The organism is Pseudomonas sp. S32 (assembly GCF_016648095.1).
GTDB lineage: Bacteria > Pseudomonadota > Gammaproteobacteria > Pseudomonadales > Pseudomonadaceae > Aquipseudomonas > Aquipseudomonas parafulva.
In genome coordinates this window covers 1-55,428 of record NZ_JACVVF010000027.1, presented here as the reverse complement: position 1 = coordinate 55,428, position 55,428 = coordinate 1, and the positions used below count along the sequence as shown (strand labels likewise).

Annotated in this window: 58 protein-coding genes (1 of these 58 only partly in view); 26 read left to right on the top strand and 32 right to left on the bottom strand. The window is 63.5% G+C overall.

Features of this window, described 5'->3' with window-relative positions:
• Positions 1-722 carry the 3' portion of a glutamine synthetase family protein gene (locus IAE38_RS15750; protein ID WP_201218247.1) on the top strand. 643 nt of this gene lie to the left of the window's left edge, so the window shows 722 of its 1,365 coding nt (coding positions 644-1,365); its start codon lies off the left edge, out of view; its stop codon occupies positions 720-722.
• A 24-nt stretch (positions 723-746) separates the two neighbouring features.
• A complete protein-coding gene (locus IAE38_RS15745) occupies positions 747-2,054 on the top strand; it encodes an NAD(P)/FAD-dependent oxidoreductase (RefSeq protein ID WP_201218246.1) in 1,308 nt (435 codons plus the stop codon).
• 81 nt (positions 2,055-2,135) lie between these two features.
• Here the strand turns inward: IAE38_RS15745 and fadD1 are convergent, their stop codons facing one another.
• Positions 2,136-3,833, bottom strand: coding sequence for a long-chain-fatty-acid--CoA ligase FadD1 (fadD1, locus tag IAE38_RS15740; protein ID WP_201213192.1), 1,698 nt, complete (start codon positions 3,831-3,833; stop codon positions 2,136-2,138).
• A 285-nt stretch (positions 3,834-4,118) separates the two neighbouring features.
• Complete coding sequence (gene fadD2, locus IAE38_RS15735) at positions 4,119-5,807, bottom strand: long-chain-fatty-acid--CoA ligase FadD2 (protein ID WP_201218245.1); 1,689 nt, start codon at positions 5,805-5,807, stop codon at positions 4,119-4,121.
• A 292-nt stretch (positions 5,808-6,099) separates the two neighbouring features.
• Between fadD2 and IAE38_RS15730 the strand changes: the two genes are divergently transcribed.
• A complete protein-coding gene (locus IAE38_RS15730) occupies positions 6,100-6,570 on the top strand; it encodes a MaoC family dehydratase (RefSeq protein WP_028635442.1) in 471 nt (156 codons plus the stop codon).
• A gap of 51 nt (positions 6,571-6,621) precedes the next feature.
• Here IAE38_RS15730 and IAE38_RS15725 read toward each other — a convergent pair whose 3' ends face one another.
• Entirely contained in the window at positions 6,622-7,263 is a 642-nt protein-coding gene (locus IAE38_RS15725) for a LysE family translocator (RefSeq protein WP_201213196.1), read from the bottom strand.
• Positions 7,264-7,392: 129 nt separating this feature from the next.
• Positions 7,393-7,650 (bottom strand): DUF2790 domain-containing protein, encoded by a 258-nt coding sequence (locus IAE38_RS15720; protein ID WP_028635440.1) that lies wholly within the window; start codon positions 7,648-7,650, stop codon positions 7,393-7,395.
• A gap of 247 nt (positions 7,651-7,897) precedes the next feature.
• Between IAE38_RS15720 and IAE38_RS15715 the strand changes: the two genes are divergently transcribed.
• Entirely contained in the window at positions 7,898-8,347 is a 450-nt protein-coding gene (locus IAE38_RS15715; protein WP_328822895.1) for a GNAT family N-acetyltransferase, read from the top strand.
• Here the strand turns inward: IAE38_RS15715 and IAE38_RS15710 are convergent.
• A complete protein-coding gene (locus IAE38_RS15710; RefSeq protein ID WP_201218242.1) occupies positions 8,322-9,281 on the bottom strand; it encodes a YihY/virulence factor BrkB family protein in 960 nt (319 codons plus the stop codon). The two genes, IAE38_RS15715 and IAE38_RS15710, sit on opposite strands and share 26 nt — an antisense overlap.
• A 157-nt stretch (positions 9,282-9,438) precedes the next feature.
• Complete coding sequence (locus IAE38_RS15705; protein WP_028635438.1) at positions 9,439-9,627, bottom strand: CsbD family protein; 189 nt, start codon at positions 9,625-9,627, stop codon at positions 9,439-9,441.
• 204 nt (positions 9,628-9,831) lie between these two features.
• On the opposite strand from IAE38_RS15705, the gene IAE38_RS15700 reads away from it, so the two are divergent.
• Complete coding sequence (locus tag IAE38_RS15700) at positions 9,832-10,212, top strand: hypothetical protein (protein WP_028635437.1); 381 nt, start codon at positions 9,832-9,834, stop codon at positions 10,210-10,212.
• On the opposite strand, the gene IAE38_RS15695 is transcribed toward IAE38_RS15700, so the two are convergent.
• Positions 10,213-11,049, bottom strand: a complete 837-nt coding sequence (locus IAE38_RS15695) for a CvfB family protein (protein ID WP_028635436.1) — start codon at positions 11,047-11,049, stop codon at positions 10,213-10,215.
• A 164-nt stretch (positions 11,050-11,213) separates the two neighbouring features.
• Here IAE38_RS15695 and IAE38_RS15690 point away from each other — a divergent pair, with 164 nt between their 5' ends.
• Positions 11,214-12,074: a DUF6279 family lipoprotein gene (locus tag IAE38_RS15690; protein ID WP_201218241.1), complete on the top strand. Its 861-nt coding sequence runs from the start codon at positions 11,214-11,216 to the stop codon at positions 12,072-12,074.
• Positions 12,075-12,088: 14 nt separating this feature from the next.
• On the opposite strand, the gene aceK is transcribed toward IAE38_RS15690, so the two are convergent.
• Positions 12,089-13,798: a bifunctional isocitrate dehydrogenase kinase/phosphatase gene (gene aceK / locus IAE38_RS15685; RefSeq protein ID WP_201218240.1), complete on the bottom strand. Its 1,710-nt coding sequence runs from the start codon at positions 13,796-13,798 to the stop codon at positions 12,089-12,091.
• Positions 13,799-13,966: 168 nt separating this feature from the next.
• On the opposite strand from aceK, the gene IAE38_RS15680 reads away from it, so the two are divergent.
• Both IAE38_RS15680 and IAE38_RS15675 read left to right on the top strand, forming a co-directional pair.
• On the top strand, positions 13,967-14,842 hold the full coding sequence (locus tag IAE38_RS15680; protein ID WP_060481352.1) for a DMT family transporter: 876 nt from the start codon (positions 13,967-13,969) through the stop codon (positions 14,840-14,842).
• On the top strand, positions 14,839-15,297 hold the full coding sequence (locus IAE38_RS15675; protein WP_201218239.1) for a DUF4265 domain-containing protein: 459 nt from the start codon (positions 14,839-14,841) through the stop codon (positions 15,295-15,297). The genes IAE38_RS15680 and IAE38_RS15675 overlap by 4 nt, the downstream gene beginning before the upstream one ends.
• Before the next feature lie 48 nt (positions 15,298-15,345).
• Here the strand turns inward: IAE38_RS15675 and IAE38_RS15670 are convergent, their stop codons facing one another.
• Together IAE38_RS15670 and cysK are read right to left on the bottom strand one after the other, a co-directional pair.
• Positions 15,346-16,281, bottom strand: a complete 936-nt coding sequence (locus tag IAE38_RS15670; RefSeq protein ID WP_028635431.1) for an aspartyl/asparaginyl beta-hydroxylase domain-containing protein — start codon at positions 16,279-16,281, stop codon at positions 15,346-15,348.
• Positions 16,282-16,452: 171 nt separating this feature from the next.
• The gene (gene cysK / locus IAE38_RS15665; protein WP_060481351.1) at positions 16,453-17,427 is read right to left on the bottom strand and encodes a cysteine synthase A; all 975 of its coding nucleotides are present in this window, start codon (positions 17,425-17,427) and stop codon (positions 16,453-16,455) included.
• Between the two features lie 132 nt (positions 17,428-17,559).
• On the opposite strand from cysK, the gene IAE38_RS15660 reads away from it, so the two are divergent.
• From IAE38_RS15660 to IAE38_RS15650, 3 genes are all read left to right on the top strand, one after another.
• A complete protein-coding gene (locus tag IAE38_RS15660) occupies positions 17,560-18,633 on the top strand; it encodes a DUF748 domain-containing protein (protein ID WP_201218238.1) in 1,074 nt (357 codons plus the stop codon).
• A gap of 140 nt (positions 18,634-18,773) precedes the next feature.
• On the top strand, positions 18,774-19,619 hold the full coding sequence (locus IAE38_RS15655) for an AAA family ATPase (RefSeq protein WP_028635428.1): 846 nt from the start codon (positions 18,774-18,776) through the stop codon (positions 19,617-19,619).
• A 12-nt stretch (positions 19,620-19,631) separates the two neighbouring features.
• A complete protein-coding gene (locus tag IAE38_RS15650) occupies positions 19,632-20,810 on the top strand; it encodes a vWA domain-containing protein (protein WP_201218237.1) in 1,179 nt (392 codons plus the stop codon).
• Positions 20,811-20,974: 164 nt separating this feature from the next.
• On the opposite strand, the gene IAE38_RS15645 is transcribed toward IAE38_RS15650, so the two are convergent.
• Genes IAE38_RS15645 through IAE38_RS15620 form a run of 6 tightly spaced genes read right to left on the bottom strand, consistent with a single transcriptional unit; the run spans position 20,975 to position 25,153 of the window.
• A complete protein-coding gene (locus tag IAE38_RS15645; protein ID WP_201218236.1) occupies positions 20,975-21,892 on the bottom strand; it encodes a biotin-dependent carboxyltransferase family protein in 918 nt (305 codons plus the stop codon).
• Complete coding sequence (pxpB, locus tag IAE38_RS15640; RefSeq protein ID WP_201218235.1) at positions 21,889-22,575, bottom strand: 5-oxoprolinase subunit PxpB; 687 nt, start codon at positions 22,573-22,575, stop codon at positions 21,889-21,891. The genes IAE38_RS15645 and pxpB overlap by 4 nt, the downstream gene beginning before the upstream one ends.
• Complete coding sequence (locus IAE38_RS15635; protein ID WP_201218233.1) at positions 22,572-23,315, bottom strand: 5-oxoprolinase subunit PxpA; 744 nt, start codon at positions 23,313-23,315, stop codon at positions 22,572-22,574. The genes pxpB and IAE38_RS15635 overlap by 4 nt, the downstream gene beginning before the upstream one ends.
• A gap of 24 nt (positions 23,316-23,339) precedes the next feature.
• Positions 23,340-23,861, bottom strand: a complete 522-nt coding sequence (locus IAE38_RS15630) for a DUF2937 family protein (protein ID WP_201218232.1) — start codon at positions 23,859-23,861, stop codon at positions 23,340-23,342.
• 9 nt (positions 23,862-23,870) lie between these two features.
• Positions 23,871-24,644 carry a class II glutamine amidotransferase gene (locus IAE38_RS15625; protein ID WP_201218231.1) on the bottom strand — a complete coding sequence of 258 codons (774 nt, stop codon included), beginning with the start codon at positions 24,642-24,644 and terminating at the stop codon, positions 23,871-23,873.
• Between the two features lie 14 nt (positions 24,645-24,658).
• Positions 24,659-25,153 carry a hypothetical protein gene (locus tag IAE38_RS15620; RefSeq protein ID WP_028635421.1) on the bottom strand — a complete coding sequence of 165 codons (495 nt, stop codon included), beginning with the start codon at positions 25,151-25,153 and terminating at the stop codon, positions 24,659-24,661.
• A gap of 91 nt (positions 25,154-25,244) precedes the next feature.
• On the opposite strand from IAE38_RS15620, the gene IAE38_RS15615 reads away from it, so the two are divergent.
• Positions 25,245-27,284 carry a S9 family peptidase gene (locus tag IAE38_RS15615; protein WP_201218230.1) on the top strand — a complete coding sequence of 680 codons (2,040 nt, stop codon included), beginning with the start codon at positions 25,245-25,247 and terminating at the stop codon, positions 27,282-27,284.
• A gap of 22 nt (positions 27,285-27,306) precedes the next feature.
• Here the strand turns inward: IAE38_RS15615 and IAE38_RS15610 are convergent, their stop codons facing one another.
• Positions 27,307-27,585, bottom strand: a complete 279-nt coding sequence (locus tag IAE38_RS15610; protein ID WP_028635419.1) for a hypothetical protein — start codon at positions 27,583-27,585, stop codon at positions 27,307-27,309.
• A gap of 132 nt (positions 27,586-27,717) precedes the next feature.
• Between IAE38_RS15610 and IAE38_RS15605 the strand changes: the two genes are divergently transcribed.
• The 3 genes from IAE38_RS15605 (at position 27,718) to IAE38_RS15595 (ending at position 29,060) form a co-directional block, all read left to right on the top strand.
• A complete protein-coding gene (locus IAE38_RS15605; RefSeq protein WP_028635418.1) occupies positions 27,718-28,086 on the top strand; it encodes a YajD family HNH nuclease in 369 nt (122 codons plus the stop codon).
• Between the two features lie 66 nt (positions 28,087-28,152).
• Positions 28,153-28,623 (top strand): RNA methyltransferase, encoded by a 471-nt coding sequence (locus tag IAE38_RS15600; protein WP_028635417.1) that lies wholly within the window; start codon positions 28,153-28,155, stop codon positions 28,621-28,623.
• A 95-nt stretch (positions 28,624-28,718) separates the two neighbouring features.
• Positions 28,719-29,060 carry a YgaP family membrane protein gene (locus IAE38_RS15595; RefSeq protein WP_201218228.1) on the top strand — a complete coding sequence of 114 codons (342 nt, stop codon included), beginning with the start codon at positions 28,719-28,721 and terminating at the stop codon, positions 29,058-29,060.
• A gap of 19 nt (positions 29,061-29,079) precedes the next feature.
• On the opposite strand, the gene IAE38_RS15590 is transcribed toward IAE38_RS15595, so the two are convergent.
• The 6 genes from IAE38_RS15590 to IAE38_RS15565 all read right to left on the bottom strand — a co-directional run bounded on the left by IAE38_RS15590 (position 29,080) and on the right by IAE38_RS15565 (position 34,982).
• Positions 29,080-30,288: a hypothetical protein gene (locus tag IAE38_RS15590; RefSeq protein ID WP_201218227.1), complete on the bottom strand. Its 1,209-nt coding sequence runs from the start codon at positions 30,286-30,288 to the stop codon at positions 29,080-29,082.
• Between the two features lie 40 nt (positions 30,289-30,328).
• On the bottom strand, positions 30,329-30,778 hold the full coding sequence (locus IAE38_RS15585; RefSeq protein WP_060481342.1) for a YcgN family cysteine cluster protein: 450 nt from the start codon (positions 30,776-30,778) through the stop codon (positions 30,329-30,331).
• Positions 30,779-30,890: 112 nt separating this feature from the next.
• The gene (locus IAE38_RS15580; protein WP_201218226.1) at positions 30,891-31,823 is read right to left on the bottom strand and encodes a D-2-hydroxyacid dehydrogenase; all 933 of its coding nucleotides are present in this window, start codon (positions 31,821-31,823) and stop codon (positions 30,891-30,893) included.
• Between the two features lie 2 nt (positions 31,824-31,825).
• A complete protein-coding gene (locus IAE38_RS15575) occupies positions 31,826-32,119 on the bottom strand; it encodes a YcgL domain-containing protein (protein ID WP_028635412.1) in 294 nt (97 codons plus the stop codon).
• Positions 32,116-33,249, bottom strand: a complete 1,134-nt coding sequence (rnd, locus tag IAE38_RS15570; protein ID WP_201213227.1) for a ribonuclease D — start codon at positions 33,247-33,249, stop codon at positions 32,116-32,118. The genes IAE38_RS15575 and rnd overlap by 4 nt, the downstream gene beginning before the upstream one ends.
• An 89-nt stretch (positions 33,250-33,338) precedes the next feature.
• A complete protein-coding gene (locus IAE38_RS15565; protein ID WP_201218225.1) occupies positions 33,339-34,982 on the bottom strand; it encodes a phosphoethanolamine transferase in 1,644 nt (547 codons plus the stop codon).
• 248 nt (positions 34,983-35,230) lie between these two features.
• Here IAE38_RS15565 and IAE38_RS15560 point away from each other — a divergent pair, with 248 nt between their 5' ends.
• Positions 35,231-35,467, top strand: coding sequence for a YdcH family protein (locus IAE38_RS15560; protein WP_028635409.1), 237 nt, complete (start codon positions 35,231-35,233; stop codon positions 35,465-35,467).
• An 81-nt stretch (positions 35,468-35,548) separates the two neighbouring features.
• On the opposite strand, the gene IAE38_RS15555 is transcribed toward IAE38_RS15560, so the two are convergent.
• Positions 35,549-36,730 (bottom strand): trans-sulfuration enzyme family protein, encoded by a 1,182-nt coding sequence (locus tag IAE38_RS15555; RefSeq protein WP_201218255.1) that lies wholly within the window; start codon positions 36,728-36,730, stop codon positions 35,549-35,551.
• A 92-nt stretch (positions 36,731-36,822) separates the two neighbouring features.
• On the opposite strand from IAE38_RS15555, the gene IAE38_RS15550 reads away from it, so the two are divergent.
• Positions 36,823-37,284: an Lrp/AsnC family transcriptional regulator gene (locus tag IAE38_RS15550; RefSeq protein WP_201163996.1), complete on the top strand. Its 462-nt coding sequence runs from the start codon at positions 36,823-36,825 to the stop codon at positions 37,282-37,284.
• Between the two features lie 30 nt (positions 37,285-37,314).
• Here the strand turns inward: IAE38_RS15550 and IAE38_RS15545 are convergent, their stop codons facing one another.
• On the bottom strand, positions 37,315-39,645 hold the full coding sequence (locus IAE38_RS15545; protein WP_201218223.1) for an FdhF/YdeP family oxidoreductase: 2,331 nt from the start codon (positions 39,643-39,645) through the stop codon (positions 37,315-37,317).
• Between the two features lie 213 nt (positions 39,646-39,858).
• On the opposite strand from IAE38_RS15545, the gene moaA reads away from it, so the two are divergent.
• On the top strand, positions 39,859-40,863 hold the full coding sequence (gene moaA, locus IAE38_RS15540; protein ID WP_028635405.1) for a GTP 3',8-cyclase MoaA: 1,005 nt from the start codon (positions 39,859-39,861) through the stop codon (positions 40,861-40,863).
• Positions 40,864-40,883: 20 nt separating this feature from the next.
• The gene (locus IAE38_RS15535) at positions 40,884-41,783 is read left to right on the top strand and encodes a bestrophin family protein (protein WP_201218222.1); all 900 of its coding nucleotides are present in this window, start codon (positions 40,884-40,886) and stop codon (positions 41,781-41,783) included.
• Positions 41,784-41,823: 40 nt separating this feature from the next.
• Here the strand turns inward: IAE38_RS15535 and moaB are convergent, their stop codons facing one another.
• Complete coding sequence (gene moaB, locus IAE38_RS15530) at positions 41,824-42,363, bottom strand: molybdenum cofactor biosynthesis protein B (RefSeq protein ID WP_201213235.1); 540 nt, start codon at positions 42,361-42,363, stop codon at positions 41,824-41,826.
• Positions 42,364-42,503: 140 nt separating this feature from the next.
• On the opposite strand from moaB, the gene IAE38_RS15525 reads away from it, so the two are divergent.
• Positions 42,504-43,391 carry a LysR family transcriptional regulator gene (locus IAE38_RS15525; protein WP_201218221.1) on the top strand — a complete coding sequence of 296 codons (888 nt, stop codon included), beginning with the start codon at positions 42,504-42,506 and terminating at the stop codon, positions 43,389-43,391.
• Here IAE38_RS15525 and IAE38_RS15520 read toward each other — a convergent pair.
• Complete coding sequence (locus IAE38_RS15520) at positions 43,379-44,161, bottom strand: AraC family transcriptional regulator (RefSeq protein WP_201163999.1); 783 nt, start codon at positions 44,159-44,161, stop codon at positions 43,379-43,381. The two genes, IAE38_RS15525 and IAE38_RS15520, sit on opposite strands and share 13 nt — an antisense overlap.
• A 242-nt stretch (positions 44,162-44,403) precedes the next feature.
• On the opposite strand from IAE38_RS15520, the gene IAE38_RS15515 reads away from it, so the two are divergent.
• The 5 genes from IAE38_RS15515 to IAE38_RS15495 are packed head-to-tail and all read left to right on the top strand — an operon-like array spanning position 44,404 to position 50,866.
• Positions 44,404-46,020 carry an APC family permease gene (locus IAE38_RS15515; RefSeq protein ID WP_201218220.1) on the top strand — a complete coding sequence of 539 codons (1,617 nt, stop codon included), beginning with the start codon at positions 44,404-44,406 and terminating at the stop codon, positions 46,018-46,020.
• Positions 46,021-46,071: 51 nt separating this feature from the next.
• Positions 46,072-46,998 carry a 4-hydroxyproline epimerase gene (locus IAE38_RS15510; protein ID WP_201218219.1) on the top strand — a complete coding sequence of 309 codons (927 nt, stop codon included), beginning with the start codon at positions 46,072-46,074 and terminating at the stop codon, positions 46,996-46,998.
• 43 nt (positions 46,999-47,041) lie between these two features.
• The gene (locus IAE38_RS15505; protein ID WP_201218218.1) at positions 47,042-47,989 is read left to right on the top strand and encodes a dihydrodipicolinate synthase family protein; all 948 of its coding nucleotides are present in this window, start codon (positions 47,042-47,044) and stop codon (positions 47,987-47,989) included.
• A gap of 49 nt (positions 47,990-48,038) precedes the next feature.
• Positions 48,039-49,616: an aldehyde dehydrogenase (NADP(+)) gene (locus IAE38_RS15500; protein ID WP_201218217.1), complete on the top strand. Its 1,578-nt coding sequence runs from the start codon at positions 48,039-48,041 to the stop codon at positions 49,614-49,616.
• Positions 49,617-49,618: 2 nt separating this feature from the next.
• The gene (locus IAE38_RS15495; protein ID WP_201164004.1) at positions 49,619-50,866 is read left to right on the top strand and encodes an NAD(P)/FAD-dependent oxidoreductase; all 1,248 of its coding nucleotides are present in this window, start codon (positions 49,619-49,621) and stop codon (positions 50,864-50,866) included.
• Positions 50,867-50,885: 19 nt separating this feature from the next.
• Here the strand turns inward: IAE38_RS15495 and IAE38_RS15490 are convergent, their stop codons facing one another.
• The 5 genes from IAE38_RS15490 to pcaQ form a co-directional block, all read right to left on the bottom strand.
• The gene (locus IAE38_RS15490; RefSeq protein ID WP_028635395.1) at positions 50,886-51,254 is read right to left on the bottom strand and encodes a hypothetical protein; all 369 of its coding nucleotides are present in this window, start codon (positions 51,252-51,254) and stop codon (positions 50,886-50,888) included.
• Positions 51,251-51,595, bottom strand: coding sequence for a helix-turn-helix domain-containing protein (locus IAE38_RS15485; protein WP_201218216.1), 345 nt, complete (start codon positions 51,593-51,595; stop codon positions 51,251-51,253). The genes IAE38_RS15490 and IAE38_RS15485 overlap by 4 nt, the downstream gene beginning before the upstream one ends.
• Before the next feature lie 121 nt (positions 51,596-51,716).
• Positions 51,717-52,157, bottom strand: a complete 441-nt coding sequence (locus tag IAE38_RS15480) for a YkvA family protein (RefSeq protein WP_201218215.1) — start codon at positions 52,155-52,157, stop codon at positions 51,717-51,719.
• Between the two features lie 297 nt (positions 52,158-52,454).
• Positions 52,455-53,219, bottom strand: coding sequence for an FKBP-type peptidyl-prolyl cis-trans isomerase (locus IAE38_RS15475; RefSeq protein WP_028635392.1), 765 nt, complete (start codon positions 53,217-53,219; stop codon positions 52,455-52,457).
• A gap of 235 nt (positions 53,220-53,454) precedes the next feature.
• Positions 53,455-54,387, bottom strand: a complete 933-nt coding sequence (gene pcaQ, locus IAE38_RS15470; RefSeq protein ID WP_201164007.1) for a pca operon transcription factor PcaQ — start codon at positions 54,385-54,387, stop codon at positions 53,455-53,457.
• A gap of 120 nt (positions 54,388-54,507) precedes the next feature.
• On the opposite strand from pcaQ, the gene map reads away from it, so the two are divergent.
• Positions 54,508-55,287 (top strand): type I methionyl aminopeptidase, encoded by a 780-nt coding sequence (gene map / locus IAE38_RS15465; protein WP_201164015.1) that lies wholly within the window; start codon positions 54,508-54,510, stop codon positions 55,285-55,287.
• The last annotated feature ends 141 nt before the right edge of the window (positions 55,288-55,428 follow it).

The window sequence follows — 55,428 nt, the reverse complement described above, 5'->3', positions numbered from 1 at the left end:
AAATCACCCTGGAGCACGGTGAAGCGCTGCAGGCCATGGACCAGGCGGTACGCTACAAACGCCTGGTGAAAGGTGTGGCCCATGCCCACGGCATGCAGGCCTGCTTCATGGCCAAGCCGTTCGCGCAACTGGCCGGGACCGGCATGCACATGCACCTGAGCCTGGCCGATGACGCCGGCCGTAATCTGTTTGCCAGTGAGGACAAGGCCGGCACCCCGCTGCTGCGCCAGGCCATCGCCGGCATGCTGCGCCACCTGCGTGATTCGCTGCTGCTGTTCTGCCCCAACGCCAACTCCTACCGGCGTTTTCAGGCCAACAGCTATGCGCCGCTGGCCCCCACCTGGGGTGTCGACAACCGCACAGTGAGCCTGCGGGTGCCGGGAGGCCCTGCGGCCAGCCGGCACGTGGAGCACCGGATCTGCGGTGCCGATGCCAACCCCTACCTGGCTGCCGCGGCAATCCTGGCCGCCACCCACTGCGGTATCCGCGAGCAACTCGACCCGGGCGCGCCTGTGCAAGGCAACGGCTATGCCCAGGCCACCGAACACCTGCCTACCGACTGGCTGACCGCACTCGAAGCCCTGCAGCATTCAGGTTGGGCCCAGCAGGCGCTTGGCGAGCAGTTCCTTGGCGTGTACCTGAAGGTCAAGCGCGCCGAGTACCGCCAGTTCATGGCCGAAGTCAGCGAGCAGGACTGGCGCTGGTACCTGCACCAGGCCTGAGCCCCCATCAAACAAGGAATTGCCATGAATGCAGCATTGAACAAGGGCCCGGCGCAGCGCGCACCGTCCTACTACAGCGCCACCCTCAACGACCACACGCAGTACCCCCAGCTTCAGGGCACGGTGCAGGTGGACGTGGCGATCATCGGCGGTGGCTTCACCGGTGTGGCCACCGCCGTGGAGCTGGCCGAGCGGGGCCTGAAGGTCGCCATCATCGAAACCCACCGCATTGGCTGGGGCGCCAGCGGGCGCAATGGCGGCCAGGTCACTGGCAGCCTGTCTGGCGACGAAGCCATGCGTTCGCAAATGCGCCAGCACCTGGGCGCCGAGGTGGACGACTTCATCTGGCACCTGCGCTGGCGCGGGCACCAGATCATCGAGCAGCGCGTGGCGCGCTATGGTATCGATTGCGACCTCAAGCATGGCCACCTGCACGCGGCCATGAAGCCTTCGCACCTGCGGGAGTTGCATGCGTTCCAGGCCGAGGCCCAGCGCCGGGGCATGGGCGAGCAGGTGCACATGCTCGACCAGGCCGCCGTGGCAGACCACCTGCAAAGCCCGCTGTACCTGGGGGCGCTGAAAAACCTGCGCAACCTGCACCTGCACCCGCTCAACCTGTGCCTGGGCGAAGCACGGGCTGCCCATGGCCTGGGCGCGCTGGTATTCGAAAACTCCGAAGTGCTGGACATCGTGCACGGCCCGCGCCCGGCAGTGGTCACCGCCCATGGCCGGGTGGAAGCCCGCCAGGTGATGCTGGCCGGGGACGTGTACCACACGCTTGAAAAGCGCCAGCTCAAGGGCAAGATTTTCCCGGCCATGGGCGGCATCGTCACCACGGCGCCGCTGGGCGAGCTGGCCGAGCAGATCAACCCGCAGGACCTGGCCGTCTATGACTGCCGCTTCGTGCTCGACTACTACCGGCTGACCGCTGACAAACGGCTGTTATTCGGCGGCGGCGCCAATTATTCCGGGCGGGACTCGCGGGATATCGAAGGTGAGCTGCGGCCTTGTATCGAGCGCACCTTCCCGGCGTTGAAAGGCGTGCCCATCGAGTTCCAGTGGAGCTGCGCCATGGGCATTGTGGTGAACCGCATTCCCCAACTGGGCAAGCTGTCGGGCAACGTCTGGTACTGCCAGGGGTACTCGGGGCACGGTATTGCCACCAGCCACATCATGGGTGAAATCATGGCCGAGGCGTTGACCGGGACGCTGGAACGGTTCGATACCTTTGCCCAGTGCAAGCATGTGCGTGTGCCGATGGGGGACTTGCTGGGCAACCCGTTGCTGGCCGCAGGCATGTGGTACTACCAGATGCTGGAGAAATTGCGCTGATCGACGGGCGATGGGCTGCGGAGCAGCCCTCGATCCCCATCTGCGCCCTGAGCCGTCCGCCCTGCCAACGGCGGACAAGGCTCAGGCGGTCTTCTTCAGACCTTGTTTTTTCAGTTCTTCGTCACGCAACTCGCGGCGCAGGATCTTGCCCACGTTGGTGGTAGGCAGCACATCGCGGAACTCGATCTGGCGGGGCACCTTATAGCCGGTGACATTGGCGCGCATGTGCTCCATCACCTGCTCCTTGGTCAGGGTCATGCCCGGCTTGACCACGATGAACATCTTGATCACCTCCCCGGACTTCTCGTCCGGTATACCGATGGCCGCGCACTGGGACACGCCCGGCAACGCCACCAGCACGTCCTCCAGCTCGTTGGGGTAGACGTTGAAACCCGAGACCAGAATCATGTCTTTCTTGCGGTCAACGATACGCATGTAGCCATCTGGCTGGATCAAGGCGATGTCGCCGGTTTTCAGCCAGCCTTCGCTGTCCAGTATTTCGGCAGTGGCGTCTTCGCGCTGCCAGTAGCCCTTCATTACCTGCGGGCCCTTCACGCACAACTCCCCCACCTCGCCCAGCGGCAACTCATTGCCCGCGTCGTCGATGATCTTGCACAGGGTGGACGGTACCGGAATGCCAATGGTGCCCACCTGGTTGGCCTGGGCCGGGTTTACCGCCGCCACGGGGCTGGTTTCGGTCATGCCGTAACCCTCGCAAATGGCGCAACCTGTAACGGCCTTCCAGCGCTCGGCCACGCTCAGTTGCAAGGCCATGCCGCCAGACAGGGTAATTTTCAGGGCAGAGAAGTCCAGGCTGCGGAAGGCATCACTGTTGCACAGGGCCACGAACAGGGTATTGAGGCCGACAAAACCGGTGAACTTCCATTTGCCCAGCTCCTTGACCATCGCCGGCAAATCCCGTGGGTTGCTGATCAGCACGTTGTGGTTGCCGATGAGCATCATGGCCATGCAATGGAAGGTAAAGGCGTAGATGTGGTACAGCGGCAGCGGGGTAATGAGGATTTCGCAGCCTTCATGCAGGTTGGCCCCCATCAGGGCCCTGCACTGCAGCATGTTGGCCACCAGGTTGCGGTGGGTGAGCATCGCGCCCTTGGCCACGCCCGTGGTACCGCCGGTGTACTGAAGCACCGCCACGTCATGGGCCTGCGGGTTGGCTTCAACCACCGGCTGGCCCTTGCCCAGGGCGATGGCGTCGTTGAAGCGCACGGCCTGAGGCAGGTGGTAGGCCGGCACCATCTTCTTCACATACTTGATGACGCTGTTGATCAGCAGCCGCTTGATCGGTGGCAGCAGGTCGGCCACCTCGGTGACGATCACGTGCCTGACCTGGGTCTTGGGCACCACCTTCTCGGCCAGGTGGGCCATGTTGGCCAGGCATACCAGCGCCTTGGCACCGGAATCGTTGAACTGGTGTTCCATTTCCCGCGCGGTGTACAGCGGGTTGGTGTTGACCACGATCAGCCCTGCACGCATGGCACCAAACACGGCCACAGGGTACTGGAGCACGTTGGGCAACTGCACGGCGATACGGTCACCGGGCTTGAGGTCGGTATGCTGTTGCAGCCAGGCCGCGAACGCACCTGACAGCGCATACATTTCGCCATAGGTGATCGTCTTGCCCAGGTTGCTGAAGGCCGGTTTGTCGGCGAACCGCTGGCAGGATTGCTTGAGTACCGCCTGGATGTTGGGGAATTCGTCCGGATCGATATCCGCCGTTATCCCGGCTGGGTACTTATCCTGCCAAAAATGGTCGATCATTCAAGCCCACTCCTTCAGCAACAGCGAAGTTCGATTCGCGCATCGAGGCGCTTATTATTGATATGAGATGACGGCGCGTTGCAAACCGGATCATCTGAAAACGGGGCGAGATTAGCAGCTTTGCCTGGGGCCGACCAGAGGCTACGACAGGCCGAAAGGTCACAAAAATGACTCTTAGGCTAATTATGGTCACATCCAGAGCGAGTGACTTTAGACAGCCTTCTGAAACCTGTATGCGGCAGCCTAGAGCATCCAAGCCGCCCTAACCTGCCGCATGCTGGCGGTTCAACCGGCGTCGCGCAGCTCCCGGCGCAAGATCTTGCCAACCGGTGTCATCGGCAGCGCGTCGCGCAGCACAATGTGCTTGGGCACCTTGTAACCGGTGAGGTTGGCCTTGCAGTAGGCCTTCAGCTCATCCACGCTCACGCCACCCTCACGGGGCACCACGAACAGCTTGACCGCCTCCCCGGAGCGCTCGTCGGGCACACCGATGGCCGCACAGCTGGCAACCTGTGGGTGGGCCATGACTACATCCTCCACCTCGTTGGGGTACACGTTGAAGCCCGAGACGATGATCATGTCCTTCTTGCGGTCGACGATGCGGGTAAAGCCGTCCGGGTCGATCACGGCAATGTCGCCTGTCTTGAACCAGCCATCGGCATCCAGCGCCTGGGCCGTGGCTTCGGGCTGCTGCCAGTAACCCTTCATTACCTGCGGCCCCTTGATGCACAACTCGCCCCGCTCACCCAGCGGCAGTTCGTTGCCCTCGTCGTCGATAACCTTGAATGCAGTACCTGCCACCGGGATACCCACTGTCCCCAGGCGCGCCAGTTGACCATAAGGGTTGGTACTGGCTACAGGGGAGGTTTCAGTAAGGCCGTAGCCTTCGACGATGCGACACCCGGTCAGTTGCTCCCAGCGCTCGGCCGTGGCCTTGACCAGGGCAGTGCCGCCAGAGTTGGTGACTTTCAGCGCCGAGAAGTCCAGTTGGCGGAACCCAGGGTGGTCCATCAGGGCAACGAACAGGGTGTTGAGGCCCAGCAATGCGGAAAACCGCCACTTGCCCAGCTCCTTGATGAAGCCGGAAATGTCCCGTGGGTTGGTGATGAGTACGTTGTGGTTGCCGGTCACCATCATGCACATGCAGTTCGCGGTGAACGCATAGATGTGGTACAGCGGCAAAGGGGCGATCATCACCTCCTCGCCGTCCTTGAGCAGCTTCTGGCCGTCTGGCCCATGCTGTGAGAAACACGCCAGTACCTGCAGCATGTTGGCAACCAGGTTGCCGTGGGTGAGCATGGCGCCCTTGGCCAAGCCCGTGGTACCGCCTGTGTACTGCAGCACCGCGATGTCGTCCAGGCCAAGCGGCACAGCCTTCGGTGAACCACCGCGCCCTTGGCGCAGCGCCTGTTTGAATGACACGGCCTGGGGCAGATGGTAGGCCGGCACCATCTTCTTCACCTTGTCCACCACGGTATTGACCAGCCACCCCTTGGCCGCAGGCAACAGGTCGCCCATCTTCGCCTCGATGAGGTATTCGATACCGGTATCGGGCAACACCGCCTGAACCCGCTGGCCAAACATGTTCAGGTACACCAGCGCGCGGGCACCGCTGTCCTTGAACTGGTGGCGCATCTCCCGCTCGGTGTACAGCGGGTTGGTGTTGACCACGATCAGCCCGGCGCGCATGGCGCCGAACACGGCGATCGGGTACTGCAACACGTTGGGCATCTGCACAGCGATACGGTCGCCAGGTTTCAGGCGGGTGTGTTGCTGCAGCCAGGTGGCGAATGCCGCCGATAGCCGCTCCAGGTCGCCGTAGGTCAGCGTCACCCCCAGGTTGCTGAAGGCGGGGCGATCGGCAAAGCGCTTGCAGGAGCGCTCGAACACTTCGACCACGGAGCTGTAGGCGTGAAGATCGAGGGTGGAGGGCACGCCCGCCGGGCGTTTGTCGTTCCAGAAGTCGGCTTGCATTTATTATTGTTCCTCTGCCGGGACCTGCACTGCGTCCTTTTATCCAGGTGCCCGGGCGCGTAGCGGCCAGGCGTTGATTCGACGTTAGCAGGTAAGCGCAGCGCGGCCCACACGCCTGACACCGCCATTAACATTGTGAATCTTATTTGTGCCCTTCCTGCAATCTGGCCCGCTGGGCATACACTGTGTTGGGCGCGAATGTGATCCGGTCGACACCGGCAAGCGTCTCACCCGTCTTGGCCGACGCCCCGCGCGCGACCACAACCGACATGTACTGCTTAAGGAAGCCCCGATGTCCCAGGTCAGCAACACGCCTTACGAAGCCCTAGAAGTCGGCCAGAAGGCCGAATACAAGAAGTCTGTGGAAGAGCGCGATATCCAGCTGTTCGCCGCCATGTCCGGCGACCACAACCCGGTGCACCTGGACGCCGAATTCGCCGCCAAGAGCATGTTCCGCGAGCGCATCGCCCACGGCATGTTCAGCGGCGCGCTGATCAGCGCGGCAGTGGCCTGCACCCTGCCAGGCCCCGGCACCATCTACCTGGGGCAGCAGATGAGCTTCCAGAAACCGGTGAAAATCGGCGACACCCTGACCGTGCGCCTGGAGATTCTCGAAAAACTGCCGAAGTTCAAGGTGCGTATCGCCACCAACGTGTTCAATCAGAACGACGAACTGGTCGTTCAGGGCGAGGCCGAGATCCTGGCACCGCGCAAGCAACAGACCGTAGAACTGGTATCGCCACCGAATTTCGTTGCCAGCTGAACCTGGCTTGCGGCATGGCCGGGGCTGCCTGCGCAGCCCCTGCAAGCGCGCTTACGCTGCGCGCCCGAGGATGAATTCCTGGTAACCCGATACGATCACGTACACTGCGAAATAACAGAAGATCAGCGCAGACAGCACGTACGACCACGTCAGCAAGCGATCACCCAGCAGGCGCCCGCCGTGGCTGGCAATGCCGCAGAGGCTCATGCACCACACCAGCCCGGCCACGAAGAACCCTGCCAGAAACAACCCCGCGTCCACCAGGCTGCCGCCGCCAGAGCGGGATATCAGCACGCCCCCTACGGCCGCGAACCACAAAATGGCGCTGGGTGAGGACATCGCCAGGAAGATGCCGCGCAAAAACTCGCGCCAACCAGATTCCACGGCCACGTTGGTGCTCGCCTGCATATGCCCGCCGCGCCAGGCGGCCAGCACCATCTTGATGGCAAACCACACCAGCAGCGCCGAACCGCCCAGCCACAAGGCCCAGCGCACGGCTTCGAATTGCAGCAACACGGTCATGCCTGCTAACGCGGCGATGGCATACAGCAAATCACCCACACACGTGCCAAGGCCAAGCCAGAACCCTTGCAGAAAGCCACGCTGCATGGCCAGCGTAATCATGGCGATGTTGGCTATACCGATGTCCAGGCACAGGGACAGGCTGAGGAGAAAACCATTGGAAAAAGGCATTGGAAGCTCTGCGACGGTGTAAATGGGCGGCGTAGAGCCTGCCACGACTGCGCAGTAGCTGGGAAGAGTCAACCCGTGGGCCGGGCGCTGCCGCCCCACGGGTCGACGCCAAGGCGTATACCTGAGCCGTCAGCCCTGCTGGCAGCCGCCGCCCATGGCACGGTATTGAACGGTGTGCACCTGGCCTTGGTGGTCTTCGTAGGTCATGGTGGCAGGCACCACTTCGCACACGTTGGGGATGGTCGACAGGTTGATGACACGCTTGATGTCGAGGTTCATGGAGTAGTCATACTGCTGCGCCACCGGCTCATTGGAAGCAGGCGCAGAAGGGTCTGCGAGGGCGAACGAGGACATACCGACCAACGCAAGTATCAGTAGTGGTTTCATGTTGAGTACCTTCATGTTTCAAGCTGATCGATTGACTTCTGATGCCGTCGCCGGCCCGGAGAAGTTGCCATCGGGCTATCGATGGCACGAAGTACCGATCCCGCTTCTTACTACAGGGGGGATGAGGAAATTCTACGCCTGCCAGGTAATAGTTGAACCCCGCAGTCGGATATTCACCCTTGCCGTATTTGCAACAATCTGCGACAAAGTACGCGCCATCCGTCACCGCCATTTCCAGGAGCGCGCTATTTCACAGCCTCTTGCTTGCACACAGCTTTGCCACACGCAACGCCGGCTTCTCGACCATTTCTACCGCCAGCAGGGCTCACGCATGCGTGCCTCTGGCGAGGGTCAACTGTGGGTGGCGAGGGCGCCAGAGATTGTTGCGGGGCTCAGTCTGTCCAGCACAGAAGGTGGCTGGTGGCTGACCGGCCTGTTCGTATCGCCACAACGGCGAGGTACGGGGATAGCAACGGCCCTGATCGAAGCGGCACTGTGCCAACCGTATGGTACGGCCTGGCTGTTCTGCCACCCTGAACTGCAGCCGTTCTATGCAAATGTGGGCTTCGGGCCCGCCGAGTATCTGCCCCAGGCGCTGGCCAGCCGGCTGCAGCGCTACCAGCGCAGCAAGGCGCTGGTAGCGCTGCAACGCCGCCAGTATGGCGATGCTGTCAGCGTGGTTGAGGCTCGGCAGTAGCAGGCTCTGTGGGCGCCGGGTGCTCATGCCCCAGCACTTTTACATTCTCTTGCGACTTCTCACCGTCGAAGTCCTTCTCCCCAGGGTCCTTGCCCTCGGCAGACATGTGCTCGATTACCGCATTCATTTCAGCGCCAAGCAGCAGCACGGCGGCTGAAATGTAGAAGTAGAGCAGCAGCACGATGATTGCCCCGATGCTCCCGTACATGGCGTTGTAGTCGGCGAACGTTTTCACGTAGTAGGCAAAGCCCAACGAGGCCACGATCCACACCACCACCGCCAGTACCGAGCCTGGGGTAATGAAGCGAAACTTCTGTTTCACATCCGGCATCACGTAGTAGATAAGCGCCACCGCCACCATCAGCAGAATGACGATCACCGGCCAGCGCAGAATGGTCCACAGCGTAACGATGAACTCCTGCATACCGATTTGCGAGGCGATCCACTCCATCACCTGCGGCCCCAGTACCATCAGTGCTGCTGCGGCCAGCAGCATGCCGGCCAAGCCGACGGTATAGAAGATCGACAGCGGGATACGCTTCCATACCGGCCGCCCCTCGGGCACATCATAGGCGGCGTTCATGGCGCTCATCATCAGCCGCACACCGGCCGAGGCGGTCCACAAGGCAATCACGATACCCACCGACAGCAAGCCACCCTTGGACTGCTGCAACTGGTCGATCACCGGGTTGACCTGTTCCAGTGCCTGAGGTGGCAGCACCAGCTCGGATTGCAAACGCAGCCACGAGAAAAAGTCAGGCAGGTGCAAGAAGCCGATGAGGGCAATCAGGAACAGCAGGAAGGGGAATAACGAGAAAAGCGCCTGATAAGCCAGCGCGGAGGCGTAGGTGGACATTTCGTCATCAAGAAACTCCTTGATGGTGCGCACCAACACGCGGTGCAGGGGAAGGCCCTGCAGGGCGGAAAAAATCATAGCGTCTCCTTTCGCCGCTCTATCGATGTGACTGTTAAGTCTAATAGACCATGCGCTGAGCGCGCTGCTCCCGGCAGTGTTACAAAAAATGCAAAAAACTCACGCAGCTTGTTGCCGCCCTCTGCGCACGGGCATGAAGGCGGCCAAGCATCAGGCTTTACTTGTCGGTTGCCTTTTTAACAGCGTCCTTCACATCGCCTTTGACCTGCTGCGCTTCACCCTTGAGTTCTTGCGCCTTGCCTTCAGCCTTGAGCTTGTCGTTGTCGGTCACCTTGCCGATGCCCTGCTTGACGTTGCCCATCGCTTCGTTGGCCAAGCCTTTCGCTTTATCTCCAGTACCGCTCATGGCAAAACTCCTGTGATGTGACACGCGTATCGTGCCGACAAAAGGTGGACTCGGCCGCTTGCGCAAGAGTTTCAAGAAATTTTGCACACAATGCCAAGCGGTAGGCGCAGCGCACCTGCACCACACCACAGCCCCAAGCCTTGCCGCGCCCGGTGCCACCCCTCACAATGCAGGCTTTGAAGGCTTCAACCCGCAGGAACCTGCATGAAACTCGACAAACCCGCCGCCATTGCGCGGCGCAACGATGCACTGGCCCGGCCAGTGCTGACCAGCGCCAACACCCTGTTCGCCATCCTCGACCACAAGCGCAACCTGTGGTGGTTCGACGTGCCGGTGGCACTACTGCGCAAGGGCCAGCCAGACTGGGTCAACCTGCTGCTGCACACCCCGGAAAGCGACGAGCTGCAACACCTGAAAGTGCCCGTCAACTTCCTGCGCGCGCATCAGGAGCAGATGGAGGTGCGCAATCCTGGCAAGCGCCGCTCCACCATCAGCCTGGCCTTGAGCGCCGACCGCGATTCACTGCTGCGCGACACCCGCCCAGGCGGCGAGCAGCTGGATTTCCGCAGCTTCGTACAGGGCTGATCAGGCCTTCTCGATGCGGTCGTCATGGATGACGATGCGGCCCTGCTTGAACAGGCCACCAATGGCTTTCTTGAAGTTGCCCTTGCTGACATTGAACAGCTTGCTGATCAGCGCCGGGTCGCTCTTGTCAGACACACCCAGCACCCCACCTTCGGCCTCCAGGCGGGCCATGATCTGCGCCTGCAGGTCGTCGGACAGCGCCGCCCCCACCGGCTGCAGGCTCAGGGAGATCTTGCCGTCGGCACGTATTTCCTTGATGAAGCCTTTCTCGTGCATGCCAGAGCGCAGGAACTTGAACACCTCATTCTTGTGGATCAAGCCCCAATGGCGGTTGTTGATGATTGCCTTGAACCCCATGGGCGTTTCACCGGCAACCAGCAACTCCACCGGCTGGCCTGGCTTGTAGTCCGCAGGCGCGACGTCCAGGTAGCGGTCCAGACGTGAGGTGGCGGTGATGCGCCGGGTGCGTTTGTCGAGGTAGACGTGCACCACGCAGTAGTCGCCGATCTTCAGCGGGCGGGCTTCCTCGGAGTACGGCATCAGCAGGTCCTTGGACAAACCCCAGTCCAGGAAGATACCCGCACCGTTGATGTCCTTGACCTTGAGGCTGGCGAACTCGCCCACCTGCACCTTGGGCTTTTCGGTGGTCGCGATCAGCTGGTCTTCGCTGTCCAGGTAGATGAACACGTTCAGCCAGTCGTCCACCTCGGTTTCTGCGCCTTTCGGGATGTAGCGCCCCGGCAGCAGAATTTCCCCGTCGGCGCCGCCGTCCAGGTACAACCCGAAGTCCACGTGTTTCACAATTTGCAAACTGTTGTAACGCCCAAGCAGAGCCATTTCGGTACATCCTCAAGTCAAGGGGGCTATTTTCCGGATAGACAGCGGGTGGTGTCAAAGCTTCCGGACGGTTACCGGCCTCCCATGCTACAGGCAGATGGCCCGGTTGAACCGTCGCCACCCTGCTGCGTCTACCGATTGGCCGCCACTGCAAGGAACAGCTTATGCCGCTTCGCCTGCTCAAGACCGCGCTTGTCACGCTGGGGGTGGTTCTGGCCCTGGGCGCCTGCAGCCGGATCGACCTGGCCTACCGCAACCTCGACCGCCTGGTGCCGTGGTCGCTGGGCGACTACCTGGACATGAACCGTGACCAGAAGGCCCTGCTCGACGATCGGCTCAGGGAGCACCTGGCGTGGCACTGCAAGACCCAGCTGCCTGGCTACCTCGACTGGCTCGACCGGCTGCGCGACATGGTGGCCAACAATCAGGTCACCGACCAGGCCTTGCAGCAGCGTACCCATGAGGCCCGCGAGGCGATTGGCCGGGTGGCAGCCGAAATTACCCCGTCCGCCACTGAACTGCTGCGCGGCATGAGCGATGCGCAGGTAGCAGAGATGCGCGAGGCTTTTCGTGATGACATCGCCGAGCGCCGCAAGGAATACGTAGATACTCCCCTGCCCCAGCAAATTGCCGAGCGGGCCGAACGTATGCAGAAACGCCTGAAACCGTGGCTGGGTGAACTGAGCCCCGGCCAGAAGCAGCGCGTGGTCGCCTGGTCGCAAGCGCTGGGGGACCAGAACCGCGAATGGATTGCCAACCGCGCCCACTGGCAACAGCAACTGCTGTTGGCGGTGGACCAACGCAACGACGCTAGTTTCCCGTCCCGTATGGCCACACTGCTGCAGAGCAAGGAGAGCCTGTGGACGCCTGAATACCGCCAGGCCTTCCAGAACACCGAACAACAGGCCCGCAGCCTGTTGGTAGACCTGCTACAGCAGAGCACGGCGCAACAGCGCCAGGTGCTGCAGGCACGGCTGGCAAAAGTGCGCACCGATTTCAGCACGCTGAAGTGCCTGAAGGACTAAGGGCCAGGCGATGTTCAACGTGCCTTGCGCCGATAGGGGAACACGTCGATCACCTTGCCATCACGTATCGCCGCCTGCAGGCCTTGCCAATAGCTGGCATCGAACAACTCGCCATGCAGGCGGGTGAACAGGCGCCGCTGGCCCAGGTCGGCAAACAGAAAGGGCGGGAATTCCTCGGGGAACACGTCATGGGGCCCAATGGAGTACCATGGCTCGCCTGACAGCTCGTCTTCCGGGTAGCGCGGCGGTGGGATATGGCGGAAGTTGACCTCCGTCAGATAGCTGATCTCGTCGTAGTCGTAGAACACCACCCGGCCATGACGCGTCACACCAAAGTTCTTCAGCAGCATGTCACCGGGGAAGATGTTCGCCGCCGCCAGCTGCTTGATGGCCAGGCCGTAATCCTCCAGTACCTCCAGCACCTGGGCCTCGCTGGCCTGTTCCAGGTACAGGTTCAACGGCGTCATGCGCCGCTCGGTCCAGCAGTGGCGGATCAGCACCGTATCGCCCTCAAGCACCACGGTGGAGGGCGCCACCTCAAGCAACTCGGCCAGGCACTGCGGCGCGAACCTCGCCACGGGGAAGCGAAAGTCGGCAAAGGCCTGGGTATCGGCCAGGCGCCCTACCCGGTCGATGCTCTTCACCAACCGGTACTTGTCGATCACGGTGGCGCGGTCGACGGTTTTTGACGGCGAGAAACGGTCCTTGATGACTTTGAACACGGTGTTGAAGCCTGGCAGGGTAAACACGCTCATCACCATGCCACGCACGCCGGGGGCCATGACGAAGCGGTCGTCACTGCCAGCCAGGTGGTTGATCAGGGCGCGGTAGAACTCGGACTTGCCCTGCTTGTAGAAACCAATGGAGGTATACAGCTCGGCCACATGCTTGCCCGGCAGAATGCGTTTGAGAAAGCCCACGAACTCACCCGGCACCGGCACATCGGCCATGAAATAGGAGCGGGTGAAGGAGAAGATGATCGAGACTTCAGCCTCGTCGGTGATCAAGGCATCGGCCTCGATGCCCTGCCCCTCCCGGTGCACCAGGGCAATTACCAGCGGCCATTGTTCGTCGCCGTTGTATAACCGGCCGACCAGGTAAGCGCCCTTGTTGCGGTACAGCACCGGCACGAACAGCTCCACCGCCAGCGCTGGGTCGCGGCACACCCAATCGGGCAGGCATTCACGAAGCTGCGCTTCCAGCCGCAGCAGGTCGCCGTCGAGGTCGGCGTAAGGGATGTGGAACCGGTAGTCGGCGAAGATGGCCTGCAACAGCCCGGCAAGGCCGCCGTCGGGGCGATAGGTACGGGTTTGTGCGGCGCGCCGGCGCAACGTTGGGCGTGTGCTGTGGATGAACATGCATTGGTCGCTGATCAGGTCATGGCTGAACAGGCTGCAGAACACCGAGTTGTACCAGGTTTCGGCCAGTTCATCGTCCAGCCGCGGGTCAATCAGCTGGATATAGGCGCTTTTAACCTGCGGCCACTGGGCCACGTCCAGCAGCACCTGCGCGGCAAAGCCCTCGCGCAGCCGCTGGTTGGCCACAGCGACCTGCTCCTCGTAGAGGTTGATGCGCGCAGCGGCCGTGTGCTGGATCTCCTGCCAGCGGGCTTGTTCGAAGCGCTCACGTGCGCCTAGGGTGATGCGCTGGAAATGCTCGCGATAGCCGTCGAAGCCGGTGAGCATCAGGCGGGCGATGGCGGCTGCAGGCCAGGGATGGGGCATACCGGGCACCTCGGTGGCGGGCGGAGATACACAGCTTAGCCGCTCGCCCTGGCGTGTGAGGCCCCTGCCAGCAAATATGGCTGGCAAGATTACAACGCAAGAAAGCACAAGAAACCCCCTGCTGCCTCGCGTACACTCGCGCCCCCAGCCACGCCCCCGGAGACTGCCGTGAGCCCCATCGCTCTAGCCCGCCTGCTAACCCTTGCCGCCGTCTGGGGCGCGAGCTTCCTGTTCATGCGTATCATCGCGCCCGAACTGGGCACGGTGCCCACGGCGTTCTTCCGCGTGTCCATCGCCTGCCTGGGGCTGATCGCGATCGTGGCCGCTGCAGGTGTGCGCTGGGATTTCCAAGGCAAGCTGGGCGCTTGCCTGGTACTGGGCATGATCAACTCGGGCATCCCGGCAACCTTCTACTCGGTCGCAGCTCAAGTGCTGCCAGCCGGCTATTCAGCCATCTTCAATGCCACGACACCGTTGATGGGTGTACTGATCGGCGTGCTGTTCTTCAAAGAGCCCATGACCCTCGCCAAGCTGTGCGGCATTTTCCTGGGCCTGTTTGGCGTCGCCATTTTAAGTGGCGCCGGGCCGGTGGCACTGGACGCGGCCCTGCTGCAAGGTGCGCTGGCCTGCCTGGCGGCGACCACCTGCTATGGGTTTGCCGGTTTTCTGGCCCGGCGCTGGGTCGGCGGCCTGGACAGCCGCCTGTCGGCGCTGGGCAGCATGCTCGGCGCCACTTTGCTGCTCAGCCCTGTATTCGCCTGGAGCGCGCTCAGCCAGCCCCCTGCCAGTTGGGGCGGCTGGCAGGTGTGGCTGTCGCTGCTGGGCCTGGGGCTGCTGTGCACCGCCTTCGCCTACATCCTGTACTTCCGGCTGCTGGCGGAAATCGGCCCGGTCAAGGCCAGCACCGTGACCTTCCTGATCCCGGCGTTCGGGGTGCTGTGGGGGGCATGGCTACTGGATGAGCCGCTGTCCATGGCGCACCTGTACGGCGGCCTGCTGATCGGCGCGGCGCTGTGGCTGGTGCTGCGCCCGGCCCGCCGATGAGCAGCGGCTACCGCAAGGTGCTGTTCCGCCTGGCACAGGACGACAGCGGCTACCCACCGGCCTCGGTGGAAGGGCTGTGGGCACGGCCAGAACAGGGTGGCTACCGGGTCGACAGCATCCCTTTTCATGTCTATGGCGTCGCACCGGGCGACCTGGTCGCCGCCCGCGAGGAAGGGGCAGAAGCCTGGTTCGAAAGCGTCCTGCACAGTGGCGGTGGCTCGGTGTTCCGGGTAATTGTGAGGCCGCCGGAAACCCTGCAGCAGGTGCAGGCCGCATTGGTGGAGTTCGGTTGCATGTGCGAGGCGGAGAAGGCCGTGAGGATGCTGGCGGTGCACGTGTTGCCGGAGCAGGTGCCCGATACCCTGCTGTACTACCTGGTGACCCAGCGCGAAGCCGGCGTGCTCGATTTTGAAGAAGGCGTACTGCGCCATCGCATCCCTGACGATTTGCGCTAACCGCCGGCCCTGGCCATCAGGTGTGGCCTGGGCCGGCTGCGCAAGGGCTTAGAACAACCAGCGGTACAGCAGGTAGGCCACCACCACCGCCAGTACCGGCCGCAGAATGCGGTAGGCCTTGGGGTTGGCGCGTTTGAACTGCTTCACACGGGTGCTGATGCGGTTGCTGAAGCGCTTGCTCCAGGCGTAGGCCTGGTTGATCCCGCCTACGCGCTCTTCATCGGTGTTTTGCGGCGCAGTGGCGCGGCCCAGGAAAGCACTGACCTTGCGGTTGATACGCACCATCAGCGGGCTGCTGAGCGGGCGTTCGATGTCGCAGAACAGGATCACCCGGGTGACGTCGGTTTCGTTCTTGACCCAGTGCACATAGGTTTCATCGAACATGACGTCCTGGCCATCACGCCAGGCGTAAGGCTCGCCATCGACGTAGATGCGGCAGGCATCCGAATTGGGCGTGGACAGCCCCAGGTGGTAGCGTAGCGAGCCGGCAAACGGGTCGCGGTGCGGGTTGAGGTGGCTGCCACCCGGCAACAGGGCGAACATGGCGCCCTTGACGTTGGGGATGCTGCTGACCAGCTCCACGGTGCGTGGGCACAGGGCCTCGGCCGAAGGCAACGGCTTGTCGTACCACTTCAGGTAGAAGCGCTTCCAGCCTTTCTTGAAGAACGAACCGAAGCCGGCGTCGTTGTCCTTTTCGGCGGCACGGATGTAACCCTCGTCGAACAGGCGCATCGCCTCCTCGCGGATTTCCTGCCAGTTGTCCTTGAGCACGTCCAGTTCCGGGAAGCGCTGGCGGTCCAGGTACGGCTTGGATGGCACACCGGAAAACAGATACATCAGGCTGTTGTAGGGAGCAAACAGCGCCGAATGGTTGACGAACTGGCGCAGCACCGGCAGGCGCGCCTTGCCTCGCAGGTGCACGTACAGCACGCTGCCGAAGAACACCAGCAAGACACCCGCCTTGGCTGCAAAGGATAAGGTCATGCATCACTCCTAGGGGAAGGGACCGGCCCGGGCGGCCGCCCTCCTTAAAATCATCCCGCCATCATAAACCGATCCCGCCGAGGTAAAAACAACCTGGGCGGGATCTCACTCATGAAGATTGTGCAATGAAGCGCGCGAGAAAGTGTTGCGCCGGGTCAGCGCCAGGCGGCCTTACTGCTGGTTTTCCTGTTCACTGAACATATCGCTGAACAGCATGCTGGACAGGTACCGCTCACCGGAGTCAGGCAGGATCACCACCAGGGTCTTGCCCTGCATTTCGGGTTTTTCCGCCAGCCGCACCGCGGCAGCCATGGCGGCGCCGCAGGAGATACCACACAAGATACCCTCTTCCTGCATCAGACGAATGGCCATGGCCTTGGCTTCCTCGTCAGACACCGTCATCACCTGGTCGACGATGGACAGGTCGAGGTTCTTCGGCACGAAACCTGCGCCGATGCCCTGGATCTTGTGCGGCGTTGGGGTCAGCACTTCACCCGCCAGCGTCTGGGTGATCAGGGGTGACGACACAGGCTCGACGGCTACAGAAGTGATGGCCTTGCCCTGGGTGTGCTTGATGTAGCGCGACACACCGGTGATGGTACCGCCCGTGCCCACGCCGGCGACGATCACATCCACGGCGCCGTCGGTGTCGTTCCAGATTTCCGGGCCAGTGGTCTTTTCATGGATGGCCGGGTTGGCGGGGTTTTCGAACTGCCCTGGCAAGAAGTACTGCGCCGGGTCCGAAGCCACGATTTCGTTGGCTTTTTCGATGGCGCCCTTCATGCCTTTTGCAGGTTCTGTCAGCACCAGCTCGGCGCCCAGCGCCTTGAGCACCTTGCGCCGCTCCAGGCTCATGGACGCGGGCATGGTCAGCATCAGTTTGTAGCCACGGGCGGCGGCGACGAAAGCAAGGCCAATGCCGGTGTTGCCGGAGGTGGGTTCGACGATGGTCATGCCGGGCTTGAGCTTGCCGCTGCTTTCAGCGTCCCAGACCATGTTGGCGCCGATGCGGCACTTGACCGAGTAACCCGGGTTGCGCCCTTCGATCTTGGCCAGGATGGTCACGCCGCGCGGGGCGATGCGGTTGATCTGCACCAGCGGCGTATTGCCGATGGAATGGGCGTTGTCTGCGTAGATACGGCTCATGGCAGGGGTCCTTGGCATGAAGAGGCACAGAAAGGCTTCAAGGGTAAGCCGGTGCCGGCAGCCCGTAAAGCCTGTTCGAACTCACCTGCGCAGGCTGCGGTCAACCGCACATCCCGCCTTGGAGACACCGCCATGAGAGCCCGTTATCGCTGGCCGCTGATCGGCCTTGCCAGCTTCATCGTGCTGCTGGTGGCCCTGCACCTTGCCCTGCCCTACCTGGTGCGCGATTACCTCAACCAGAAACTTGCCGACATGGGCGACTACCGCGGCCAGGTGGCCGACGTGGACCTGGCTTGGTGGCGCGGTGCTTACACCATCAACGGGCTGCAGATCGTCAAGACCACCGGCAAGGTGCCGGTGCCACTGCTAAATGCCCCGGTCATCGACCTGTCGGTAAGCTGGCACGCCCTGTGGTACGACCATGCCGTGGTGGCAGAAGTGGCGTTCGTACGCCCCGAACTGAACTTCGTCGACGGCGGCAACAAGCAGAACTCCCAGACCGGCCAGGGCACCGACTGGCGTCAGCAGCTGGAAAAGCTGCTGCCGATCACCCTCAACGAAGTGCGCATCAACGACGGCGTGCTGACCTTCCGCAATTTCAATTCCAAACCCCCGGTCACCCTCAAGGCCACCGGCCTGCAGGCCAGCGTGCGCAACCTCACCAATATTCGCGACGAAGCCGGCCGGCGAGATGCCAGCTTCCAGGCCACGGCGCTGATTGCAGGGGATGCCAAGGTGGAGAGCCGCGCCACGTTCGACCCCTTCAGCGACTTTGACGATTTCGAATTCCGCTTGCGAGCTACCGGCATCGAGCTGCGCAAGCTCAATGACTTCGCCAGTGCCTACGGCAAGTTCGACTTCAAGGCCGGGCGCGGTGACGTGGTGATCGAGGCCCAGGCCACCAACGGCCGGCTGAACGGGTACATCAAGCCGCTGCTGCGCGACGTGGAGGTGTTCGACTGGCAACAAGACGTGCAGAACAAGGACAAAGGGGTGCTGCGCTCGGTATGGGAAGCGCTGGTCGGTGCCACGCAGACGGTGCTGAAAAACCAACCCAAGAACCAGTTCGCCACCCGCGTGGAGTTGAGCGGCAGCGTGCGCAAACAAGACATCAGCGCGTTCGAGGCGTTTCTGCAGATTCTGCGCAACGGCTTTGTACAGGCGTTCAATGCGCGGTACGAACGTGGCGCTCCGGATACCGACTGAGCGCCGTGACTGGCCATTCAGGGTCTGAATACCGGGTGTGCATTTGCAGCCAGGTAGGCCCGCGTTATAGTCGTGGGCTAATCACATATCGGTGTTGCCGGCAATCAGTACAGGCCCAACCACCCGCAGAGGACAATCCCATGAAGTTCGAAGGCACCCGCGATTACGTCGCCACAGACGACCTGAAACTGGCCGTGAACGCGGCCATTACCCTCGAACGCCCGCTGCTGGTCAAGGGCGAGCCGGGCACCGGCAAGACCATGCTCGCCGAGCAACTGGCGGCTTCATTCGGTGCGCGCTTGATTACCTGGCACATCAAGTCCACCACCAAGGCCCAACAGGGCCTGTACGAGTATGATGCGGTCAGCCGCCTGCGCGACTCGCAACTGGGCGTGGACAAGGTCCACGATGTGCGCAATTACCTGAAGAAGGGCAAGCTGTGGGAGGCGTTCGAGGCCCAGGAGCGGGTCATTCTGCTGATCGATGAAATCGACAAGGCCGACATCGAGTTCCCCAACGACCTGCTGCAAGAACTCGACAAGATGGAGTTCTACGTCTACGAGACGGATGAGACCATCAAGGCCACGCAGCGGCCGATCATCATCATTACCTCGAACAACGAAAAAGAACTGCCTGACGCCTTTCTGCGTCGCTGCTTCTTCCATTACATCGCCTTCCCCGACCGCAGCACCCTGCAGCAGATCGTCGATGTGCACTACCCCAACATCAGCCAGTCGCTGGTCAGCGAAGCGCTGGATGTGTTCTTCGACGTGCGCAAGGTGCCAGGCCTGAAAAAGAAGCCGTCCACCTCCGAACTGGTGGACTGGCTCAAGCTGCTGATGGCTGACAACATCGGCGAAGCCGTGTTGCGCGAGCGTGACCCCACCAAGGCCATCCCGCCGCTGGCCGGTGCGCTGGTCAAGAACGAGCAGGACGTGCAACTGCTGGAGCGCCTGGCCTTCATGAGCCGGCGCGGCAACCGCTGACGGAGCCGGGCCATGCTGCTCAACCTGTTCAATGAAATGCGCGCGGCCAAGGTGCCCGTTTCGGTACGCGAACTGCTCGACCTGCACCAGGCCCTGCAGCGGCACGTGGTGTTCGCCGACATGGACGAATTCTACTACCTGGCCCGTGCCATTCTGGTGAAGGACGAGCGCCATTTCGACAAGTTCGACCGCGCCTTCGCCGCCTACTTCAACGGCCTTGAGAACCTCGACAGGCACATCGAGGCGCTGATCCCCGAAGATTGGTTGCGCAAGGAATTCGAGCGTTCGCTGAGCGACGAGGAACGCGCGCAAATCCAGTCGCTGGGTGGCCTGGACAAGCTGATCGAAGCGTTCAAGCAGCGCCTTGAAGAGCAAAAGGAGCGCCACGCCGGCGGCAACAAGTGGATCGGCACCGGTGGCACCAGCCCGTTCGGCTCGGGTGGCTACAACCCCGAAGGCATCCGCGTGGGCGATGCCGGCAAGCGCCAGGGCAAGGCCGTGAAGGTGTGGGAGCAGCGCGAGTACCGCAACCTGGACGACCAGGTGGAACTGGGTACCCGCAACATCAAGCTGGCCCTGCGGCGGCTGCGCAAGTTCGCCCGGGAAGGTGCTGCAGAAGAGCTGGATATCGACGGCACCATCGACCACACCGCCCGCGATGCCGGCCTGCTGAACATCCAGATGCGCCCGGAGCGGCGCAATACGGTGAAGCTGCTGTTGCTGTTCGACATCGGTGGGTCGATGGATGCCCACGTCAAAGTGTGCGAGGAGCTGTTCTCGGCGTGCAAGACCGAGTTCAAGCACCTGGAGTACTACTACTTCCACAATTTTGTCTACGAGTCGGTGTGGAAGAATAACCTGCGCCGCACCTCGGAGCGGTATTCAACCTTTGATGTGCTGCACAAGTACGGCGATGACTACAAGGTGGTGTTCGTGGGGGACGCCGCCATGGCGCCTTATGAGATCACTCAGCCCGGCGGTAGCGTGGAACACTGGAACGAAGAGGCCGGCTATGTGTGGATGCAGCGCTTCATGGAGAAATTCAGGAAGATCATCTGGATCAACCCGTACCCCAGGCAGACCTGGGACTACACCGCGTCCACCCACTTGGTACGGGACTTGATCGAAGACAAGATGTACCCGCTGACCTTGCAGGGGCTGGAAGACGGGATGCGGTATTTGTCGAAGTGAGCGTTGGGGCTTGGGGCATGTGTTCGCTGCAACACGGTTTACGCCTATGAGATCGAGCGCCGCCGCGCGGCGCATCGCGAGCTGCGCTCGCTCCTACATTTTTTGGGCCAATTACGCTGCAATAACCGTAGGAGCGAGCAAAGCTCGCGATAGGGCCACAAGCCTTACAACCAACGGCCCAGGTAACGCTCCTGCTCACGCCAGGCCTCATCCTGCACCACCGGCCTGAACCGCACGCCCGCCCCTGGCATGCACTGCGCCAGCTGGGCCAGCGCAAGGGGCGTCAACGCCCCCAGCCGCGGATACCCGCCAATGGTCTGCCGGTCATTGAGCAATACGATCGGCTGGCCATCCGGCGGCACCTGCACCGCACCCAGCGGTATGCCTTCGGAAATCATCGGCGCGCCCTGATAGACCAGTTGCGGGCCTAACAGGCGAATGCCCATGCGGTCGGCCCGACTGTCGAGCGTCCACTCCCGGTTGAATGCCTCGAACAGGCTGGTACCACTGAAATCGCCAATTTGCGCGCCTATCACCATATCCAGCACGGGGTTTTGTGCAATGGGCGGGCGCTGCGCCAGCGGCACCTCGCGCAGCGGGGCGACAGTACCGGTAAACGTCAGGCACTGGCCTTTCACCAGTGCAGCACCCTGCCCGTCCACACCCCCCAGCCCTTCTCGCACCACGGTGGCACAACTACCCAGCACCGGCGTGCCGTGAAAACCGCCTGGGGCTGCCAGATAGGCCCGCACCCCGTTCCCGGGATGTTTGAAGCTGAGCCGCTGCCCCTTGGCCAGCCTGAAGCTGCGCCAAGGCTGCAGCGGCTCATCATCGATGCAGGCATGCAGGTGCGCGCCGGCCAGGGCCAGTACGCAATCCTGCCGGGCCTCGACGCAAAAACCTCCCAGCGCCACCTCGACCACCGGCGCGCCGAGCGCATTGCCCAGCAGCCAGTTGGCCCAGTACAGGGCCACCCAATCCAGCGCGCCGCCCTGGGTCACGCCCAGGTGACGTACCCCGAAGCGCCCGGCGTCTTGCAACTGGCACAGTGGCGTGCTGGCCAGGATCTGCAAATGATTCATGGCTGCGCCTCGTCATCGCCGCCCAACGCCAGGAACTGGCTGCGCGAAACCGGCACGAAACGCACGCGGTCACCGGGTTGCAGCAAGCTGAAGCCTTCACGCTCGCGGTCGAACAACCGCACCGGGGTACGCCCGATCAGGTTCCAGCCACCTGGCGATACCGCCGGGTACGCCGCCGTCTGGCGCTCAGCAATGCCCACGCTACCCGCCGCCACCTGCTTGCGCGGGGTGCTCAGGCGCGGGCTGGCCAGGCGTTCGTCCACCAGGCCCATGAAGCCGAAGCCGGGGGCAAAGCCCAGGGCGAACACAGGGTAATCACGTTCGCTGTGCACGCGAACCACCTCGGCTTCGCTCAACCCACTGCGGGCTGCCAGCACGGGGAGTTCGGGGCCGACACTGGCGTGGTACCACACCGGAATTTCATGCCGGCGGCCACCACTCCCGGCGTCTGGCTGCAGGCCGTCCAGCGCCTGGGCGATCAACATCCTCGCCTCGCTAGGTGGCAAGGCGAACTGCACCATCAAGGTGGTGTAGGAAGGCACGAGGTCCAACAGGTGCGTGCCAAATGCCGTACTCAAGCGCTGGCTGGCGGCTAGCATCCACGGCATATTGGCCTCCTCGATACGCTGGAACAGCCGCACCATCAGGGTGTCGATGGCGACGACCTCGATGCGCGGCGTCACCGAGCCCCCAGCGCATCGAGGGCCTGACGTATCTGCCGCACCGCTGCCACCGAACTGTCGTTGTCGCCGTGCACGCAGAGCGTGGTGGCCTCCAGGCACAGGGGGCTGCCGTCGTCTGCTACCAGCGTGTCCCCCCGGGCCAGGCTAACGGCCTGCTGCACTACCCGCGCCGGGTCGTGGTGCACAGCACCGGGCAAGCGGCGCGACACCAGGTGGCCGCTGGACGTATAGGCGCGGTCGGCGAATGCCTCGAACCACAATGGCACGCCGAGCTCATCACCCAAGGCCTGGGCGGGGCGATTGTCGGCGGTGGCCATCAGCACCAGCGGCAGGTCGCCGCTGTAGGCCGCCACAGCTTCCAGCACGGTACGCAGAACGAGCGGGTCGGCCATCATGTCGTTGTACAGCGCGCCGTGGGGCTTCACATAGGCCACACGCCCGCCCTGCACCTTGCAGATGCCGCCCAGCGCACCGATCTGGTAGTGCAGCAGGTCGCGGATTTCTTCCGGGCTGCAAGCCATGGAGCGGCGGCCAAAGCCGACCAGGTCCGGGTAGGCCGGGTGGGCGCCGATGCTCACCCCATGCTCCAGCGCCAGGGCCACGGTACGGCGCATGGTGCCCGGGTCGCCAGCGTGGTAGCCGCAGGCGATGTTGGCGCAATCGATGTAAGGCATCACCTCGGCATCCAGGCCCATGCGCCAGCTACCGAAACTCTCACCCATGTCACAATTGAGCAGCATGTGAAGCCTCCCGATACCTGACCGTCAGCGCCAACTTTCCTTCACGACCCGGCGGCGCCCACCCACGATCAACCAGCCAACGCCGAGCAATACGCTTTCCACCAGGAATGCGAGCACGAACCCGCCCCCCACGCCCCAGCCGATCGCCTCAGGGGCCAACACGATCTGGTAGGTGTAGCCATTGAGGGTTTCTTCGCGCAGCTGCGGGTCGGCCTGCACCAGCACATGCCAGGTGCGCTGCGCCCACGACCCTTGCAGGGCCTGCCATTCGGTTTCCAGCAACTGGTTGCGGATCATCAGGCTTTCGATGCTGTTGGCATCGCTGTTGAACACCGGGTCGTCGCTGCTGCGGTAGTGCCGCAGCAGGGCTTGCAGGTCGCCATTGAAGAAGCGCTCGGCTGTCTGGCGGAAACCGTCCAGCGCCTCGCGGGACTCGAACAGGTGCGCCTCGACACGCTGGCTATAGTCCTTGACCAATCCCGGGACCTGGATACCGACCAGCAGGCCGAAGGTGAACAGCAGCAACCGCAGGTAACTTCTGAACATGCAGCGTCCTTAGCTTTGGCCGTGCGCGGTGCACTCTCCGTGCCGCCACAGGGCCCATTGACCTGGCTCGTAACGGTTCCAGGTCTCGTTCTCGGTCAAGGCCTCGGTGGCGATCACCGTGACCACGTCATTGGGGGTGGTTTGGGTATGGAAATCGACGATCAGGTCGACATCCTTCAACCGGGCCGCCCCAAAGGGCGCCCGGCGGGTGATGTGCACCAGCTTGGTGGAGCAGAAACAGAACAGCCAGTCCCCGTCACTGAGCATGCAGTTGAACACCCCCAGGCGGCGGTAACCGGCACAGGCTTCGACCAGCACCGGCAACAGCTGTTCAACCGGCACGGGGTCGGGGAAGGCGCTGCGCACGCGGTTGAGCAGGTCGCAGAAGGCCGCTTCGCTGTCGGTGTCGCCCACCGGCCGATAGAAACCATTGCCGCCCTTGAAATCACCCAGCTGACCGTTGTGCGCAAAGCACCAGTTGCGGCCCCACATTTCCCGCACGAAGGGGTGGGTATTGGCCAGGCAGACCTTGCCCACGTTGGCCTGGCGAATATGGCCGATCACCACCTCGCTCTTGATCGGGTAGCGCTGCACCAGGTTGGCCACCTCCGACTCGCTGCTGGCGGCCGGGTCCTGGAACAGGCGCAGGCCACGCCCTTCATAGAAGCCAATGCCCCAACCGTCACGGTGCGGGCCGGTACGCCCACCGCGCTGCATCAGGCCGGTGAAGCTGAATACGATATCGGTGGGAACGTTGGCACTCATGCCCAGCAGTTCGCACATGGCTATGTCTCCGCTTACAAACGGGGCTCGACCCGGCCACCGCCCTGTGGGGCGGCTGGCGCGGGGTCGCGGTAACGGTCGTGGCGCTCCGCAGCCAACGGTGCCTGCGCAGCAAGCTGCTCGTCTTCAGCCGCCTCGCGCTGGGCGGCTGCTTCTGCGCGCAGGCGGCGCTCACGGGCGCGTTTTTCCAGCGGCCAGCGCAGCAGCACGAAGACGCCATACAAGATAAAGGCGATGAGCCCGTACATGGCGAAGTCCGACACCGCCCGCCAGGCGTTGTTGCCGACCTTGAAGGCGACGTCCAGGGCGGTGATGGCGATGGCCGGGGCGAAGTTGTCCTTCACCGGGTCGACCACAGTCGGGGTGAACAGCAACACGGCCAGTACCACCAGCAGCGGCTCGCGCAGCCAGCGCCACATCCAGGCGGTGAGCTTGAAGCCCACCAGCAGGCAACCCAGGGCCGCCACTGCGTACAGGCCCCAGGCAAGGGTGTAGTCGTTCTCGATCATGGTGTGGGTGCAAGCCAGGCAAATAGATGCCTATGATAAACACTTTTCCGGGCGCAGACAGCGTCTCCCTGTTTCGGCCAAGAGATCCCCAATGCCCAGCAAGCCACAGCCGCCCATCGCCCGCGCCGACCATGCCGCCGACCCGTACGCCTGGCTGCAACAGCGCGACACCCCTGAAGTGCTCGCCTACCTGCACGCCGAAAACGACTACCAGCAAGCCTGCCTGGCAGACCAGGCGCCCCTGCGCGAGCAGCTGTTCGAAGAAATAAAGGGCCGCATCCAGGAAACCGACCTGTCGCTGCCCACCCCTTGGGGGCCGTACCTGTACTACACCCGCACCACGGCAGGGGATGAATACCCACGCCACTACCGCTGCCCGCGCCCTGCCGAAGATTCCAACACCGTCGACCAGGCCCAGGAGCAACTGCTGCTCGACCCCAACGCCCTGGCAGACGGCGGCTTCCTGTCGCTGGGCGCCTTCAATGTCAGCCCGGACCACCGCCTGCTGGCCTATAGCCTGGACACCAGCGGCGACGAAATCTACACCCTCTACGTGAAGGACCTCGCCACCGGCGCGCTCACCACCCTGCCCTTCGAAGAGTGCGACGGCAGCCTGACCTGGGCCAACGACAGCCAGACGCTGTTCTTCGCCGAGCTTGATGACACCCATCGCCCCTGGCGCCTGCGCCGCCACACGCTGGGTAGCGATGCGGCGCACACGGTGTTCGAAGAGCCAGACGGGCGGTTCTTCCTGCATTGCTACCGCACCAGTTCCGAACGCCAGCTGGTGCTGCTGCTGGGCAGCAAGACCACCAGCGAAGCCTGGGTGCTGGATGCCGATACCCCGCAGCAGCCCTTCACCTGCCTGGCACCACGCGAAGAAGGCCACGAATACTTCCCCGACCACGGCCAGCTGGACGGTGAGTGGCGCTGGTTCATCCGCACCAACCAGGACGGCATCAACTTCGCCCTGTACCACGCCCCGTCTACGCCAGTGCCTGGCCGTGACGCCTGGCAGCAACTGGTCGCGCACCGTGACGACATCATGCTGGAGGGGCTGAGCCTGAATGCCGAGGCGCTCACCCTGAGCCTGCGCGAGGGTGGCTTGCCCATCATCGAAGTACGCCCTCAGGGCCTGCCTGCCTACCGGGTGCAGTTGCCTGACGCTGCCTATAGCCTGTACGTGCAGGACAGCCTGGAATTCGCCAGCCCGCGCCTGCGCTTGCGCTACGAAGCACTCAACCGCCCGGCCCAGGTGCGCCAGCTGGAACTGGCCGACGGTGCCCAGGTGGTGCTCAAGCAAACCCCGGTACTGGGGCGCTTCGATGCTGACGACTATGTCAGCGAACGCCTGTGGGCCACCGCAGCGGACGGTACCCGGGTGCCGATCAGCCTGGTGCGTCGCCGTCAGGACCTGGGCCGCACGGTACCGTTGTACCTGTACGGTTATGGCGCCTACGGCGAGAGCCTGGACCCGTGGTTTTCCCACGCGCGGCTGAGCCTGCTTGAGCGCGGCGTGGCCTTTGCCATTGCCCACGTGCGCGGCGGCGGTGAACTGGGTGAGGCCTGGTACCGCGCCGGCAAGCAGGCGCACAAGCACAACACCTTCAGTGACTTCATTGCCTGTGCCGAACACCTGATTGGCGAAGGCGTGACGGCCAGCGACCGGCTGGCCATCAGTGGCGGCAGTGCGGGTGGCCTGTTGATCGGTGCTGTGCTGAACCTGCGCCCCGACCTGGTGCGTTGCGCCATTGCCGAGGTGCCGTTCGTCGACGTGCTCAACACCATGCTCGACCCCGAGCTGCCGCTGACGGTGACCGAGTACGATGAATGGGGCAACCCGCAGGAGCCGCAGGTGTACGAGCGGATCAAGGCCTATGCCCCCTACGAGAACGTGAAGGCACAAGCCTACCCCGCCATGCTGGTAGTGGCCGGCTACAACGACAGCCGCGTGCAGTATTGGGAGGCCGCCAAATGGGTGGCGCGCCTGCGTACCTGCAAGACCGACAGCCACCTGCTGCTGCTCAAGACCGAGATGGGCGCTGGCCACGGCGGTATGAGCGGGCGCTACCAGGGGCTGAAGGACGTGGCGCTGGAATATGCGTTCGTGCTGGGTGAGCTGGGGGTATAGCCGGCACCTGCCGGCGTTGTGATCACTTCCCGGGCGTCACGGGTTTGTCTGCCTCCTGGCGCAAACCCGGCAGCGGTTGGTCCTTCGGCGGCCCGGGCACGGGCATCGGCGGCAGCAGCGGCGCCCCTGGTTCAGGGTCGTAGGCCTTGGGCGGGCTGCTTGGGGTGATCTGCGGGTAGGGCGTTGGGGTTGGCGTGCCGGGTGCGCCGGGCACCGGCGTGCTCAACCTGGGCGGCGTGCTGGCGGCTTCGGCCAACGGCACGCCTGCCAGCATTGTCATGGCGAGGATCGCAGCGAGCATCAGCAACCTCCTGTCTAGAAACTTCCTACAGGCTACGCTGATATTGCGGTTTGTGCCTGTCCGTCAGCCCCGCAAGCGCGCTAGACTCGGTGGCATAACCGTCACCTGCCTGATAAGAACGAAGGAAACACCATGACCTCCTCCACTTCCGCCGCCACTGCGCGCCTGGACCGTATTCTGGCCGATGCCAAGCGCGACAAGGAAATGGGCTACCGCGACAAGGCCCTGAGGATGTACCCCCACGTGTGCGGCCGCTGCGCCCGGGAATTTGCCGGCAAGCGCCTGAGCGAGCTGACGGTGCACCACCGCGACCACAACCACGACAACAACCCGCAGGACGGCTCCAACTGGGAGCTGCTGTGCCTGTACTGCCACGACAACGAACATTCGCGCTACACCGACCAGCAATACTTCAGCGAAGGCTCCACCAGCACCCCCAGCATCGCCAAGGCCACCCACAACCCGTTCGCCGGCCTGGCTGGCCTGCTGAAGAAGGACTGACCATCGAGCCCCCGCTACGGCCGGGCAGCCCGTATAATCGCGCTTTTTTGCGAAGGGCCCCGGTACGTGGCTAACAAACGATACAGTTGCATTGGCCTGTTCAACCCCAAGTCGGCCGAAAATGTTGGCTCGGTCATGCGGGCAGCAGGCTGCTACGGGGTCAACTCGGTGTTCTATACCGGCAAGCGCTACGAGCGCGCCCGTGACTTCGTCACCGACACCAAGCGTGTGCACTACGACATCCCACTGATCGGCATCGACGACCTGCAACGCATCATCCCGCTAGGCTGCACGCCTGTGGCGGTCGAACTGGTGGAGGGCGCCCGCCCGCTGCCCGAATACACCCACCCAGACCGCGCCCTCTACATCTTTGGCCCCGAAGACGGCAGCCTCAGTGCCGAGGTACGTGCATGGTGCGAAGAAACCATCTACATCCCTACTGAAGGCTGCATGAACCTGGCAGCGACCGTGAACGTGGTGCTGTATGACCGCCTGGCCAAAGGGCTCAACACCCGCTCGGGGCCCAAGTTCAAGTAGGCGCACGTGCCGCTGGCGAGGCTGCCCGGCAACCCGACTGAACGACGCCAAGGGCAGGCGGGTCAGCTGCATACACTTCACAAGGAGGGCTTGCCATGCTTGATAACCATGCTATTGCGCCATCAAAGGACCAGAACGTTCACGGCATCGAGCGCGTCAGCTCGCTGGCGGGTGGGGCGCTGATGGTCACCCGGGGGCTGCGTCAGGGCGGTGTGCTTGGGCTGCTGAAGGTAGCTGTGGGCGGCCTGGCGCTGGCCCGGGGCCTGAGCGGCCACTGCGCCACCAAGGCCTGGCTGCAGCGCAACCGCCAGGAATACAACCGGCTGCGTACAGACCTGCAACGCAGCGGTGCCGAGCTGGAGGCCTTGAAAGACAGCGCCAAAGCGGCTACTGAAGGCGTCACGGTCACCGGCAAGGACCCTGTGGCTGATACCTGACGCGTCGGGCGTGGTGCCTTTAACGCAAGGCCTTGCTCTGTAACACGTCGGAGCTGCGCCCCAGCACGTTCTCGCTGATCTTCACGAACTCCTCCTTGCTGACGCTTGGCAGGCGCATCAAACCGCGCGCCACGTCATCGAGAGAACGCTTGGCCTGGGTATGGATGCGGATTTCCTTGTCCAGGGCCTGCAGCAACATCACGCCCCGCGCAACCTGGGCGGGGCTGGCCTGGTCACCCTTGAGTGTGGTGACCTTGGCGCCCTGCTTGCTGAGCCGCGCCTGCCAGGCCTGATAACGGTCGTCGCTCATGCCACCAGACCGGCGCAGCAGTTCGCTGGCGTAGTAATCCGTCAGGCTCTCCACCAGCCAGTCACTGCCGTCGCGTGCGCGAATCTGGGTAAACAGCTGCACGACCTCGCGCAACAATGGACTGCTGCCGTTCTCGCTGACCATTGGCCTGCCGCTGTGCAGGTACAACGAGCCATGGGCCGCCATTGCCCCGCGCCACATGCCGTCCCGGGCACCGACCACCAACAGTTTGGGTGGGTTGCGCGGGAACGTCGCCTGCAGCTGTGGCCATACAAAGGTGAGCAAGGTCAGGCTGTCCATGCGCCGCATACCCTGCCCCACGGGCGCTGCCACGGTCACATCGGTGTCGCCCAGGCGGGCGCGGCGGCTGCCCAGGTCACCGGCCAGTACCCAGCCCGTCGGGCGATCGAACAGCCGCGAGCTGTCGTCGATACGAAACTTGTGCTTGCCAATACGCGGCCAGGCGGTTTCAACGCTTTTCCAGCCCTCGGGCAGGTCGAAGGTGAGCCGCGCGACCAGTTCGGTGCCGTCCTGCTGGTCGAGATGCGCAGGTGGAATCAGCTGATCGCCCTGGAACAGCGCCCAGTGCGGGGTGATCCTGGCACCATAGGCGCCGTTGCTGTGCTTCTGGTCCAGTTGCACGCGGTAGCTGAGGCTGGTCTTGCCGGAGGCCGGTTGCCACACACCGTGCTGGCCACGCAGCTGCCACTGGCCGTCGGCCTGGAAACCGCTGTACGCGCCGAGCTTGCCCAGGTCGAAATCCAGGCTGCGCACAGCACTGCCGTCAGCCAGGGTGACGCGAACTTCGGCCTGGCCGCTGGCGGGCATCAAGCGTACCTGGTAGTCCAGGTCGACCTTTTTCGCCCAGGCGGGTGTGGCGGCCAGCAGGCCCAACAGCAACAACGGGTGGCAACGCATAACACAACTCCTTGTCCCCCGCCGCAGCGAGGCTGCGCCGTTAACTGGCGCGGAAAATCAGGTGGTCTTCCCAGTCATCTTCGTGCACGGCCTGCTCACTGAGCATACGCCCAGCCTGGGAGATGCGCTGTTCGTGCACCTGCTGGCGGTCGCCGCAAACCAGGTGATGCCATGCCGGCAGGTCCTTGCCTTCGCTGACCAGCCGGTAACCGCAGGTGCTGGGCAGCCAGCGGAACTGGTCGGCCTTGCCCGGGGTAAGCTGGATGCAATCAGGTACGTGGGCAAAGCGGTTGGGATAATCGCTGCACTGGCAGGTGTTCAGGTCCAGCAACTTACAGGCGATGCGCGTGTAATAGACGCTGTTGTCGTCTTCATCCTCAAGCTTTTGCAGGCAGCACAGCCCGCAGCCATCGCACAGCGATTCCCACTCTTGCAGGCTGAGTTGTTCAAGGGTTTTACCACGCCAGAACGGCGCGTTTTCAGCGTTCATCCCACGGTTTTCCTGCATTAGGGCAGCTACAAGCTGCAAGCTAGAAGCTGCAAGCAAAGGCAGCGCGCACGGCTTTGTCTTGCCGCTTGCAGCTTGTAGCTTGCAGCTATCCTTAGTAGCCGCGAGCGAAGTCGACTTCACCGCGCAGCGCCTGGCCGGAGCCATAAGCTCGCACATTTTCGACGAACAACCGCACCATCGCGGCAGGTGAGGTCGGCGCCGAGCTGTGGCCGGTCAGCAACAGGCCCCAGGCGGTCCAGAATGGGTGCTGCCGGGGCAACGGCTCCTGGCGGCACACATCGATCACCGCACCGGCCAGGTGGCCCTGCTTCAAGGCCTCAACCAGGTCGCCATCGACCACCGACACACCACGCCCGGCATTGATGAACAACGCCGTGGGCCGGAAGCGCCTGAACATGGCCGCGTCATAGATATCATGGGTGGCCGGTGTATCGGGCAGCAAGTTCAATACATAGTCCACCTCGCCCACCAGGCGTGGCAGGTCCTCAAGCGCCGCAACCTCGACGAACGGCGCCTGCTCCCGGGCGCTACTCGCTACGCCGTAGAGCACCACACCAAACGGCTGCAGAAACGCCGCCACGCGCTGGCCGATATCACCGGTGCCCACCACCAGCACCTTGCGCCCTTCGAGGGAACAGCCCTGACGGTCATCCCAGCGCCGCTCCACCTGGCTGACCAGGCGCGACAAGACCTCCCGCTCATGCCCCAGCATGTAGGTCAGCATGTACTCAGCCATCACCTGGCCGAAAATGCCCACTGCCCGGGTGAGGCGGTAGCTGCGTGGCAGGCCCAGCGCCAGCAGCGGCGTGATCCCGGCCCAGGTGGTCTGCACCCATTGCGGCACATGGCCCTGGCGCAGCAGGCTGGCCAGCAGGTCCGGCTGGCCCAGCCACACCGGGCACTGCGCAGCAAAGCGCGACAGTTGCGCGGAGTCACCGCTGGTCAGCACTTCAAGGTCAGGTGCGGCCTGGGCCAGCAGTTCGGCATAACGCGCATGCTTATGCTCGGCAATCAGTACACGCATGATCAGGCCGGGTCGTTACGGCGCAGCAACTCTTCGGGCAGGTGCTCGATGTAGTCGTCGTCCGGTGGCGGCATTTGCAGGTGATAGCCCTGGTTTTCCAGGTTCTCCAGCACCTTGGCGATGTCTTCACGGGCCAGCTTGCGCTCTGGGGTCAACACCAGGTCAAAGGCATGCTGGGGGGTGCCGAAAAACGGCAGCAGGGCTTCAGGCACACGCTCCAGGCCATCGGCCTTGAGCAGGTACAGATACATTTCGCGCTTGCGCGGGCTCTTGTAAATGGAGCAGATACGTTTCATCGGGTTTCTCCGGCGCCGGCCAGGCTGTTCAACAGGGCCTGGCCCATGCGCTCGCGACGCCAGCCGCGCAGCGAATCGGGCAATTGATAAGGGCCATTGGGGTAGCCGCTCTTGAGCAACGCCTCAAGGGTTTTCTTGCGCAGCATCAGCTCGGGCGCAATGCCCAGGCGCTCACCTTCGGCCTGCCCCACCGCGCGCAGCTGTTTCAAAATGCCGGAGGCTTCGATGGGCAATGGCTCGGGCAGTACCGGCGGCCACTGTTCCGGGGGCAGGCTGGCCGCACGCTTGATCAGCTGGACGAGAAACTCGCCGTCCTGGCGAATGGTACGTGGGTGCATCTCGTCGATGCGAGCCAGGGCTGCCAGGTTGCTGGGCTGGCTCTTGGCCATGGGCCACAGCGAGTGCTCCTTGAGGATGCGGTTGCGGGGCACGTCACGCTGGCGCGCCTCGCGCTCGCGCCAGGCGCACAGCTCGCGCAGCACCGCCAACTGCTGAGGCGCCAACTTCCAGGCCAGCTTCACGTCACGGTACAGGCCCTCGGGCTCCACGTCACGGCGCAGCTGGGCCACCAGCTCGGCACCGTCCTCCAGTACCCACGCATATTTGTCGTCGGACAGGCGCGGGCGCACGGCACTGAACAGCTCCGCCAGGTGCACGGCATCCTCGGCGGCATAGCTGACCTGGGTATCGGAGAGCGGACGCTGCAGCCAGTCGGAGCGCGTCTCGCCTTTCGGCAAGTCGATGCCGAGCACCTCCTGCACCAGGCGCGAATAGCCCATGGAGAAACCCAGGTTCAGGTAACCCGCCGCCAGCTGGGTGTCGAACAACGGCTGCGGCAAACGCCCGGTCAGGCGCAGCAGCACCTCGAGGTCTTCGCTGCAGGCATGCAGTACCTTGACCACACCGTTGTCTTCGAGCAGATCGGCAAGGGGTTGCCAGTTGCCGATGAGCAGCGGATCGATCAGGAAGGCGCGCTTGCCGTCACCAATCTGGATCAGCCCGGCCTTGGGGTAGAAGGTGTCGACGCGCATGAATTCGGTGTCGACGGCGACGAAAGGCAGTTGGCGCCAGTCGCTGCAATGTGCGGCCAGGCTCTGGTCGTCACGGATCCAGTGTATTTCGATGGCCACGAGGCTCTCCCACTAACATTGGCGCGCAGTATATACGGCGCGGGCACTGCGGGTGAAACCCAGGCCATCGTCATTACCGACCAAGGGTGCTATTGGCCGTTGGCAGCGGCAAGCCAGGGGCGGCAGCCGGCAAACAGGTCCAGGGACCGCTGATACACCCCGGTATGCACCTGCAACAGGCCGAGCATCGAGTGGAACAGGTTGTCCTGAGACAACGGCGCATCGCCCAGCTTGGCCAGGCAACCGGTGTCCACGCCGAAGTCCTGCTGGTAGCTGTCGGAGAACCAGGCCAGCAACGGTACGTGCTTTTGCTGCTCGGGGGCGATGGCGTAAGGGGTGCCATGCAGGAACAGGTTGTACTCGCCCAGCGACTCGCCATGGTCCGACAGGTAGATCATGGCCGTGTCCACCTTGTCCTGCTTGCTGCGCAGGGTATCGATGAGCGACGCCAGCACGCGGTCGGTATAGGCCAGGGTGTTGTCGTAGCCGTTGATGATCTCCTGCTGGCTGCATTGGTCCAGGGCGTTGCTCTGGCACACCGGGGTGAAGCGCTGGTCGGCTTGCGGGTAGCGTTTGAAGTAGTCGGGGCCGTGGCTGCCCATCTGGTGCAGCACCAGCACGGTGTCTCTGTCGAGGTTGTCGATCAGCTCGCCCAGCCCTTGCAGCAGCACCTGGTCGTGGCATTCGCCGCCTGCGCACAATTGCGGGTCTTTCAGGTTGGTGAGGTTGACGTACTGCACACGGTCGCAGGTGCCCTTGCAGCCGGACTGGTTGTCGCGCCACTGCACGTCCAGGCCGGCACGTTTGAGGATGTCCAGCAGCCCTTCACGGTTTTTTGCCACGCGGGCGTCGTAGTCCTTGCGCGCCATGCCAGAGAACATGCACGGCACCGACACTGCCGTTTCGGTGCCACACGAGTGCACATCGGAAAACGCCAGCAGGCCCTGTTCCTTCGCCAGGTTCGGCGTAGTGTCGCGGTCATAGCCCAACACCCCAAAGTGGTCTGCACGGGCGCTCTCCCCGACCACCAGTACGGTCAGCGACTTGCGCTGGTGGCTGTGCCAGGCAGCGTCGCGGCTGGCATCTTCACCATATGGCTGGAACGGCCGCGAGGCTGTGGACACGCGCTCGCTCACGTAGGTCATGGATGCGCCGACGATATTGCTGGGCGTCAGCATCAGGCGCAATTCATGGTGGTTACGCAGCAGCGACGACAGGCCCTGGTAGTTGGCCAGGCCCACCGAGCCCAAACCCACCACGCACGCCGCGCTGACCACCAGCTTGCCCAGCAGCTCACGCTGCCAGGTGCGGTACACAACAGGGGCCTTCCACAGCAACAGCGAAGGCAATACGCCCAGCCCGAGTATGTACAGGGCGAACTTCAGCGACATCAGGTCGCGGACCTCGGCCACGTTGGTTTCGGCCATGTTGGCGAACATGCCGGCGTCGATCAGCACACCGTAACGGTTCATGAAGTACGCCACACCCGCGCCGCTCATGAACAACACGATCAGCAACGGCTTGAGCACGTAGCGGAAGGCGCACAGGGTCAGTATCAGGTTGAAGGCGAACAGCATCAGCACGGCGAACGCAAGGCTCAGCCACAAACCCGGCAAGCCAGGCGGCACCACTTGTTCGAGGTGCTGCCAGAGAAAGAAGTTGAAGCCGATCAGCAGGTACAGACTGGCCAGCAGCGTGACCCATTCGGTCCGCAGGGGTTTGATGTTGGGCATGGGCGTTCACAACCAGGCATGAGACCTCCCGGGCCGGATGGCGCCGGGAGCAAACTGCGCGAACTCTAGAAAGCGTGCCATCAATTTTATGTGAAAAATAACGTTACAATTCCGTGAGTCGCCTGTTTTCATGTGCCGAATGCAACTTGTTCAGCTGGCGTTCAGCCAACCCCGGCCGCCAGAGCCGGCCAAAGGCAGCTATCCTCAGTGGTCAGGACCTTACCGACCAACCTGACCGAGGTGAAGAAATGCCAGTTCCGCATGACCTGCTCGCTGACTTGCACGTAACCGCCGATGCCTTCCAGGCGCTCATTGACAAGGACCAGACGCTGCACGCACTGCACAAGGAATACAACGCCAAGGACAAGGAGGTGCTCGCTGCAGAAAGCAATGGCACCAATGACGATGTGGTCAACCGGCTGCGCAAGGAGCGGCTGCTGATCAAGGACAAGATCGAGCGCGTCATTCACGCACCGGGGGCTTGAGCAAGATTGAGTGAGTCCAGGGCCTCTTTGCGAGTCAATTGTTCCTGCGGTGAACATTGCACTCGCCAGGAGGCCCTGTCTTTATCCTGCAGCCAAAGCGTTCAGAGCACCGTTCAGGTCTTCGATCAAATCGTCATGAGCCTCAATCCCCACCGACAGCCGTAGCAGGTTTTCGCTGATCCCCATCACACCCTTCTGCTCGGGGCTGAGGGAGCAGTGGGACATGCTCCACGAATGGTTGATCATGCTTTCCACCCCGCCCAGCGAATCGGCCAGCACAAAAATCTGCAACGCCTCCACCAGGCGGTTCATGGCAGCTCGGTCGCCTTTTACCTTCATGGCCACCACTGCCCCGCCACTGCGCATCTGGCGCTTGCACAGTTCATGCTGCGGGTGGCTTTCAAGCCCCGGGTAGTACACCTGCTGCACCTGGGGGTGGCGTTCGAGCATGCGCGCCACGCGCAGCGCATTGGCGCATTGGCGCTCCATACGCACGTCCAGGGTTTTCAGGCCACGCAGCGCCAGGTAGCAGTCGAACGGGCCCTGCACCGCACCGATCGCCATGCTGATACGGCGCAGGCGGTGCAGCAGTTCGTCGCTGGCGGCCACCACCACGCCGCCAGTCAGGTCGGAGTGGCCACCGATGTACTTGCTGGCCGAATGCATCACCAGGTCTACACCCAAGGTGATCGGGCGCTGGTTCCAGGGGGAGCAGAACGTGTTGTCGATGCAGGTGAGGATGCCCCGCGCGCGGGCAAGGTCGCACACCGCCTTGATATCGACCAGGTGCAGCAGGGGGTTGGTGGGCGACTCGATCCAGATCAGCCGGGTTTCCGGCTTGATGGCCGCAGCCACAGCCTGCAGGTCGTTGAGGTCGACATAGGTAGTGGTCAGGCCTGAGGTGTGGCTGCGGTAGTCCTCCATGATGCGGAAGGTGCCGCCGTACACGCCGTTCATCACCACCACGTGGGCGTCCTTGGGCAGCAGTTCCAGCACGGTGGCCGTGGCGTTTACCCCGGACGCGCAGGCGACCGCCCCGGCGCCCTCTTCCAGGGCCGCCACGCAGGTTTCATAAGCGTGCCGGGTGGGGTTGCCCACGCGGCTGTAGGAATACTCGGGCTTGTCGTCCAGGCCGCGTTTGATGAACGAGCTGGCAGTGACGATAGCCGGGAAGATGGCATTGTCGGCGACGCTGAATTGCTCGCCGGCGTGGATGGTTCGGGTGGCGAAATGGCGCGGCTTGTCGGACATGGTCAGGCCCATTGGCAGAGGTGAAGCTGCCACTATCGCACAACCCCAAAGTGCTGGCCTTGGGGTAACCTGTGAAAACTTCTTCGCCAAGGCCTGCGCCTGATATGGACAGCTTCGACCAACACATTCTCACCCTGCTGCAGCGCGATGCCTCGGTGTCCCTCAAGGACCTGGCCGAGGCGGTCAACCTGTCCACCACCCCCTGCTGGAAGCGCGTCAAGCGCCTGGAAGACGAGGGTTACATCGTGGGCCGCGTCGCCCTGCTGGACCCTGAACGGCTAGGGCTGGGGCTGACGGTGTTCGTGCAACTGAAAACCCAGCGGCACGACAGCGTCTGGCTGGAGCAGTTTGCGGCAACCGTGACCGCGTTCGAGGAGGTGATGGAGGTCTATCGTATGTCCGGTGACTGGGACTACATGCTGCGGGTGGTAGTGGGGGACATCGCCGCGTATGACCGGTTCTACAAGAAGCTGATCAACAGTACCGATGGGCTATCGAACATCACGTCCAGTTTTGCCATGGAGCAGATGAAGTACACCACGGCTTATCCGGTGCATCGTTCCTGATGCTGAATGGCTGTACCGGCCCTGCTGCCGTCAATCAGCCGCCAGCACCGCCTCGATCCGGTTGCCCGCCTTGGCCTTCTCGACCTTGATTGCCACGAACTTGGAGGTCGGCGTGTAGGTGCCGTCGCCGTAACTGTCCAGCGGCACCAGCGGGTTGGTTTCGGGGTAGTAGGCCGCGGCCTGCCCCTCAGGCACGTCGTAGGCCACCAGGCGGAAGCCCGATACGCGACGCTCCACGTCATCTTCCCACAGCGACACCAGGTCTACCTGCTCACCGGGCTCGAAACCCAGGCGGCGGATGTCGGCTTCGTTGACGAAGACCACTTCACGTAGCCCGAATACACCGCGATAGCGGTCGTCCAGGCCGTACAAGGTCGTGTTGTACTGATCGTGGGAGCGCAGCGTCTGCAGAATGAGGTCAGGCTTGTCACCCCGGGCCAGCACCTTGGCGTTGACCAGTTGCTCAGGCAGTGCATGCGGGCTGAAGCGGGCCTTGCCGGTAGCCGTGCGCCAGGTGCGTTGAGCGGCGGCATTGCCCAGGTGGAAGCCGCCAGGTTCTTGCAGGCGCTCGTTGAACGCGGCAAAGCCTGGGATCACGTCGGCGATCATGCTGCGGATACGGCCGTAGTCTGCCACGGCGTATTCCCAGTCGATTGGCTGCTTGCCCAGGGTGGCCTGGGCCATGCCGGCGACAATCCACGGCTCCGAGCGCAGGTGCGGCGAGCGCGGCCGCAGTTGCCCGTGGGAGATGTGCACCATGCTGAAGGTGTCCTCCACCGTTACCCCTTGAGGGCCGTTGGCCTGCACGTCGATTTCGGTCCGGCCCAGGCACGGCAGGATCAGCGCATCACCCCCAGTGACCAGGTGCGAACGGTTGAGCTTGGTGGATATCTGCACGGTCAACGCGCATTTGCGCAGCGCCGCGTGGGTGCGCGGGGTATCTGGCGTGGCTTGGGAGAAGTTCCCGCCCAAGGCGATGAATACCTTCGAGCGCCCCTCTTCCATGGCCTTGATCGCCAGCACAGCGTTGTGGCCGTGGGCGCGGGGCACGCGGAACTCGAAGCGCTTCTCCAGCGCATCGAGCAACGCCGGCTTGGGCTTTTCGTCGATACCCATGGTGCGGTCACCCTGCACGTTGCTGTGCCCGCGCACCGGGGAAAGCCCAGCCCCCGGTTTACCAACGTTGCCCCGCAACAACTGCAGGTTGACGATTTCCTGCACGGTGGGCACCGAATGCCGGTGCTGGGTGACGCCCATGGCCCAACACATGATCACCCGTTCGGCCTTGCGGTACATGCGCGCAGCCAGCTCGATCTCGGCCTGGGTAAGCCCGGACTGCTCCACGATATGCGCCCAGGGCGTGGTATCTACAGCCTGCAGGTAGGCGTCCACGCCGCTGGTGTGCTCGGCGATGAACGCGTGGTCGAACACCGCCGGCGCACCGCTGGCCTGGGCCTCGCGTTCCCATTGCAACAGGTATTTGGCGATGCCGCGCATCACTGCCATGTCGCCGCCCAGGTTCGGGCGGAAATACGCCGTATTGGTGGGCTCGGAGCCGTTGCTGAGCATTTCGAACGGGTGCTGGGGGTGCTGAAAGCGCTCCAGCCCGCGCTCCTTGAGGGGGTTGAAACACACCACCTGCGCGCCGCGCTTCACGGCCTCGCGCAACGGTTCGAGCATGCGTGGGTGGTTGGTCCCGGGGTTCTGGCCGATCACGAAGATGGCGTCGGCCAGTTCCAAGTCGTGAAACACCACCGTGCCCTTGCCCACGCCGAGGGTTTCGGACATCCCCACGCCGCTGGCCTCGTGGCACATGTTGGAACAGTCGGGGAAGTTGTTGGTGCCATAGGCGCGCACGAACAGCTGGTAGAGGAAGGCGGCTTCATTGCTGGCGCGGCCTGAGGTGTAGAACTCGGCCTCATCGGCCGAACCGAGTGCGCGCAGGTGCCGGGCGATCAGGGCGAACGCCTCTTCCCAGCTGGTTTCCACGTAATGGTCAGTGGCGGCGTCGTAGCGCATGGGGTGGGTGAGCCGGCCCTGGTACTCCAGCCAGTAGTCGGTCTGTTCGGCCAGGGCGCTGACGCTGTACTTGGCAAAGAAGGCAGGGTCCACCGAACGGCCGGTGGCCTCCCAGTTGACGGCTTTGGCCCCGTTCTCGCAAAACTTGACCATATCGCTTTCCGGCGACTCGCCCCAGGCGCAGCCGGGGCAGTCGAAGCCACCGTTCTGGTTGGTCTTGAGCATGGCCCGCAGGTTCTTGAAGGCGTTTTCGCTGCCCAGCCAGCTTTTGGTGACGCTCTTGAGCGCCCCCCAGCCGGCGGCGGCGCCTTTGTAGTCCCTGATGTGGTCGTCCTGGCTCATGCGGCGAATCCTCACGCTACGGTGCTTTCATTCAGCCTACGGAGCGTGGTGCTGGGGCGTCCAATCGAAAGATCTTACGGAGTGATAAGCGGTTTCGATGATGCGCCCCAAGCCGCGATAGAGCCTGTTTATCATACGGTCGGGCAAAGCAATTTGACTGCCCTGCCCCCAGGTTATAGCTTGGAGGCGTACCCCACCCATTCGAGTGTGCACGTGGAACAGAACAGCCGGGCCCTGATCGACGGCTTCAACCGGAAAATCGACTACCTGCGGATGTCCGTGACAGACCGCTGCGATTTCCGCTGCGTGTATTGCATGGCCGAAGACATGCAGTTTCTGCCGCGCCAGCAGATCCTGAGCCTCGAGGAACTGTTCCAGGTGGCCGAGCGCTTCGTGGCACTGGGTACCCGCAAGATCCGCCTGACCGGCGGGGAGCCACTGGTGCGCCAAGGCATCGTCGGCTTGTGCGAGCGCATCGCCGCCCTGCCCGGCCTGCGCGAGCTGTGCCTGACCAGCAACGGCTCGCAGTTGGGGCGCCTGGCGCAGCCGCTGTTCGACGCGGGCGTCACACGCCTGAACATCAGCCTCGACAGCCTGAATGCTGCGCGCTTCAAGCAACTGACACGTACCGGCGACCTGCATCAAGTGATTGCGGGCATAGACGCGGCGCGTCTGGCGGGCTTTCGCCGCACCAAGCTCAACTGCGTGGTGCTCAAGGGCCGCAACGACCATGAGCTGGTAGACCTGGTGCGTTTTGCCATAGACCGCGAGCTGGACATCACCTTCATCGAAGAAATGCCCCTGGGCGTGATCAACGAGCATGAGCGCGGTGAGTCGTTTTGCTCCAGCGACGAAGTGCGCGAGCGCCTGGCCGAGCACTTCAGCCTGATCGAATCTACCGAATCGTCCCAAGGCCCTGCCCGCTACTGGCGGCTGGCCGAAGCGCCGGGCACCCGGGTGGGCTTCATCTCACCCCATAGCCACAACTTCTGCGCCACCTGCAACCGGGTGCGGCTCACCGTGGAAGGCCGCCTTTTACTGTGCCTGGGCAACGAGCACTCGGTTGACCTCAAACACGTGCTGCGCGCCCACCCGGGCAACCCGCAGCGGCTGGAAACAGCCATTCGCGATTCGTTGCACCTGAAACCCTATCGCCACCACTTTGAAGTGGGTGGCGACGTACAGATCCTGCGTTTCATGAACATGACCGGCGGCTGAGCAGCCGTCTCTGGATTTCCATGATCGTTCATCCCACCCATGGTGTGCTGCGGGTGCTGTTCACCCTCAAAGGGTCGATCCTCAAGCGCATCGCCCTGCGCTGCCTGATGGTCACGCTGTTGGCGGCGCTGATTGTATTGGCCGAGCGCCATTACCCGGCATTCTTCTACCCGGTCAGCGCCACGCCCTTCACCCTGCTGGGGCTGTCACTGTCGATCTTCATGAGTTTTCGCAACAACGCCTGCTACGACCGGTGGTGGGAGGGGCGCAAGGCCTGGGGCAAGCTGATCATCGAAACCCGCTCGTTCGTGCGGGAAAGTGTGGTGATCACCGATGCCCGGTTGCGGGCCGAGCTGCTGCGCAACCTGTGCGGTTTTGCCCATGCCCTGAATGCGCGGTTGCGCGGGGAAGATGACATGGAGGCCGCGCGCCCCTGGCTGGCCCAACCCGAACGGATCAGCGCGCACAATGTGTGCGACGGGATTTTGCGTGAAGTCGGTGCGCAGTGCTCGCACCTGGCCGAGCAGCAAAAGATCAGCGACTGGCGCTACAGCCTGCTGGAACAGCGGCTGGTGGGGCTGAGCGAGGTGCAGGCCACCTGCGAGCGTATCAAGGGCACGCCGTTGCCGTTCCCCTATACATTGCTGCTGCACCGCACCATCTACATCTTCTGCCTGTTGCTGCCCTTTGCCCTGGCCGAACCGCTGGGCTGGCTGGCGCCGTTGTTCACCACCATCGTGGGGTACACCTTCTTCGGGCTGGATGCCATCGGCAACGAGCTGGAAGACCCGTTCGGGCGCGATGAGAACGACCTGCCCACCGACGCCATGGTGCGCACCGTGGAGCGCGATGTGCTGGCAGGGCTGGGGGAAACGCCGTTGCCACCGGCGTTGTTGCCGGTAGGGTATGTGTTGAGTTGACGGTGCAGTGGCGCACGGGCGGCTACCGGGTGATTGGGGCTCAGCCGCGGGTTTCGCAGGGCGCGACCGGCTTCAGATGCTTGACGAAATTGCATGGCCGGTGGCGTGCGTCCAGCTGTTCGGCCAGGATGCCCTCCCAGGCCGTGCGGCAAGCCCCGGTGGAGCCAGGCACGCAGCACACCAGGGTACGATTGGAAAGCCCTGCCAGGGCACGGCTCTGCACCGTGGAAGTACCGATATCCAGAATCGACAGCGCACGGAACAACTCGCCGAACCCGTCGATGCGCTTGTCCAGCAAACACTCCACCGCTTCCGGGGTACTGTCACGCCCGGTAAAACCGGTGCCCCCCGTGATCAGCACCACCTGCACCTGCTCGTCGGCAATCCAGCTGGCGACCTGCGCACGGATCTTGTACAGGTCATCCTTCAGCAGTGCCCTCGCCACCAGGCGATGTCCAAACTCCACCGAGCGGCAGGCCAGCAGCTCACCCGAAGTATCGGTGTCGAAGGTACGGGTATCGCTGACGGTCAGCACAGCGATGTTGAGCGGTACAAAGGCCGCATCAGGTTGAACACGCACGGTAAAGCCCCCTCGAAGTCAGTATCGCCACGCTAGAGGCCGGGGCTGCAGGCGTCCAATCGATATCACGTACTGGCCGATCAATAGCATCTATCGCAGACGTGGGTTAAGGTCTGTACACCCCGTTACCAGGCAAGCGCATGGACATCAAGCAGCTGAAGTTTCTCCTCGCCCTCGACCAGACCCGCCACTTCGGGCAAGCAGCGGCGTTGTGCCACATCACCCAGCCGACCCTGTCCATGCGCTTGCGCAACCTTGAAGATGAACTGGACCTGGTGCTGGTCAAACGGGGCCAGCGATTCGAAGGCTTTACCGAGGCCGGCGAACGCATCCTGGCCTGGGCCCGCACCCTGCTCGCCGCCCACGATGGCCTGCAGGCCGAGGCGGCCAATTGCCGTGGCCAGGTGGTAGGCAGCCTGCGCCTGGGCACGGTACCGCTGGCCAGCTTCAACCCTATGCAATTGTTGTTGCCGCTGCGGGCAAAATACCCCGGGCTGCACTTTCAGCTCAGCTCGCTGAGTTCGGAGCAGGTGGTCGATGGCCTTAGCCGCAACCAGCTCGACCTGGGCATCTGCTACCTGGACCAGGTCAATACCCGGTTCTTCGAGGTCATCGAACTGGGCATCACCACCATGGGCCTGTTGCATGACACGCGGCATTTCCAGTTCACGGGCGATGCCTTGCGCTGGGACCAGCTGGGCGACACGCCCCTGGGCCTACTGAGCAAGGGCATGCACTACCGCCAATCACTGGACCTGAGCCTGCGCAGCCGGGGCCTGGAACCCAATGCGGTGCTGGAAAGCGACTCCAGTTTCCAGCTGGTCCAGGCCATCAGCAGCGGCCTGTGCTGCGCAATCATGCCGCTGGGCTGCGGCCTGGAAGCCCTCAGCGAGCACCTGCGCATCCTGCCGGTGGTGGATGCCGCCATCCACAGCCCCGTGGGCCTGCTGCTGCGCCGCAGCGAACCGCGTTCGGCCATTGCCGAGCAGTGCTTTACCGAGGCGAAAGCACTGTTTCAGGCGCCCTGAACACTGGTCGCCTGGCGGTACTGGCGGGGGGTGAACCCGGTCAGTTGCTTGAACTGGCGGCTGAAGGCGCTGTGGTCGGTGTAGCCGCAGCGTAGCGCGACCTCGGTGATTGGCAGCTCGGAATGCAGCAGCCGGTGGGCCTGTTCCAGGCGCGCCTTGTGAATCATCTGCCGGGGCGTGAGGTGAAACACCCGCTTGCAGTAACGCTCCAGTTGCGCGACGGATATGCCCGCTATGCGGGTCAGCTCCCGCATGCTGATCGGCTGCTGGAAGTGGCGACGAATGTGCTCGTCCACAGCGGCCAGGCGCTGATAGGCGGGGTGCGTGTCTGCCGCTGACTGCAGGTCCACCGAAATGCCGACCAGGCCAATGATGGCCCCTTCCACGTTGTGCAAAGGGCGCTTGTGGGTCAGGCACCAGCCGGCCTCGCGGCTGCCATACAGGTGCAGTTCCAACTGGTCTTCGAGCACCAGGCCCTCCTTCAACACGCGGCGGTCCTGCTCGGTGTAGCCCGGGCCCAGCTGCGCCGGAAACACCTCGGCGCTGGTCTTGCCCAGCAACGGCGCCAGCCCTTTGAGCCCACAGCGCTGCACCAGGGTGGTGTTGGCCAGCACATAACGGGCAGCTTCATCCTTGATGAAGATCGCCGCGTTGGGGATGGCGTCAAGGATGGGCAGCAGCAGCGATACGCCGCCCAGCAGCGCCTCAAGGTTGGCCGGCCGGTACCGTTCCAGCGCCGGGCACAGGGTAGCCAGGGGGGTAGGCATCATCTCTAAAGCCCATGTTCAGTGAGGCTTCGAGCCTATCTCCACGGCCTTGCAGCACGCCAACGGTTTTTCGTGACTGTGCCGATTTCGTCATGCCCCCTGCAGAAAACCATCAAGAACCGCCCCGCCGATCGGTTCACTCTATGCCCAATGCAAGCCGCCCATGTTCCACAAAAGCGCGGCCGCAACGCCGCACCTCGTGACATCAGACCTGCCTATCCAATAACCAACAAAAAGGCGAACCCATGTCAGGCAAATTCAAGAAACAGCTGTCATTGCTGGACCTCACCTTCATCGGCCTAGGGGCCATCTTCGGCTCCGGCTGGCTGTTCGCTGCCAGCCACGTATCGGCCATTGCCGGGCCTGCGGGCATTCTGTCGTGGTTTCTGGGCGGCTTTGCCGTGCTGCTGCTGGGCATCGTGTATTGCGAGCTGGGCGCGGCCCTGCCGCGTGCCGGCGGCGTGGTGCGCTACCCGGTGTATTCCCACGGGCCACTGCTGGGCTACCTGATGGGGTTCATCACCCTGATCGCCTTTTCCAGCCTGATCGCCATCGAAGTGGTCGCCTCGCGCCAGTACGCCGCTGCCTGGTTCCCGGGGCTGACAAAGGCCGGCACCAGCGACCCGACCGTGCTTGGCTGGCTGGTGCAGTTCGCACTGTTGGGGCTGTTCTTCATCCTGAACTACCGCAGCGTGAAAACCTTCGCCAAAGCCAACAACCTGGTCAGCGTGTTCAAGTTCATCGTGCCGCTGCTGGTGATCGGGGTGCTGTTCACCTTCTTCAAACCCGAGAATTTCCAGGTACAGGGTTTTGCGCCGTTTGGCCTGTCCGGGGTGGAAATGGCGGTATCGGCCGGTGGCATCATTTTCGCCTACCTGGGCCTCACACCGATCATCTCGGTGGCCAGCGAGGTCAAGAACCCGCAACGCACCATTCCTATTGCGCTGATACTGTCGGTGCTGCTGTCCACCGCCATCTACGCCCTGCTGCAACTGGCATTTCTCGGCAGCGTGCCCACTGACATGCTGACCAATGGCTGGTCGGCGGTGACAAAGGAACTGGCCCTGCCCTACCGCGACATCGCCCTGGCCTTGGGAGTGGGCTGGCTGGCCTACCTGGTGGTGGCGGATGCGGTGATCTCCCCAAGCGGCTGCGGCAACATCTACATGAATGCCACCCCCCGCGTGGTGTATGGCTGGGCGAAGACCGGCACGTTCTTCCGCTACTTCACCCGCGTCGATGAGCAGTCTGGTATTCCGCGCCCGGCCCTGTGGCTGACGTTCGGCCTGGCGGTGTTCTGGACCCTGCCGTTCCCCTCGTGGGAAGCGCTGATCAACGTGGTGTCCGCTGCACTGGTGCTGAGTTACGCCGTCGCCCCGGTGACCGTCGCCGCCCTGCGCCGAAACGCTCCCGACATGCCGCGCCCGTTCCGGGTCAAGGGCATGGGGGTACTGGGCCCGCTGTCGTTCATCATCGCCGCACTGATCGTGTATTGGTCGGGCTGGGGCACGGTGTCCTGGCTGCTGGCGCTGCAAATCCTGATGTTCGTGCTGTACCTGGTGTGTGCGCGCTTCGTGCCCACCGAGCACGTGTCGCTGGCCCAGCAGGTGCGCTCGTCGGCGTGGCTGATCGGCTTCTACGCCGTGACCATCCTGCTGTCCTGGCTGGGCAGCTTTGGCGGCACCGGGGTGATCGGCCACCCGCTCGACACCGTGATCGTCGCCGCATGTGCGCTTGGCATTTACTACTGGGGTGCGCGCACCGGGGTGCCGGCACATCTGGTGCGCCTGGAGGGCGAGGATGAAAGCGAAGCCAGCCAAGCGCCGCTGGTCGCCCAAGGCCCGGCGGTAACGGCGCCCTGAGGGCCCGCATCCACAGCGCAAGACTTGGCCAACCACACGACGGACACGACCATGAAACAGATCCACATCATCGACTCGCATACCGGCGGCGAACCCACGCGCCTGGTGATGAAAGGCTTCCCGCACCTGCACGGTCGCAGCATGGCCGAGCAGCGCGACGAACTGCGTGAGCGGCACGATGCGTGGCGCCGGGCCTGCCTGCTGGAGCCGCGGGGCAACGACGTGCTGGTGGGGGCGCTGTACTGCACGCCGGTGTCGGCTGATGCCACCTGCGGGGTGATCTTCTTCAACAACGCCGGTTACCTGAACATGTGTGGCCACGGCACCATAGGCCTGGTCGCCTCGCTGCAGTACCTGGGCCTGATCGCACCGGGGGTGCACAAGATCGACACCCCGGTCGGCCAGGTCAGCGCCACCCTGCATGAGGACGGCGCCATCACCGTCGGCAACGTGCCCGCCTACCGCTACCGCCAGCAGGTGGCGGTGGATGTACCCGGCCATGGCGTGGTGCACGGCGATATCGCCTGGGGTGGCAACTGGTTCTTTCTGGTCAGCGAGCATGGCCAGCGCCTTGAACTGAGTAACCGCGAAGCCCTCACCGACTACACCTGGGCCATGCTCAAGGCCCTCGAAGCCCAAGGCATTACCGGTGAGCACGGTGCCCCCATCGACCATATCGAGCTGTTTGCCGAAGACGCCGCGGCCGACAGCCGCAACTTCGTCATGTGCCCGGGCAAAGCCTACGACCGTTCGCCTTGCGGCACCGGCACCAGCGCCAAGCTGGCCTGCCTGGCGGCAGACGGCAAGCTGGCCGAGGGCCAGGTCTGGGTACAGGCCAGCATCACCGGCAGCCAGTTCACTGGCCGCTACGAGCGCGACGGTGAGCGAATTCGCCCGTTCATTACCGGCCGCGCCTACATGACCGCCGACAGCACGCTGCTGATCGACGAACAGGACCCCTTCGCCTGGGGCATCTGACCCCTGTTTCCTTTACCACCCGACACCGCCAGGAGCACTAACAATGACTGACAACATCTTCACCGGCACCATGCCCGCCCTGATGACCCCCTGCACCGCCGAGCGCAAACCTGACTACGACGCACTGGTGCGCAAGGGCCGTGAGCTGATCGAGGCTGGCATGAGCGCAGTGGTGTACTGCGGCTCGATGGGTGACTGGCCACTGCTCAGCGAAGCCGAACGCCAGGAGGGTGTGGCGCGGCTGGTGGCAGCGGGCATCCCGACCATCGTCGGCACCGGCGCGGTGAACACCCGCGAGGCCGTCGCCCACGCTGCCCACGCGGCAAAGGTGGGCGCCGCGGGCCTGATGGTCATTCCACGGGTGCTCAGCCGGGGTGCATCGCTGATTGCCCAGAAGCACCACTTCGCGGCGATTCTGGCCGCCGCGCCTGCGCTGCCGGCAGTGATCTACAACAGCCCGTACTACGGCTTCGCCACCCGCGCCGACCTGTTCTTCGAACTGCGCCAGCAATTCCCCAACCTGATCGGCTTCAAGGAGTTCGGCGGCGGCGCGGACCTGCGCTATGCGGCCGAGCACATCACCTCCAAGGATGACGGTGTGACGCTGATGGTGGGCGTGGATACCCAGGTGGTGCATGGCTTCGTCAACTGCAACGCCACCGGCGCCATCACCGGCATCGGTAACGCCTTGCCACGGGAGGTGCTGCAACTGGTGAGCCTGAGCAAGCAGGCCGCCAAGGGCGACGCCCGAGCCCGCCGCCTGGCCCGTGAGCTGGAAGCGGCACTGGGGGTGCTGTCGTCGTTCGATGAAGGTTGCGACCTGGTGCTGTACTACAAGCACCTGATGGTGCTCAACGGCGACACGGAGTACACCCTGCACTTCAACGAGACCGATGCCCTGACCGATGCCCAGCGCAATTACGCCGAGCAGCAATACGCGCTGTTCCGTAGCTGGTATGCACACTGGTCGACCGAGCAGAACGTGGCCTGACCGCAGCCGCCTTCTCCCTGCACCTGCACTGCATTCACAAGGAGTCACCATGCCCCTTACAGGCAAACTGCTGATCGGCCAAACCCCGGTAGCCGGTACACGTCAAGCCCTGCGCGCCATCAACCCGGCCAGCGGCCAGGCACTGGAGCCGGCGTACCAGGGCGGCACGGGCGAACACGTGGCCCAGGCCTGCGCCCTGGCCTGGGCGGCGTTCGACGTCTATCGCGAAACCACACTGGAACAGCGTGCCGGCTTTCTGGAAGCAATCGCCGCACACATCGAAGCCCTCGGCGATGCACTGATCGAGCGCGCCGTCGCCGAAACGGGCCTGCCCACGGCGCGTATCCAGGGCGAGCGCGGCCGCACCTGCACCCAGTTGCGCGCTTTCGCCCGCGTGGTGCGGGCCGGTGAGTGGCTGGACGTAAGGGTCGACCCGGCCCTGCCGGAGCGCCAACCCCTGCCCCGCCCTGACCTGCGCCAACGGCACATCGCCCTGGGGCCGGTCGCGGTATTCGGCGCCAGCAACTTCCCGCTGGCGTTCTCGGTAGCCGGTGGCGACACCGCCTCGGCGCTGGCGGCCGGCTGCCCGGTAGTGGTCAAGGCGCACGGCGCTCACCCTGGCACCAGCGAACTGGTAGGCCAGGCCGTGGCAAATGCCGTCCAGCAGTGCGGGCTGCCTGAAGGGGTGTTCTCGCTGTTGTACGGTTCGGGCCGTGAAGTGGGCATCGCGCTGGTCAGCGACCCCCGCATCAAGGCCGTGGGCTTTACCGGTTCACGCAGCGGCGGCCTGGCCTTGTGCCAAGCCGCCCAGGCTCGGCCCGAACCTGTTCCGGTGTATGCGGAGATGAGCTCGATCAACCCGGTGTTCCTGTTCGGTGCGGCCTTGCAGGCACGCGCTGAAGCCATGGCCCAGGGGTTCATTGGCTCACTCACTCAAGGTGCAGGGCAGTTCTGTACCAACCCAGGGTTGGTGATCGCCAAGCAGGGGCCTGATTTGCAACGCTTCATCCAGGCTGCCAGCCAGCATGTGAGCCAGGCCGCAGCGCAGACCATGCTCACCCCCGGGATTTTTGCCGCCTACCAGGCAGGCATCGGTGCCCTGGCTGAAAATGGAGGTGCCTCGCAGGTGGCGAGCGGCCTTGCGGCCGAGGGCGTCAACCAAGGCCAGGCGCACCTGTTCGTGGCCGAGGCCGAGGCGTTTCTCGCCGACCCTACACTGCAGGCCGAAGTATTTGGTGCCACATCGCTGGTGGTGGCCTGTGCCAGCGACCAGCAGATGCGTGAAGTGGCCGATCACCTCGAGGGCCAGCTCACTGCTACCCTGCAATTGGACGACGCCGACATCGACAGCGCCCGCGCCCTGCTGCCCACCCTGGAACGCAAGGCTGGGCGGATTCTGGTCAATGGCTGGCCGACCGGTGTAGAGGTGTGTGACGCCATGGTGCATGGTGGGCCATTCCCGGCCACGTCCGATGCCCGCAGTACGTCGGTGGGCACCGCGGCCATCCAGCGTTTCCTGCGACCGGTGTGCTACCAGGACTTTCCTGACGCGCTGTTGCCTGAGGCGTTGCAGCACACCAACCCGTTGCAACTGCGGCGCCTGCTCGACGGCAAGCGGGAAGGCTGAGTATGGAGCACACCCCCGCAAACGATATCGTGGTAGTGGGTGCCGGCATCATCGGTGTGGCCTGCGCCCTGCAGCTGGCACGCCAAGGCCGGCAGGTACTGCTGGTCGACCGCCAGCTCCCCGGCCAGGGGGCATCCTGGGGCAATGCGGGGCACCTGGCTACCGAGCAGGTGTTCCCCATCGCCGACCTGTCGATTCTCAAGCGCCTGCCGCGCATGCTGCTGGACCCGATGGGGCCACTGCGCCTGGACTGGAAGTACCTGCCCAAGGCGATGCCCTGGTTCACCCGCCTGCTGCTCAACCTGCGCCCGGCACCGTTCCAGCGCAGCGTCGCGGGTATTCGCGCGCTCAACGAAGCCAGCCTGGCGGCCTGGCAGCAGTTGCTGGGGTCGATCGGGCGCAGCGACCTGTTCCATCAGGATGGCTCGCTGCTGGTGTTCGAGCGGCCAGAATCCAGTGAGGCGCTGGCGGCGTTGCGCAACCGCATGCAGCAACAGGCCGTCCCGGTGGAGCTGTGGTCTGCGCGGCAGGTACAGGCCGCTGCGCCCCAGCTGAACCCAAGCCTGCTGGGCGGTTTGTTCTTCCCGTCCACTGGCCACTTCATCGACCCCTATCGGGTGCTGTGCGAGCTGTTCGAGGCGGCCCAGGCCGAGGGCGTACGCTTCATGCAGGCTCAGGTCGACGGTGGGCGGCTGCACAGCGCCGGGGTAACCCTTGCCAGCAACTGCGGTGCGCTGCATGCCCGCCAGGTGTTGCTGAGTTGTGGCGCGCATTCGGCGCACCTCACTGCTGCGCTCACGGGCAAGCAGGTGCCACTGGACACCGAACGGGGGTACCACCTGATGCTGCCGGCCGAACACCAACGCCTGCCGTTCGCCGTCACATCCCTTGAGCGCAAGTTCATCATGACGCCCATGACCGGGGGGTTACGCCTGGCCGGCACGGTCGAGTTCGCCGGCCTGCAAGCCCCCCCGAACATGCAGCGGGCGTGGCAACTGCACCGGTTGAGCAAAGGGTTGTTCAGGGAAGACTTGAGCACCGAGGGTGCGAGCACCTGGATGGGGATGCGCCCGTCGTTGCCAGACTCGTTGCCGGTGATCGACCGGGTGTGTGAAGGCCGGGTGCTGCTGGCTTTCGGGCATCAGCACCTGGGCTTGACCCAGGCGGCGGTCACAGCGCAATGGGTGGGTCGGCTGGCCGAGGCGCTTGGCGGCCCTGAAACCCGGGCATACCGCCTGGACCGCTTCTGATCACCCGATACCACTGCTGCTAAGGCGCTTCCGGGTAGCTGTACTCAAACACCCGCACCACTTCGGAAGCATGCCAGGACGCTGCTTCCATGCCATCGACCGGGCCCGAAAAGCGACCCAGTTTTTCGACGCACTCGAAAAACCCGGTACGGGGCAGCCGGCTGGCACCCTGGCTGATCACCAGCGAACTTCGCAGTGGCTGCTCGGCCCGGGCATCCAGCACGGCCAGGTACTCCAGCGCTGCGGTCAGTGTCTGCATGGCCGGGCTGGGCAATTGCAAGCGCTCGATAAGCGCACGGTAGGTCAGCAGGTGGCGTTGACGCCTGGCCAGATCTAGCTCGCCCAGCAGGTTATCCCAATGCTGGCGGCTGATCCTGACGTGGCTCATGACACCTCGCTCCAGCCAGCCACGCCCAGGTGCCACGCCAATGCGCGGCGGATGGCAGCATCAGGCTGGCGCTCGCCGGCTTCAATCATGGCCAGGTAAGCGGGGCTTACCCCTACGTTTCGGGCCAACTGTTCGGCAGCAATCCCTTTGGCTCTGCGGATATCCCCCACCTCACTGAAGGCGGGCGCGGGTGCAGGTGGCTGCTGCTCGCCGCTTTCGCCGCCTGTGACGGGGGGCGTTGCCGGGGCCTGCCCTACAGCCTTCAGCAACGCCTGATAGTGCTCCCACGGAACGACGGCGTACTCTGGCTGACCGTCCCGGCTGATGACCTGAATACCCATTACGAACCCCTCAAGAGGATTACCGCATGTAATCCGTTGGCATAACCCTTATGCCAATTATATGACCAAGTCCGCGATCTGTGCAGCCAGGCACCTTAGCGGCCAGGCTGAGGGGCTGATATCAGGACGCAAGACGCTCCAGGCGCAGGGCTTCGGGGGTAGCTGGCAACCGCTCCACCACGCGCAAACGCTCGGGGGCCTGGCTGTCACGCCACGCCTTGAACCGCGCCAGTTCATCGGCCACGGTCTTCATTACCCAGCCCAGCACCGCAATGTCATCCAGGAAGCCCACACCCAACAACCAATCGGGGATGGCGTCGATGGGGCTTACAAAATACAGCAGACCTGCCACGATCGTGACCAGCGCTTTGGGGCTTATGGCACGGTACTCGCCGCGCCACCATGCCAGGCACAGTGACTGCATCAGCTTCACGTCTTCACGCAACTTGCCCAGCCGCGGGCCTTTGCGAGCCACAGCAAACAGCAGTGCAGGCAACCGACCGCGGCTGAGCAGGCGCTCGGCCAGCGGCAGAAAGCGAGCGAAATTCCAGGGTGCATTCATGGAGCCTCCAGGACGGAAAAGGTTATCCACATTTATTGTGGATAACCTTGTGAACAGGGCGGTGTTTCTGACGTCAGGTGCCTATCAGGCAAGGGCCAAGGTCAGATCGGGCGTTTTTTACACAGCCGTTACAGTCTCGCACACGCGTACGGGCCAAACGGCTCAGGTTAGACGCTTCCTGCTTCTACACGCTGCATGTCCTCGGACACTATCAGCACTTGCCGGTTCGACCAAGCACTCTGCACAAACACGAACGCCCCGTCGGGACGGGGCGTTCAGGGTTGCAGCAACCGGCTTTTACTTGGCAGGTGCTTCAGCCGGGGCTTCGGCTGGGGCGTCTGCTTCAGGTTCGGCGCCTTGCAGCTGAGCCGGGTCCTTGATGGCGATCAGCTCAAGGTCGAACACCAATACCGAGTTTGCCGGGATCAGCGGGCTTGGGCTCTGTGCGCCGTAGGCCAGCTCAGCCGGGATGAACAGCTTGTACTTCTCGCCCACGTGCATCAGTTGCAGGCCTTCGACCCAACCTGGGATCACGCCGCTCACCGGCAGATCGATCGGGCTGCCGCGCTCGACCGAGCTGTCGAACACCTTGCCATCGATCAGCTTGCCTTCGTAGTGAACGGTCACCACATCGGTAGGCTTGGGCTGCGGGCCGTCGGCCTTCTTCACCACTTCATACTGCAGGCCCGACGCCGTGGTAACCACACCCGGCTTCTTGGCGTTTTCTTCCAGGAACTTCTTGCCGGCAGAGGCCGCTTCTTCGCTGGCCTTGGCCAGGCGTTCTTCGGCGCGTTTCTGCAGCGCGGTGAAAGCCTCTACCAGCTCTTCGTCCTTCAGGCGCTGCTCTTTCTTGCCAACGGCGTCTTCGATACCCAGCGCGACTGCTTTCGAATCAAGGTCATCCATGCCTTCCTGAGCCAGGCTCTTGCCCATGTTCAGGCCGATACCGTAGGAGGCTTTCTGCGCGGGGGTCTTCAGTTCGGGGCTGCTGGCCTGCTGGTCGCAACCAGCCAGTACCAGGCCTACCAGGGCAACCGCAGCCGCCAAACGATGCTGTTTCATGCTATTTCCTTGTTCATGCGCCATAAGGGCAATCAGGGTGTAGGCCGCGAGCTTAGCAGGCGGTCGTCACCAATGGCTACCGGCATAGGAGCGGGTTTCACGCAATAAGTTCAGCAGCCACCCTACCGCGTCGCACGTCATCAATTCGGTCGTCAATTTTGGCCATCAACCGGAAAGAGGCGCCTACAGGCTGGCCTTGCGGCTACAGACACTCAATGCTGGATCAGGTACAGCTTCATGGATAGGCGCGCTCCCGATACTGCGCGGCCACCTCACGCAACACGTCGCACACCCACTGCCCCGGCAGGCTCTGTGCCAGTGCAGCATTGCGGCAGATGCCCACCGAACCGCCAGGCTCGCGCACGCCCAGGTCGAGTTCGACCAGGTCGCCACGGCGCAGGTCCAGCAGCACAGCGTCGCGCGGGGCTACCCAAACCGCGTCGCTGCCCTGCACGTAACGCCGGCTCAGCACCAGCGACAAGGTTTCCAGGCGCTGTGCGGGCATCTGGATGCCGCCTTGCACGAACAGGCTGTCGGCATGCTGACGGATCGTTGTACCGGCCGGCGGCACTACCAGTGGGTACTGCCCTACACGCGCCCGTTCGAGCGGTGTAGCAGCCAGCAGCGGGTGACCGGCGCGCACCACCAGGGTCATGGACTCGCTGTACAGGTGCTCGAACGAAAGGCCCTGTATCTGCGGGCTGTCGGTCATCCGCCCCACCACCAGCTCCAGTTCACCCACGCGCAACTGGCCTAGCAATTGGGCACTCACGCCGGTCACCACGCTGATGACCAAGGCCTGGTGGCGCTGATGCAGGCGGCACAGCACCTCGGGCATCAACAGGCTTTCGACCGTGGACAACACACCGATGCGCACCTGGGACGGCACCTGCGCCTCGCCGCGCAGGCAGCTGACGCCATCGCGCAGGGCCTGCACACTGGGCCCTGCATAACGCATGAAGCGTGTACCAGCGGGGGTCAGCTCAACGCCCTGGCGGCCACGCACGAACAGCCTGGCCTGCAGTAGGTCTTCGAGTTCCCTGAGGGTCTTGGAGATCGCCGGCTGGCTGATGGCGAGCACGTCTGCCGCCCTGGCCAGGCTGCCCTGCCGGGCAATCTCCAGAAAGCACAGTAGGTGGCGGTACTTGATACGGGTGTCGAGGTTCATGGCGCCAGCTTACCGCATTGTCGGCAAGGCCGTGCCCACTGCGGCCCCGCCGCATTGGCAACCTGGGTACGGCAGGCGCTATGCTTGAGCAAATTTCCGCATGAGCAACTGCCCTCCCCCATGTCCAAGGTCATCATCAAGACCCCCGCCCAACTCGACCTGATGCGCCGCGCCGGCCAGCTTCTGGCGCAAGTGTTCGCCGATCTCGACAGCTTTATCCGCCCGGGTGTCACCACCCTGCAGATCAACGACCGGGCCGAGGCGTTCATCCTCGACACACTCAGGGCACGCCCCGCCAGCAAGGGCCAGTATGGCTTCCCCTATGCGCTCAACACCTCGGTGGATCACGTGGTGTGCCACGGTATGCCCAAGGCCGATGAGGTGCTTCAGGCGGGGTCCATCATCAATGTCGATATCACCCTGGAACAGGGTGGGTACATTGCGGACTCCTCGAAGATGTACAGCCTGGGGCCGGTAAGCGACGAGGCCCGCCATCTGGTAGCGACCACCTACGATGCGCTGTGGAAAGGCATTGCACAGGTCCGCCCGGGGGCCACGCTGGGTGATATCGGTCACGCTATCCAGGCTCACGCCGAGGGCGCAGGCTACAGTGTGGTTCGGGAGTACTGCGGCCATGGCATCGGCCAGCAGATGCACGAGGCGCCCGAAGTGCTGCACGTGGGCCAACGCGGCATGGGCATGAAGCTGAAACCTGGCATGGTGTTCACCATCGAACCGATGATCAACCAGGGTGGGCGCGGTACCCGTACGTTGAAAGATGGCTGGACGGTGATCACCCGTGACCACAGCCTCTCGGCCCAGTGGGAGCATACCGTGGCGGTAACAGAAGAGGGCTATGAAGTGCTGACCTTGCGCGATGAAGAGCGTGGCCGCCACTGAACGTGCGGCGAAAACGCCAAAACGAAAAAAGCGACCCTAAGGTCGCTTTTTTGATGCTTCAGGGTGTTCAGTGGGCCCTTGAAGCGGAATATGGCGCAGCGGACGGGACTCGAACCCGCGACCCCCGGCGTGACAGGCCGG

Coding starts and splice junctions, on each gene's coding strand:
- IAE38_RS15745 (WP_201218246.1), top strand. CDS start 747: ATGAATGCAGCATTGAACAAGGGCCCGGCGCAGCGCGCACCGTCCTAC.
- fadD1 (WP_201213192.1), bottom strand. CDS start 3,833: ATGATCGACCATTTTTGGCAGGATAAGTACCCAGCCGGGATAACGGCG.
- fadD2 (WP_201218245.1), bottom strand. CDS start 5,807: ATGCAAGCCGACTTCTGGAACGACAAACGCCCGGCGGGCGTGCCCTCC.
- IAE38_RS15730 (WP_028635442.1), top strand. CDS start 6,100: ATGTCCCAGGTCAGCAACACGCCTTACGAAGCCCTAGAAGTCGGCCAG.
- IAE38_RS15725 (WP_201213196.1), bottom strand. CDS start 7,263: ATGCCTTTTTCCAATGGTTTTCTCCTCAGCCTGTCCCTGTGCCTGGAC.
- IAE38_RS15720 (WP_028635440.1), bottom strand. CDS start 7,650: ATGAAACCACTACTGATACTTGCGTTGGTCGGTATGTCCTCGTTCGCC.
- IAE38_RS15710 (WP_201218242.1), bottom strand. CDS start 9,281: ATGATTTTTTCCGCCCTGCAGGGCCTTCCCCTGCACCGCGTGTTGGTG.
- IAE38_RS15705 (WP_028635438.1), bottom strand. CDS start 9,627: ATGAGCGGTACTGGAGATAAAGCGAAAGGCTTGGCCAACGAAGCGATG.
- IAE38_RS15700 (WP_028635437.1), top strand. CDS start 9,832: ATGAAACTCGACAAACCCGCCGCCATTGCGCGGCGCAACGATGCACTG.
- IAE38_RS15695 (WP_028635436.1), bottom strand. CDS start 11,049: ATGGCTCTGCTTGGGCGTTACAACAGTTTGCAAATTGTGAAACACGTG.
- IAE38_RS15690 (WP_201218241.1), top strand. CDS start 11,214: ATGCCGCTTCGCCTGCTCAAGACCGCGCTTGTCACGCTGGGGGTGGTT.
- aceK (WP_201218240.1), bottom strand. CDS start 13,798: ATGCCCCATCCCTGGCCTGCAGCCGCCATCGCCCGCCTGATGCTCACC.
- IAE38_RS15675 (WP_201218239.1), top strand. CDS start 14,839: ATGAGCAGCGGCTACCGCAAGGTGCTGTTCCGCCTGGCACAGGACGAC.
- IAE38_RS15670 (WP_028635431.1), bottom strand. CDS start 16,281: ATGACCTTATCCTTTGCAGCCAAGGCGGGTGTCTTGCTGGTGTTCTTC.
- cysK (WP_060481351.1), bottom strand. CDS start 17,427: ATGAGCCGTATCTACGCAGACAACGCCCATTCCATCGGCAATACGCCG.
- IAE38_RS15660 (WP_201218238.1), top strand. CDS start 17,560: ATGAGAGCCCGTTATCGCTGGCCGCTGATCGGCCTTGCCAGCTTCATC.
- IAE38_RS15655 (WP_028635428.1), top strand. CDS start 18,774: ATGAAGTTCGAAGGCACCCGCGATTACGTCGCCACAGACGACCTGAAA.
- IAE38_RS15650 (WP_201218237.1), top strand. CDS start 19,632: ATGCTGCTCAACCTGTTCAATGAAATGCGCGCGGCCAAGGTGCCCGTT.
- IAE38_RS15645 (WP_201218236.1), bottom strand. CDS start 21,892: ATGAATCATTTGCAGATCCTGGCCAGCACGCCACTGTGCCAGTTGCAA.
- IAE38_RS15635 (WP_201218233.1), bottom strand. CDS start 23,315: ATGCTGCTCAATTGTGACATGGGTGAGAGTTTCGGTAGCTGGCGCATG.
- IAE38_RS15630 (WP_201218232.1), bottom strand. CDS start 23,861: ATGTTCAGAAGTTACCTGCGGTTGCTGCTGTTCACCTTCGGCCTGCTG.
- IAE38_RS15625 (WP_201218231.1), bottom strand. CDS start 24,644: ATGTGCGAACTGCTGGGCATGAGTGCCAACGTTCCCACCGATATCGTA.
- IAE38_RS15620 (WP_028635421.1), bottom strand. CDS start 25,153: ATGATCGAGAACGACTACACCCTTGCCTGGGGCCTGTACGCAGTGGCG.
- IAE38_RS15615 (WP_201218230.1), top strand. CDS start 25,245: ATGCCCAGCAAGCCACAGCCGCCCATCGCCCGCGCCGACCATGCCGCC.
- IAE38_RS15610 (WP_028635419.1), bottom strand. CDS start 27,585: ATGCTCGCTGCGATCCTCGCCATGACAATGCTGGCAGGCGTGCCGTTG.
- IAE38_RS15605 (WP_028635418.1), top strand. CDS start 27,718: ATGACCTCCTCCACTTCCGCCGCCACTGCGCGCCTGGACCGTATTCTG.
- IAE38_RS15595 (WP_201218228.1), top strand. CDS start 28,719: ATGCTTGATAACCATGCTATTGCGCCATCAAAGGACCAGAACGTTCAC.
- IAE38_RS15590 (WP_201218227.1), bottom strand. CDS start 30,288: ATGCGTTGCCACCCGTTGTTGCTGTTGGGCCTGCTGGCCGCCACACCC.
- IAE38_RS15585 (WP_060481342.1), bottom strand. CDS start 30,778: ATGAACGCTGAAAACGCGCCGTTCTGGCGTGGTAAAACCCTTGAACAA.
- IAE38_RS15580 (WP_201218226.1), bottom strand. CDS start 31,823: ATGCGTGTACTGATTGCCGAGCATAAGCATGCGCGTTATGCCGAACTG.
- IAE38_RS15575 (WP_028635412.1), bottom strand. CDS start 32,119: ATGAAACGTATCTGCTCCATTTACAAGAGCCCGCGCAAGCGCGAAATG.
- IAE38_RS15565 (WP_201218225.1), bottom strand. CDS start 34,982: ATGCCCAACATCAAACCCCTGCGGACCGAATGGGTCACGCTGCTGGCC.
- IAE38_RS15560 (WP_028635409.1), top strand. CDS start 35,231: ATGCCAGTTCCGCATGACCTGCTCGCTGACTTGCACGTAACCGCCGAT.
- IAE38_RS15555 (WP_201218255.1), bottom strand. CDS start 36,730: ATGGGCCTGACCATGTCCGACAAGCCGCGCCATTTCGCCACCCGAACC.
- IAE38_RS15550 (WP_201163996.1), top strand. CDS start 36,823: ATGGACAGCTTCGACCAACACATTCTCACCCTGCTGCAGCGCGATGCC.
- IAE38_RS15545 (WP_201218223.1), bottom strand. CDS start 39,645: ATGAGCCAGGACGACCACATCAGGGACTACAAAGGCGCCGCCGCCGGC.
- IAE38_RS15535 (WP_201218222.1), top strand. CDS start 40,884: ATGATCGTTCATCCCACCCATGGTGTGCTGCGGGTGCTGTTCACCCTC.
- IAE38_RS15525 (WP_201218221.1), top strand. CDS start 42,504: ATGGACATCAAGCAGCTGAAGTTTCTCCTCGCCCTCGACCAGACCCGC.
- IAE38_RS15520 (WP_201163999.1), bottom strand. CDS start 44,161: ATGATGCCTACCCCCCTGGCTACCCTGTGCCCGGCGCTGGAACGGTAC.
- IAE38_RS15515 (WP_201218220.1), top strand. CDS start 44,404: ATGTCAGGCAAATTCAAGAAACAGCTGTCATTGCTGGACCTCACCTTC.
- IAE38_RS15510 (WP_201218219.1), top strand. CDS start 46,072: ATGAAACAGATCCACATCATCGACTCGCATACCGGCGGCGAACCCACG.
- IAE38_RS15505 (WP_201218218.1), top strand. CDS start 47,042: ATGACTGACAACATCTTCACCGGCACCATGCCCGCCCTGATGACCCCC.
- IAE38_RS15500 (WP_201218217.1), top strand. CDS start 48,039: ATGCCCCTTACAGGCAAACTGCTGATCGGCCAAACCCCGGTAGCCGGT.
- IAE38_RS15495 (WP_201164004.1), top strand. CDS start 49,619: ATGGAGCACACCCCCGCAAACGATATCGTGGTAGTGGGTGCCGGCATC.
- IAE38_RS15490 (WP_028635395.1), bottom strand. CDS start 51,254: ATGAGCCACGTCAGGATCAGCCGCCAGCATTGGGATAACCTGCTGGGC.
- IAE38_RS15485 (WP_201218216.1), bottom strand. CDS start 51,595: ATGGGTATTCAGGTCATCAGCCGGGACGGTCAGCCAGAGTACGCCGTC.
- IAE38_RS15480 (WP_201218215.1), bottom strand. CDS start 52,157: ATGAATGCACCCTGGAATTTCGCTCGCTTTCTGCCGCTGGCCGAGCGC.
- IAE38_RS15475 (WP_028635392.1), bottom strand. CDS start 53,219: ATGAAACAGCATCGTTTGGCGGCTGCGGTTGCCCTGGTAGGCCTGGTA.
- pcaQ (WP_201164007.1), bottom strand. CDS start 54,387: ATGAACCTCGACACCCGTATCAAGTACCGCCACCTACTGTGCTTTCTG.
- map (WP_201164015.1), top strand. CDS start 54,508: ATGTCCAAGGTCATCATCAAGACCCCCGCCCAACTCGACCTGATGCGC.